The sequence below is a fragment of the Edwardsiella sp. A.80236 genome (genome assembly GCF_044540725.1).
GTDB lineage: Bacteria > Pseudomonadota > Gammaproteobacteria > Enterobacterales > Enterobacteriaceae > Edwardsiella > Edwardsiella tarda.
This window is the reverse complement of record NZ_JBIUCY010000012.1, coordinates 55,713-113,383: the sequence shown is the minus strand read 5'-3', so window position 1 is coordinate 113,383 and position 57,671 is coordinate 55,713. Positions and strand designations below refer to the sequence as shown.

Annotated in this window: 48 protein-coding genes, 1 pseudogene and 1 riboswitch (2 of these 50 cut by a window edge); of the genes and pseudogenes, 24 read left to right on the top strand and 25 right to left on the bottom strand. The window is 60.1% G+C overall.

Annotation, left to right across the window (positions count from 1 at the left end):
* The 6 genes from ACEQFP_RS11680 to ushA form a co-directional block, all read left to right on the top strand.
* Positions 1-932 carry the 3' portion of an inosine/guanosine kinase gene (locus ACEQFP_RS11680; protein WP_035599469.1) on the top strand. It extends 370 nt beyond the left edge of the window, so the window shows 932 of its 1,302 coding nt (coding positions 371-1,302); its start codon lies beyond the left edge, outside the window; its stop codon occupies positions 930-932.
* A 735-nt stretch (positions 933-1,667) separates the two neighbouring features.
* Positions 1,668-2,201, top strand: a complete 534-nt coding sequence (locus tag ACEQFP_RS11675; RefSeq protein ID WP_005283605.1) for a fimbrial protein — start codon at positions 1,668-1,670, stop codon at positions 2,199-2,201.
* Between the two features lie 47 nt (positions 2,202-2,248).
* Positions 2,249-2,935: a molecular chaperone gene (locus tag ACEQFP_RS11670; RefSeq protein WP_005283607.1), complete on the top strand. Its 687-nt coding sequence runs from the start codon at positions 2,249-2,251 to the stop codon at positions 2,933-2,935.
* A gap of 17 nt (positions 2,936-2,952) precedes the next feature.
* Positions 2,953-5,541, top strand: coding sequence for a fimbria/pilus outer membrane usher protein (locus tag ACEQFP_RS11665; protein ID WP_370555187.1), 2,589 nt, complete (start codon positions 2,953-2,955; stop codon positions 5,539-5,541).
* Positions 5,542-5,550: 9 nt separating this feature from the next.
* Positions 5,551-6,621 (top strand): fimbrial protein, encoded by a 1,071-nt coding sequence (locus tag ACEQFP_RS11660; protein WP_370546904.1) that lies wholly within the window; start codon positions 5,551-5,553, stop codon positions 6,619-6,621.
* 239 nt (positions 6,622-6,860) lie between these two features.
* Positions 6,861-8,519 carry a bifunctional UDP-sugar hydrolase/5'-nucleotidase UshA gene (ushA, locus tag ACEQFP_RS11655; protein ID WP_370546903.1) on the top strand — a complete coding sequence of 553 codons (1,659 nt, stop codon included), beginning with the start codon at positions 6,861-6,863 and terminating at the stop codon, positions 8,517-8,519.
* A gap of 89 nt (positions 8,520-8,608) precedes the next feature.
* Here ushA and ybaK read toward each other — a convergent pair whose 3' ends face one another.
* Together ybaK and gntP are read right to left on the bottom strand one after the other, a co-directional pair.
* Positions 8,609-9,094, bottom strand: coding sequence for a Cys-tRNA(Pro)/Cys-tRNA(Cys) deacylase YbaK (gene ybaK, locus ACEQFP_RS11650; protein WP_005283615.1), 486 nt, complete (start codon positions 9,092-9,094; stop codon positions 8,609-8,611).
* A gap of 278 nt (positions 9,095-9,372) precedes the next feature.
* On the bottom strand, positions 9,373-10,716 hold the full coding sequence (gene gntP, locus ACEQFP_RS11645; RefSeq protein WP_005283625.1) for a gluconate permease GntP: 1,344 nt from the start codon (positions 10,714-10,716) through the stop codon (positions 9,373-9,375).
* Positions 10,717-11,087: 371 nt separating this feature from the next.
* On the opposite strand from gntP, the pseudogene ACEQFP_RS11640 reads away from it, so the two are divergent.
* A pseudogene (locus ACEQFP_RS11640) lies at positions 11,088-11,249 on the top strand (transcriptional regulator); the annotation flags it as partial.
* Positions 11,250-11,354: 105 nt separating this feature from the next.
* Here ACEQFP_RS11640 and ACEQFP_RS11635 read toward each other — a convergent pair.
* Both ACEQFP_RS11635 and copA read right to left on the bottom strand, forming a co-directional pair.
* Positions 11,355-12,167, bottom strand: coding sequence for a TraB/GumN family protein (locus tag ACEQFP_RS11635; protein WP_370546902.1), 813 nt, complete (start codon positions 12,165-12,167; stop codon positions 11,355-11,357).
* Between the two features lie 134 nt (positions 12,168-12,301).
* Positions 12,302-15,046: a copper-exporting P-type ATPase CopA gene (gene copA, locus ACEQFP_RS11630; protein ID WP_005283634.1), complete on the bottom strand. Its 2,745-nt coding sequence runs from the start codon at positions 15,044-15,046 to the stop codon at positions 12,302-12,304.
* 121 nt (positions 15,047-15,167) lie between these two features.
* Here copA and cueR point away from each other — a divergent pair, with 121 nt between their 5' ends.
* Positions 15,168-15,581 (top strand): Cu(I)-responsive transcriptional regulator, encoded by a 414-nt coding sequence (gene cueR, locus ACEQFP_RS11625; RefSeq protein ID WP_098143360.1) that lies wholly within the window; start codon positions 15,168-15,170, stop codon positions 15,579-15,581.
* On the opposite strand, the gene ACEQFP_RS11620 is transcribed toward cueR, so the two are convergent.
* Genes ACEQFP_RS11620 through ACEQFP_RS11610 form a run of 3 tightly spaced genes read right to left on the bottom strand, consistent with a single transcriptional unit; the run spans position 15,535 to position 17,577 of the window.
* Positions 15,535-16,017: an NfeD family protein gene (locus ACEQFP_RS11620; protein WP_047060260.1), complete on the bottom strand. Its 483-nt coding sequence runs from the start codon at positions 16,015-16,017 to the stop codon at positions 15,535-15,537. The genes cueR and ACEQFP_RS11620 overlap by 47 nt on opposite strands.
* Complete coding sequence (locus ACEQFP_RS11615) at positions 16,014-16,931, bottom strand: SPFH domain-containing protein (protein ID WP_005283647.1); 918 nt, start codon at positions 16,929-16,931, stop codon at positions 16,014-16,016. Before ACEQFP_RS11615 ends, ACEQFP_RS11620 begins: the two co-directional genes overlap by 4 nt.
* A gap of 46 nt (positions 16,932-16,977) precedes the next feature.
* Entirely contained in the window at positions 16,978-17,577 is a 600-nt protein-coding gene (locus tag ACEQFP_RS11610; protein WP_005283650.1) for a HutD family protein, read from the bottom strand.
* Positions 17,578-17,808: 231 nt separating this feature from the next.
* Here ACEQFP_RS11610 and queE point away from each other — a divergent pair, with 231 nt between their 5' ends.
* A complete protein-coding gene (queE, locus tag ACEQFP_RS11605; RefSeq protein ID WP_370546901.1) occupies positions 17,809-18,480 on the top strand; it encodes a 7-carboxy-7-deazaguanine synthase QueE in 672 nt (223 codons plus the stop codon).
* A 43-nt stretch (positions 18,481-18,523) separates the two neighbouring features.
* Here queE and ACEQFP_RS11600 read toward each other — a convergent pair whose 3' ends face one another.
* Complete coding sequence (locus ACEQFP_RS11600) at positions 18,524-18,700, bottom strand: hypothetical protein (protein WP_005283657.1); 177 nt, start codon at positions 18,698-18,700, stop codon at positions 18,524-18,526.
* A gap of 274 nt (positions 18,701-18,974) precedes the next feature.
* On the opposite strand from ACEQFP_RS11600, the gene ACEQFP_RS11595 reads away from it, so the two are divergent.
* On the top strand, positions 18,975-20,105 hold the full coding sequence (locus ACEQFP_RS11595; RefSeq protein WP_370546900.1) for a 3-phenylpropionate MFS transporter: 1,131 nt from the start codon (positions 18,975-18,977) through the stop codon (positions 20,103-20,105).
* Here ACEQFP_RS11595 and queD read toward each other — a convergent pair whose 3' ends face one another.
* A complete protein-coding gene (queD, locus tag ACEQFP_RS11590; RefSeq protein WP_005283665.1) occupies positions 20,106-20,468 on the bottom strand; it encodes a 6-carboxytetrahydropterin synthase QueD in 363 nt (120 codons plus the stop codon).
* Positions 20,469-20,647: 179 nt separating this feature from the next.
* On the opposite strand from queD, the gene dld reads away from it, so the two are divergent.
* On the top strand, positions 20,648-22,372 hold the full coding sequence (dld, locus tag ACEQFP_RS11585) for a D-lactate dehydrogenase (protein WP_005296611.1): 1,725 nt from the start codon (positions 20,648-20,650) through the stop codon (positions 22,370-22,372).
* Here the strand turns inward: dld and ACEQFP_RS11580 are convergent.
* Positions 22,369-22,665 carry a metalloregulator ArsR/SmtB family transcription factor gene (locus ACEQFP_RS11580; RefSeq protein ID WP_005283671.1) on the bottom strand — a complete coding sequence of 99 codons (297 nt, stop codon included), beginning with the start codon at positions 22,663-22,665 and terminating at the stop codon, positions 22,369-22,371. The two genes, dld and ACEQFP_RS11580, sit on opposite strands and share 4 nt — an antisense overlap.
* A 153-nt stretch (positions 22,666-22,818) precedes the next feature.
* Between ACEQFP_RS11580 and ACEQFP_RS11575 the strand changes: the two genes are divergently transcribed.
* From ACEQFP_RS11575 to thiD, 3 genes are all read left to right on the top strand, one after another.
* Positions 22,819-24,474 carry an FAD-dependent oxidoreductase gene (locus ACEQFP_RS11575; protein ID WP_077999654.1) on the top strand — a complete coding sequence of 552 codons (1,656 nt, stop codon included), beginning with the start codon at positions 22,819-22,821 and terminating at the stop codon, positions 24,472-24,474.
* Between the two features lie 268 nt (positions 24,475-24,742).
* Positions 24,743-24,841, top strand: a riboswitch (TPP riboswitch).
* Between the two features lie 35 nt (positions 24,842-24,876).
* A complete protein-coding gene (thiM, locus tag ACEQFP_RS11570; protein ID WP_005296604.1) occupies positions 24,877-25,680 on the top strand; it encodes a hydroxyethylthiazole kinase in 804 nt (267 codons plus the stop codon).
* Positions 25,680-26,507, top strand: coding sequence for a bifunctional hydroxymethylpyrimidine kinase/phosphomethylpyrimidine kinase (thiD, locus tag ACEQFP_RS11565; protein ID WP_005283680.1), 828 nt, complete (start codon positions 25,680-25,682; stop codon positions 26,505-26,507). The genes thiM and thiD overlap by 1 nt, the downstream gene beginning before the upstream one ends.
* Positions 26,508-26,673: 166 nt before the next feature.
* Here thiD and ACEQFP_RS11560 read toward each other — a convergent pair whose 3' ends face one another.
* On the bottom strand, positions 26,674-27,558 hold the full coding sequence (locus ACEQFP_RS11560; RefSeq protein WP_370546899.1) for a hypothetical protein: 885 nt from the start codon (positions 27,556-27,558) through the stop codon (positions 26,674-26,676).
* Between the two features lie 168 nt (positions 27,559-27,726).
* Here ACEQFP_RS11560 and ACEQFP_RS11555 point away from each other — a divergent pair, with 168 nt between their 5' ends.
* The 3 genes from ACEQFP_RS11555 to ACEQFP_RS11545 all read left to right on the top strand — a co-directional run bounded on the left by ACEQFP_RS11555 (position 27,727) and on the right by ACEQFP_RS11545 (position 30,188).
* Complete coding sequence (locus tag ACEQFP_RS11555) at positions 27,727-28,185, top strand: inhibitor of vertebrate lysozyme family protein (protein ID WP_005283686.1); 459 nt, start codon at positions 27,727-27,729, stop codon at positions 28,183-28,185.
* Positions 28,186-28,313: 128 nt separating this feature from the next.
* Positions 28,314-28,952: a DsbA family protein gene (locus ACEQFP_RS11550; RefSeq protein WP_005283688.1), complete on the top strand. Its 639-nt coding sequence runs from the start codon at positions 28,314-28,316 to the stop codon at positions 28,950-28,952.
* A 291-nt stretch (positions 28,953-29,243) separates the two neighbouring features.
* Complete coding sequence (locus ACEQFP_RS11545; RefSeq protein ID WP_005283691.1) at positions 29,244-30,188, top strand: LysR family transcriptional regulator; 945 nt, start codon at positions 29,244-29,246, stop codon at positions 30,186-30,188.
* Positions 30,189-30,723: 535 nt separating this feature from the next.
* Here the strand turns inward: ACEQFP_RS11545 and yegQ are convergent.
* The 7 genes from yegQ to ACEQFP_RS11510 all read right to left on the bottom strand — a co-directional run bounded on the left by yegQ (position 30,724) and on the right by ACEQFP_RS11510 (position 42,344).
* A complete protein-coding gene (gene yegQ, locus ACEQFP_RS11540) occupies positions 30,724-32,085 on the bottom strand; it encodes a tRNA 5-hydroxyuridine modification protein YegQ (RefSeq protein WP_035596411.1) in 1,362 nt (453 codons plus the stop codon).
* 135 nt (positions 32,086-32,220) lie between these two features.
* On the bottom strand, positions 32,221-32,559 hold the full coding sequence (locus tag ACEQFP_RS11535) for a YegP family protein (RefSeq protein ID WP_005283698.1): 339 nt from the start codon (positions 32,557-32,559) through the stop codon (positions 32,221-32,223).
* A 152-nt stretch (positions 32,560-32,711) separates the two neighbouring features.
* On the bottom strand, positions 32,712-33,443 hold the full coding sequence (gene baeR, locus ACEQFP_RS11530) for a two-component system response regulator BaeR (protein ID WP_370546898.1): 732 nt from the start codon (positions 33,441-33,443) through the stop codon (positions 32,712-32,714).
* Between the two features lie 81 nt (positions 33,444-33,524).
* Positions 33,525-34,898: a two-component system sensor histidine kinase BaeS gene (baeS, locus tag ACEQFP_RS11525; RefSeq protein WP_005283704.1), complete on the bottom strand. Its 1,374-nt coding sequence runs from the start codon at positions 34,896-34,898 to the stop codon at positions 33,525-33,527.
* Between the two features lie 8 nt (positions 34,899-34,906).
* Positions 34,907-37,987 (bottom strand): multidrug efflux RND transporter permease subunit MdtC, encoded by a 3,081-nt coding sequence (gene mdtC, locus ACEQFP_RS11520; RefSeq protein ID WP_370546897.1) that lies wholly within the window; start codon positions 37,985-37,987, stop codon positions 34,907-34,909.
* Positions 37,984-41,115, bottom strand: a complete 3,132-nt coding sequence (locus ACEQFP_RS11515; protein WP_370546896.1) for an MdtB/MuxB family multidrug efflux RND transporter permease subunit — start codon at positions 41,113-41,115, stop codon at positions 37,984-37,986. Before ACEQFP_RS11515 ends, mdtC begins: the two co-directional genes overlap by 4 nt.
* A complete protein-coding gene (locus ACEQFP_RS11510) occupies positions 41,112-42,344 on the bottom strand; it encodes an MdtA/MuxA family multidrug efflux RND transporter periplasmic adaptor subunit (protein ID WP_370546895.1) in 1,233 nt (410 codons plus the stop codon). The genes ACEQFP_RS11515 and ACEQFP_RS11510 overlap by 4 nt, the downstream gene beginning before the upstream one ends.
* Before the next feature lie 136 nt (positions 42,345-42,480).
* On the opposite strand from ACEQFP_RS11510, the gene ACEQFP_RS11505 reads away from it, so the two are divergent.
* The gene (locus tag ACEQFP_RS11505) at positions 42,481-42,618 is read left to right on the top strand and encodes a hypothetical protein (protein ID WP_005283715.1); all 138 of its coding nucleotides are present in this window, start codon (positions 42,481-42,483) and stop codon (positions 42,616-42,618) included.
* 57 nt (positions 42,619-42,675) lie between these two features.
* Positions 42,676-42,966 carry a pyrimidine/purine nucleoside phosphorylase gene (gene ppnP / locus ACEQFP_RS11500; protein ID WP_005283718.1) on the top strand — a complete coding sequence of 97 codons (291 nt, stop codon included), beginning with the start codon at positions 42,676-42,678 and terminating at the stop codon, positions 42,964-42,966.
* Positions 42,967-42,968: 2 nt separating this feature from the next.
* Here ppnP and ACEQFP_RS11495 read toward each other — a convergent pair whose 3' ends face one another.
* Both ACEQFP_RS11495 and rdgC read right to left on the bottom strand, forming a co-directional pair.
* A complete protein-coding gene (locus ACEQFP_RS11495) occupies positions 42,969-43,442 on the bottom strand; it encodes an NUDIX domain-containing protein (RefSeq protein ID WP_370546894.1) in 474 nt (157 codons plus the stop codon).
* Between the two features lie 19 nt (positions 43,443-43,461).
* Positions 43,462-44,373, bottom strand: coding sequence for a recombination-associated protein RdgC (gene rdgC / locus ACEQFP_RS11490; RefSeq protein ID WP_035600282.1), 912 nt, complete (start codon positions 44,371-44,373; stop codon positions 43,462-43,464).
* A 120-nt stretch (positions 44,374-44,493) separates the two neighbouring features.
* Between rdgC and mak the strand changes: the two genes are divergently transcribed.
* The 3 genes from mak to ACEQFP_RS11475 all read left to right on the top strand — a co-directional run bounded on the left by mak (position 44,494) and on the right by ACEQFP_RS11475 (position 46,392).
* Complete coding sequence (gene mak, locus ACEQFP_RS11485; protein ID WP_370546893.1) at positions 44,494-45,399, top strand: fructokinase; 906 nt, start codon at positions 44,494-44,496, stop codon at positions 45,397-45,399.
* Between the two features lie 66 nt (positions 45,400-45,465).
* A complete protein-coding gene (locus tag ACEQFP_RS11480; protein WP_005283729.1) occupies positions 45,466-45,936 on the top strand; it encodes a GyrI-like domain-containing protein in 471 nt (156 codons plus the stop codon).
* 108 nt (positions 45,937-46,044) lie between these two features.
* A complete protein-coding gene (locus ACEQFP_RS11475) occupies positions 46,045-46,392 on the top strand; it encodes a DUF1294 domain-containing protein (protein ID WP_370546892.1) in 348 nt (115 codons plus the stop codon).
* A 51-nt stretch (positions 46,393-46,443) separates the two neighbouring features.
* On the opposite strand, the gene ACEQFP_RS11470 is transcribed toward ACEQFP_RS11475, so the two are convergent.
* Together ACEQFP_RS11470 and sbcD are read right to left on the bottom strand one after the other, a co-directional pair.
* On the bottom strand, positions 46,444-50,145 hold the full coding sequence (locus ACEQFP_RS11470; protein WP_370546891.1) for an SbcC/MukB-like Walker B domain-containing protein: 3,702 nt from the start codon (positions 50,143-50,145) through the stop codon (positions 46,444-46,446).
* Positions 50,142-51,371 carry an exonuclease subunit SbcD gene (gene sbcD, locus ACEQFP_RS11465; protein WP_370546890.1) on the bottom strand — a complete coding sequence of 410 codons (1,230 nt, stop codon included), beginning with the start codon at positions 51,369-51,371 and terminating at the stop codon, positions 50,142-50,144. Before sbcD ends, ACEQFP_RS11470 begins: the two co-directional genes overlap by 4 nt.
* A gap of 189 nt (positions 51,372-51,560) precedes the next feature.
* Here sbcD and phoB point away from each other — a divergent pair, with 189 nt between their 5' ends.
* Positions 51,561-52,250 carry a phosphate response regulator transcription factor PhoB gene (phoB, locus tag ACEQFP_RS11460; RefSeq protein WP_005296578.1) on the top strand — a complete coding sequence of 230 codons (690 nt, stop codon included), beginning with the start codon at positions 51,561-51,563 and terminating at the stop codon, positions 52,248-52,250.
* A 26-nt stretch (positions 52,251-52,276) separates the two neighbouring features.
* Complete coding sequence (phoR, locus tag ACEQFP_RS11455) at positions 52,277-53,575, top strand: phosphate regulon sensor histidine kinase PhoR (protein WP_068869897.1); 1,299 nt, start codon at positions 52,277-52,279, stop codon at positions 53,573-53,575.
* Positions 53,576-53,710: 135 nt separating this feature from the next.
* On the opposite strand, the gene ppx is transcribed toward phoR, so the two are convergent.
* From ppx to speG, 3 genes are all read right to left on the bottom strand, one after another.
* A complete protein-coding gene (gene ppx, locus ACEQFP_RS11450; RefSeq protein ID WP_035596685.1) occupies positions 53,711-55,240 on the bottom strand; it encodes an exopolyphosphatase in 1,530 nt (509 codons plus the stop codon).
* 15 nt (positions 55,241-55,255) lie between these two features.
* Positions 55,256-57,361, bottom strand: coding sequence for a polyphosphate kinase 1 (gene ppk1 / locus ACEQFP_RS11445; RefSeq protein ID WP_005283754.1), 2,106 nt, complete (start codon positions 57,359-57,361; stop codon positions 55,256-55,258).
* 126 nt (positions 57,362-57,487) lie between these two features.
* Positions 57,488-57,671, bottom strand: the end of a protein-coding gene (speG, locus tag ACEQFP_RS11440; RefSeq protein ID WP_005283759.1) for a spermidine N1-acetyltransferase. It continues 368 nt past the right edge of the window; the window shows 184 of its 552 coding nt (coding positions 369-552); the start codon falls outside the window, past its right edge; it ends in the stop codon at positions 57,488-57,490.

Sequence of the window (57,671 nt, the reverse complement as noted above, 5' to 3'; positions counted from 1 at the left end):
ATGCCTACCGTTACCTGTGCAATACCTCCAGTCGTACCGATCTGGATCATCTGCAAGGGGTGAATGGTCCGATTGGCCGTTGTTTTACGCTGATCAGCGATAATGGCGAGCGCACTTTTGCCATCAGTCCGGGGATGATGAATCAGCTCCGGCCGGAGAGTATTCCCGAGTCGGTGATCGCTGGCGCCTCGGCGTTGGTATTGACCGCCTACCTGGTACGTTGCAAACCGGGTGAGCCGATGCGTGACGCGACCATGCAAGCCATCGCCTACGCCAAGAAGCATCAGGTCCCGGTGGTGTTGACCCTGGGAACGAAATACGTCATCGCCGACGATCCTCAATTCTGGCGCGATTTCCTGCGTGAACATGTCACCATCGTGGCGATGAATGAAGAGGAAGCCCTGGAGCTGACCGGATTGTCCGATCCGTTGGCGGCCTCCGATAAGGCGCTGGAGTGGGTCGATCTGGTGTTGTGTACCGCCGGGCCGGTTGGGTTGTATATGGCGGGTTATACCGAGGAAGACGGTAAGCGTAAGACCCAGCATCCGCTGCTGCCGGGGGTGATCCCGGAGTTCAATCTGTATGAGTTCAGCCGGGCGATGCGCCGTAGCATGTGCGAGTCGCCATGCCGCATTTACTCCCATATTGCTCCCTATATGGGCGGGCCAGAGAAGATCATGAATACCAACGGTGCCGGGGATGGTGCGCTTTCCGCGTTGTTGCATGATATTGCGGCGAACGAGTTCCACCGTACCAACGTACCGAACTCCAGTAAGCATCAGCGCAGCTATCTGACCTATTCATCACTGGCGCAGGTGTGTAAATATGCTAACCGTGTTAGCTACCAAGTACTCAATCAACACTCGCCGCGCCTGACGCGTGGCTTGCCCGAGCGCGAAGATAGCCTGGAAGAGTCTTACTGGGAACGCTAAGAGAATGCTCCGTTATGGAGTGATGGAGCGAGAATAACGACAGACGCCGGCTTATTGCCGGCGTTTTTTATCGTCTATCTTCAATAGAAGGGCCGGCTTGTATGATCTCTTTGGGGAACGGGCTTCTCCGATAACGCAAGGGAGAGCGGTAACGCGATTTGGTCAAGAATTGCGTAAAAATGGTCAATGATCAACCATTTCTCTAACCGGAATACACCTTTTCACTTTCTGCAACGTGAGATTTAGCGCATATTCGACTGCTTACTAATAAGTCATACAATATAAAAATCAACTATAAAACAAAAAGATAGGAGATGTGTTCGCGTGAATTAAAATGCGCCTTAACCGCATACCATAAAAATCAATCAAATTAAAATTAGTTATCTATTTTATCGATTTTACTGTCTATCAGGTGACAATTAACCTTTGTGCAAGATTTATCATTTAATTAATTTAGTATTAAGAAATTACGCTTAACTACGGCTACGGGTATATAAAATAGTGAGTAATAAGTAGTGTCTTAATCCGCCATCTCTATATAGGGAAGTCGGGCTATTTAATTTTTATAAAAGAAACTAGCTACACCGCCTGATTTCCTCTCTATCGATAACGTGTGATTTATTAATCGTGGAGCCCTATGGCTACACTCGTAATATTTTATACGAGAAGTTCGTTCATCCTCATTCCGTACAGCAGGTGTGCGTGGATGTTTTATTCTATAAATGGAGTGCCAGCATGAAAAAGATTTTACTGCCTGTTATGGCCCTGAGCGCTAGCGTGATGAGTGGTCAGGTCAGCGCCGCCAACGGTACTGTTAATTTTACCGGTGAAATCATTAACTCTACTTGTCAGGTGAGTGGTGATTCAAAAAATATCGACGTATACCTGGGCAAGTATCCGACCTCCGCGTTTAAGGCGATCGGTGATAAATCTGCCTCTAAGGCCTTCCAGATTAACCTGGAACAGTGTGAGCCGGGGACTTATACCGTGCGTTTCGACGGTAACACCGTCGCAGGGCATCCCGATTTGCTGGCGGTCAGTGGTGACGGTTCTACCGCCGCGGCACAAGGGCTCGGTATCGAGATCACCGATATTAATGGTAAGCATTTTGCCATTGCTAACAAGGCGACAGGTGAGGAACCGACGGTGAAAGTTGTTGGTGATAAGAAGGCTGTCTTCAATTTGCAAGCGCGTTATCGCTCTTACGCCGATACGGTTACCGCCGGTCTGGCTAACGCGACCAGCCCGTTCACCATCGAATATAAATAATCATTTATTGTCATACGAGGCCAAGGAAGGTCTGTATAAGGAATAAAATGAAGAAATTAATTGCCGCATTATTGCTGACTTGGGCTTGTAGCGCCCAGGCCGGTATTCAGGTCGATGCCACTCGTGTGATTTATAATGGCGGAGAAAAATCTGCATCGTTGCCGATCCATAATGACAGTCAAGATGCCTACATGGTGCAAACTTGGCTGGATCAAGGTGATAGCAGTAAGGCCAGCAGTAAATTACCGATGGTGGTGGTTCCACCGATCGTAAAACTGGATGCGCAAAAATCGGCAATATTACGCTTCATCTATTCCGGTCAGGGTTTTCCGCAAGATAAAGAAACATTGCTATGGGTGAATGTGCAGGAGATTCCGCCCGCACCCAAACAAGACAATGTATTACAGGTTGCGGTGCGTACGCGCATTAAATTGTTCTACCGCCCCAGTGGCTTGAATACCACCTTGCCTCAACAGGTACAGCAACTGCGCTGGCAGAAGTCAGGTAATCAGCTGGTGGCGATTAACCCGGGACCCTTGCATATCACTTTCGGCACTATTCACCTGCAAGGCAGTAACGGTAAGCCTATCGATATCGAAGCCAACATGGTGGATCCACATGGCCGTTTGGCCATTGCTATTCCAGCAGGAGTGCACATCGGAAATACGATCTCTTTTAGCTATATCAATGATTTTGGGGGTCGTAGCGAAGTTAAAAACGCGTCTGTTCAGTGATAAAAAGGGGTGGAGTAGTGCAACAGAAACAGCTAAGACAACAGAGGACGGATGTGGCGCGCTGGGTGCGTCTGGCCATCTCTGCCAGTACGTTGTCGTTGCTGTGTAGCGCGACGGCGCGTGCCGAGTTCAACATGTCTTTCGTTCATGGCAGCGAGAATATTGATGCCGCTCAGGCCGTTGCCGAGGGCAATGCCTTGCCACCGGGAAAATATCCTTTTGCCATCTATCTGAACAAACAGCAGGTCGATAATAAGGACGTACGTTTCGTCGCCAAGGCGGGAGGCGCGAGCCAACCCTGCCTGACGGTCGAGGATCTGCTTAACTATGGCGTTAAACTGCCGGATTCGTTAAAACCGGGCAGCTGCGTCGACGTCTCGGCGACACTGCCGGGCGCGAGTGTGTCGTTCGATCCGGCGATTCAACAGATCGATCTCTCTATACCGCAGGTACTGTTAGCCGAACAGGCGCGTGGGGCCATTTCACATACCTTGTACGATCAGGGGATCAACGCCGCCTTCAGCAACTACAACCTGAATTATAACCGTAACGCGAATCATAATCCGGGTGGCGAGAACAGCGAGTATACCTTTCTGGCTTTGAATAATGGTCTCAACCTGTGGAACTGGCGTCTGCGTAATAACATGACGATGAATAAAGTCAGTGGCCAGTCGACGCAGTGGGACAATATCGCTACGTGGGCGGAGACCGATATTCCCGCGTGGCGTAGCCGCTTGGAATTGGGCCAGGCGAGTACCAACAACACGGTGTTTAATAGTATCCAGTTTCGTGGCGCCCAACTTTCCAGCGTCGATGATATGTTGCCCGAAAGCCTACGCGGTTATGCGCCGGTGGTACGCGGCGTGGCGGCGACTAACGCGCGTGTGGAGATTCGCCAGAACGGCTACGTCATTTATAGCACTAACGTGGCGCCAGGCCCCTTTGAGATCCGTGATATCTATCCACACTCTAATAACGGCGATCTTCAGGTCACGGTAAACGAGGCGGATGGTACGCGTAAGCATTTCACCGTGTCCTACTCCTCGGTAGCGAATATGTTGCGTGAGGGGATCTGGAACTATCAGGTGACGGCGGGGCGCTACCAAAATGGCAGTACGACCTATACACCGAGTTTTCTGCAAGGAACCGTCGCGCGTGGTATGGCCTATGGTTTGACGCCCTATGGTGGGGTGCTCGTGGGACAAAACTACCGTTCTGCGGCTCTCGGCATCGCGAAAAACATGGGGGAGTGGGGGGCGATCTCTTTCGATGCGGCCTATTCCGATACCGCGTTAGCGAACGGCGATCGGGCTCGTGGGCAAAGCTATCGCTTCCTTTATTCTAAGTCCCTCAACCAGTTGGGAACCAACGTACAGCTGGCGGGTTACCGCTACGCTACCTCTGGCTATTATGACTTCTCCGATGCGGTAGAGGAGCGTAGTCGTTGGCGCCAGGGGATCTACGAGAACAGTTATTACGATCCGAGCAAGCCACAGACGGGGATCGCCGATCTGGACAGCCGTAACCAGCATCGGGTGTACACCACGCGCTATGCCAACAAGCGGGAGCGGTTAGATGTCTCCATTAACCAGCAGCTGTGGCAGGGGGCAATGCTGTACGCCAATATTAGTAGCCAGACTTACTGGGGCGGCGGTGGTCGCGATCGTACCATCCAGTTGGGGTATAACGATGCGTTCCGTAGCATCAGCTATGGGCTCTATCTTCAGGATACGCGCAGCCAGTACGGTTATGCCGATCGCAGCATCAACCTCTCCGTCTCTATTCCCTTGAGCTGGGGACGTGACAATCGCTCAGTCTCGCTGAACTTCAGCGGCGCGCATAGCCGCCAGGGGGGCGACAGCTATAACGCCGGCATCAGTGGTACGTTGTTGGATGATCAGCGCATGAGTTACTCCGTGACCACCGGTCACAGTGAGTCGGGCGGCCAGAGCAGTGCGTTGAATCTGAATTATCACGGCGCTTACGGCAACCTGGACGGCAGCTATAGCTATAGCAACAGCTACAACCAGGTGGGGTTAGGCGCGTCCGGCGGGGTATTGCTCCACGCCGGTGGCGTCACTCTGTCGCAACCGTTGCAGAACACGATAATTTTGGTCGAAGCGAAACATGCTCATGGCGTGCGTGTCGACAACCAGAGTGGGGTAAGCATCGATCCCTTTGGTTACGCCGTGGTCCCGTCGGCGACGCCTTACCGCTTCAATGCCGTGTCGTTGCATACCCAAGACTTCCAACCGGGTTTGGATGTGCCGGTCGCCAGTAAACAGGTGGTACCGACGGAGAAAGCGATCGTGCGGGTACGCTTCGATACCTTCTACGGCGTGAGTCTGTTAATTCATAGTCGCCTGGCGCAGGGGGGCTATCCGGCGGTGGGGGCCAGCGTCTTCAACCAGCAGGGGCGCAATAGCGGTACGGTTGGCATGAATGGTGATTTGTATGTTTCCGGTGTCCAGCCGGGTGAAAAGCTGACCCTCCGTTGGGGGAACCAACCGGATCAGCAGTGCGTATTACCGTTGCCGCATGATCTCCCCCCACAGGGGAAAACGGCCGGTTACCAAGAATTAACCCTTTCCTGTCAGACTCAGTAAGGTGACAGTATGACGATAACGATAACCGTGAGACGGTTCCTGCTGTTGGCTCTGGTGATCTTCATGGGGCTAATTTTTAGCCGCCAGGCCTCCGCGCTCTCCTGTCGTGAGGGAAGCAATGCCTGGAGCCGTTATCCGATCGGTGATATTACCCAACTGATTGATATCGGCCAGCCGATCATTCTATCGGCATCCGATTTTAGCGCGGGTAACCTGATTTGGCGCTCGCGGAACTTCACGACGACCCTGACTTGCTGGGATAACTGGAATACGGGGCGAGGGGAGCATGCTTATATCTACTGGAATCCACGTAGTGCCTTCGGTAATTTGCATCGCTCCTTGGCGATCGGTGTATCGATTAACGGGATCGACTATGACAACGTTAACCTGCGGCAGAGCGGTAATCGGCCGAGTGGGCCAGATCTGGGTGAAGGGACTTCGACCGACAGTTGGGGATATGCCCGGCCACGTACGTTAACCGTCAGCTATTCGGTCTATATCAAGGCGACCGGCCTCCCTCCGCCACCAGGGGATTTCCCCGCGTTGGGATTGCCGTCGCTGTTTCAGGTGGATGGTGTTGGGGGGCTGGATGCGCGTCCCAATGGGAACTTCAATGCTTACATCTCCGGTTTGGATAAGATCCGGGTGATCCACTGCAACCCGCAGATTAATGTGCAAACCAACGGCGGCAATAGCATCAACTTTGGTACGCTCAGCGCCGCCAAGGCACGCCCAGGGGTGATCGCCGCTCAGCAGCCCTTTACCATTACGGCGAAATTGCTGGGTGGCCAGTGCGGCGGCCAGCAGTTGCAGGCGAGCTTCAGTACCCTGAAGCCGGATGTCAGCGATCGCACGTTGATCCTGCCTGATACCGATCCTGGCGTGGGGATCTTTCTGAGTAAGGCGAGTGATCCCTCGCAGCCGATTCCGCTGCAGACCAATGTCGACTTCGGCCGGAAGTTACACGACAAGCAGCATGAAGTCAGTGAGAACTTCGTTGCCAATCTGAAGTGGCTGACCGACCGACCTAAGGCCGGTAAGTTCCACGCGACGGCCAACGTCGATATTACCTTCAAATAATCGCTAGCGGCGCCCCCGTGCGCCGCTAGCTTGTTCACCTCCTCTTCTCGCGTCTGTCTCCGTACTGACCCGCGGTGTATACCCAATCGCCTATTAAGTGATACTCATCACAATAACTGACTGATATATCGGCATAAGCGTGGCTTAACTCAGGTTAAAATAGCGGCGTTTGCTATCTTATTCCTGTTCGTAGGCAGTCAGGCATGGATGGCTCGTTATCGCGACAAGGAGAGATGGCAATGAGAGTAACTTATCGGGGGGTAGCCTGTGCCGTGGCGCTGACACTGGCGATGGCGCCGGGCTGGTCGTTGGCGTGGGAAAAAGATAAAACCTATAACCTGACAATACTACACACGAATGACCATCACGGTCATTTCTGGCAGAACGACCAGGAGGAGTATGGCCTGGCGGCACAGAAGACCTTGGTCGATCGGCTGCGCGCCGAGATTGCCGCCAAGGGGGGCTCGGTGCTGCTGCTGTCTGGTGGTGATATCAATACCGGGGTGCCGGAGTCCGACTTGCAGGACGCTGAACCCGATTTTCGTGGTATGAATCTGGTGGGCTATGATGCCATGGCCATCGGTAACCATGAGTTCGACAATCCGCTGAGTGTCTTGCGCCAGCAGCAGAAGTGGGCCACGTTCCCCCTGTTATCGGCCAATATTTATGCCCAGGACAGCGGTAAGCGCCTGTTCCAGCCCTATCAGATGTTCGATCGTCAGGGGATCCGCATCGCGGTGATCGGCCTGACCACCGATGATACGGCCAAGATCGGTAACCCGGAGTACCTGGAGAATATCGAGTTCCGGCCACCGGCGGCAGAAGCGCGCCAACTGGTGGAGCAATTACGCGCTCAGCAGAAGCCCGATGTGGTGATCGCCGCGACGCATATGGGCCATTATGACAACGGTGCCCATGGCTCGAACGCGCCCGGCGACGTGGAGATGGCGCGCGCCCTGCCGGAGGGATATCTGGATATGATTGTCGGCGGCCACTCCCAGGATCCGGTGTGTATGGCGGCGGAGAATCGCAAGCAGAGCGATTATGTGCCGGGCACGCCCTGCGCGCCAGATCGGCAGAACGGCACCTGGATCGTCCAGGCACATGAGTGGGGGAAATATGTCGGCCGGGCCGATTTCACCTTCCGTAACGGTGAGCTGACCCTACAACATTATCAATTGATCCCCGTCAACCTGAACCGGCAAGAGAAACAGGCCGATGGAACCAAGCAGCGTATCTATTATACCGAACAGATCCCGCAGGATACGGCGATGCTGCAGTTGTTAACCCCGTTCCAGGAGCAGGGACAGGCCGCCTTAGGGGTAAAGATCGGGCGTGTTGAGGGGCGTCTGGAAGGCGATCGCAGTAAGGTGCGTTTCGAGCAGACGAATATGGGGCATCTACTGTTGGCGGCGCAGATGGAGCGGACGCAAGCCGATCTGGGCGTGATGAGCGGCGGCGGCGTACGTGATTCCATGGCTGGCGGTGACATCAGCTATAAGGATGTCCTTAAGGTGCAGCCGTTTGGTAACACCGTGGCGTATGTTGATATGACAGGCGCCGAGCTGGAGAAATATCTGGGCATGGTGGCGAACAAGAAGCCCAACTCCGGTGCCTATGCTCAGTTTGCCAATGTCAGTCTGATCGCCGATGGCAAGCAGGGCGTTAGCCAGGTGAAGATCAAAGGACAGCCGCTGGCCGCCGATAAGACCTACCGTCTGGCATTGCTCAGTTTTAACGCCAGTGGTGGCGACGACTACCCTAACGTTACTCAGCATCCTGCTTACGTGAATACCGGGTTCGTCGATGCCGAAGTGTTGAAGGATTACATCCAGCGTCACTCGCCGATTAAGGCGGCCGACTACCAGCCGCAAGGCGAGATCGTCTACCGCGATTAAGCTGGGTTAGCTTACGCCATTCACGGCGGTGTTAATTACGTTAACGGCATGCCAGGCATGCCGTTTTTTTATCACCGGTGGGGTTGCGTTTAGGCCGCGTCACGCTTGGCGATATCGGCAAAGGTGGCCTGCAAGAGCGCGGCCAGATCCGCGGCGGCCAACTCGATGTCTAGCCCACGCTTACCGCCGGAGACGAAGATCGTATCGAACAGGCGGGCACCCTCATCGATCACCGTCGGCAGGCGTTTCTTCTGCCCGAGCGGACTGATACCGCCGACCAGGTAGCCGGTGACGCGTTGCGCCAGTTGCGGATCGGCCATGTCGACTTTCTTGGCGCCGAGCGCCTTGGCGACCTTCTTCAGATCGAGCTGTCCGGCCACGGGGGTGACCGCAACGGCCAGCTTCTTACTGTCGCCGTTTAAGGCGACCAGCAGTGTCTTGTAGACGCGATCGGCGCTGAGCCCCAGCTTACGTACCACTTCATCGCCAAAGTTCGTTTCGTGAGGATCATGCTCATAGGCATGCAGGGTGAAAGTGATTTTGTTTTTTTCTAATAAGAGAACGGCAGGCGTCATCGCTACAACCTCATGATATATTTTTTAGCATTATATATCATACAAAACGCGGAGTGCTCCCCCCGCGTATCGTACTGGTTGAAAAAGTATACGAGGTTAACAATCAGGCCGATAACGGTTGCCAGTGGCGCACGACGGTTGTTACCCTATAGAGACAACAGACTCGCCGTTAGGCGAGTCTGCATAATAATAAGATGTTGAATTCCTCTTTGACTGGCCAATAGTGATATTGGCCTTTTTTTATCTCTCTGGCGGCGGATTCCGCTGCGCAACATGCATTATGCCACCAGGCTGATAATCAATACGATGATCAGACCGACCACGGAGTTGACCAGCTCCAGCAAGCCCCAGGTTTTCAGCGTGTCTTTCACCGAGAGATCGAAGTACCCCTTGAACAGCCAGAATGAGGCATCGTTGATGTGGGTGAGGGTATTGGAGCCGGCGGCGGTCGCGAGGACGAGCAGCGCCGGGTTAACGCCGACCAGTTGTCCCGTCGCCGGGTCGAGGATCGCCGCGCTGATGATCCCTGCCGCCGTCATGGCGGAGACCACACCTTGGCCCGTCGCCAGACGAATCAATACGGTGATTAACCAAGCCATGATGTAGGGGGAGACGTTACCGTGGGACATGAGCATGCCGATGGTATCGCCGATGCCGGTATCGATGATGGTCTGTTTTAGCACGCCGCCCGCACCGATGATCAAGATCACCATCGCGATGCTCTTCACCGCATTCTCAAAAGCATTCATCACCCATTGCATGTCGTGTCCGCGCGCGGTGCCGAACAGGACAAAGGCTACCAGCATGGCGATCAGCATGGCGATGGGTGAGGAGCCGAGGAAGTTCACGATCTCCCAGAGGCGGGTTCCTTTCACCAACCACACATTGGCGATGGTGGTGGAGATCATGATGATCGCCGGGATCAGCGGTACCAGGATCGAGACGCCGAAGGAGGGCAGGTTCGTGCGGTCAACGGGGACGTCGGCCTTGAGAAACTCCGGTGTTGGCCGCTCCAGGTTGCCGAGGAATTTCGGCAGGATGATCCCGGCGCAGATCACGCTGGGGATGGTGACCAGAATACCATACAGATAGACCATACCCATGTCCGCGCCATAGGCGTTAACCAGCGCCACTGGACCGGGTTGCGGCGGAAACAACGAGTGCGCCGTCGTGGCCGCCGCGACGGCCGGGATCGCGAGTTTCAGAAAGGGGATCTTCGCCTCCGCCGCGATCACGATCACCAGCGGTGCCAGCATGATAAAGGCCACCTCATAGAACATCGCCAAGCCAAAGATCAGGCCGATGATGATCACCGACAGTTGTACGTAGCGTAGCCCAAGGCGCGCCAGCAGCGTATGGGCGATCTGGTGGGCCGCACCGGAATCGACCATCAGCTTACCGATGACGGCGCCGAAGACGACGATGATCGCCAATTCGCCCAGCGTGCTGCCGAAGCCGGATTTCATGGTATGTAACAACGCCATGAGATCCATACCGGCCAACATCCCGACGGACAGCGCGGCGAGCAACAACGCGACCATGGAGTTGATGCGGAATTTGAGGTTGAGCACCAGCATTAAACCAATGCCGAAGACGACCCATAATATATTTAATATGTGCATTAAATCCCTGCCTTTAATTTACCTGCTTTTAAATTGGTGGCTATGCTAACGTTATTTGGTTGACCAATAAAGCGATGCTTGTCACACCAATTTATGCACTTATCATGAAACTTCATCATCGCTCCCCTATTTCACGAAATAGGACGTTACTTCGCTATGTGCATAATTCAATTAAATATTAAATTGATTAATCTTTCTGTTTTAGTTTAGGGTTAACTTGTTTTTTCTGTCTGGGTGCTATTTATTATTCAACGCACGAGAGTATATAAATTCTTTATAGCAACCTGACTATGAATGGTTAAACCAAATTAGTTGTTATTGGTTGACCAATGATGGAGAGAAAGATTAGGACACGGCACCGTGTTGTGGCCTGGCTGGCCGAGCACCGCCAGATCTTGGCGGTATCGGTTAAGAAAGACGCGCTGGCCATCAAGTTAGCCATGTGGCAACCGCGGGAAAACGTCAAGCCGCGTCCCGGAGTTTTCTCCGATGTTGATGCGATCGACGTCGATGGCTATTTGTTCGACGCCTGACGGTTAGATCGGCTCAGCGTCTGAATGTCGCTCGTCATGTCGCCGGTACGGGTGATAAGCCGCCCGGCACAAGCTTTGCTGCCGGTTGGGGGCGTAGGTGACGTCTTATCTCGCAACCTCGTCGGCGGCCAGCAACTCGGGTAACCCTTGCGGGCCGAAGAGATGCAGGGCGCCGACGGCTACCACATAGTCACCGGGGGGGAGGGTGCGTAGCTGTTGACACCAAGCGCGGTTACGCTGAGCCATTAAAACATCGGCCAGATCTGGGCAGAAGGTCATCGGCAGCGGCGTTTGCAGCGCCGGGGGCGGCGTTAGCCACCAGCCGATCAGGGTTTGCAGTAGACGCGCGTTGTTCTGCCAGTGGGTCAGGGTGTCATCCAGCAGATCGCGTCCTTGATGCGGTAAGCGATGCAGCATTGCTAATTGGCTCTGTGCCCCTTCCAGTTCGATGATCGGGCGGGTGGCGCGTTGTGCCTCGAGCAGCAGTTGGTAATCGATACCGAACTCACCGTTTAATCCTAGCTGTTGCGCCTGTTGCGCTTGGAGCAGTAGCGCACAGCGCCATAGGGGAAAGCGATCCAGCTGACTCGCATCCAGCCCGGTCTCTCGACAGCGGCGCAGTAGCGCGTCATAGCGTGCCGCATCGAGGCGTTGCGCCAACGAGAGGGATTGCGCTTCGCTGGTGATCGCGCTGTCGGCGCGGGTAATATCTGCCTCGACGATCAGCGCCTGGGCCTGCGCGACGCGCTGCAATAGTGCGGCCGGTAGCGGTGACATCGCCGCGTTGCCCATGTGAATGCTAGCGACCAGATGCAGCCGAATAGCGCCGGGCAAGGTGACATCACAGGCCGGATAGGGGTAGCGTGGGGCAGACAGCAGCCCGAAACGGACCGCCAGACGCCGTAGTCGGTGGAACATGGTGCCTCCGGCAAGGAGCTGCCACATGGAGCGGGCAGCGTTACAGGCTATGCTAATTATTTCATGCTACCTGATGAAGGAAAAAAAGCACCGGATTCCGGTGCTTTTTATCTTCGTGCGGCATGTCGGCATGCTTACCCTTTCGGGGTGAAGCGCAGCAGACGGTTGGCGTTGCTCACGACGGTAATGGAGGAGAGCGCCATGGCGGCTCCGGCTACCACCGGGCTGAGCAGGGTACCGGTCAGCGGGTAGAGTACCCCCGCGGCGATCGGAATACCGAGGGTATTGTAGACGAACGCCCCCAGCAGGTTCTGCTTCATGTTGCGCAGCGTCGCCCGTGACAGCGCCACCGCATCGGCCACGCCAGACAGACTATGACGCATCAGGGTGATGGCCGCCGTTTCGATGGCGATATCACTCCCGCCGCCCATGGCGATCCCAACGTCAGCCTGAGCCAGCGCCGGCGCGTCGTTGATGCCATCGCCGATCATCGCCACCTTATGGCCGTCGCGTTGTAGCGTCTTGATCGCCTCGGCCTTACCTTCTGGCAGTACGCCGGCGATCACCTGGTCGATCCCCGCCTCGCGGGCGATGGCCTGGGCGGTGATCGGGTTATCCCCCGTCAACATCACCAGGCGATAGCCCATGCCGTGCAGGCGTTGCAGGGCGGCGACGCTGTCGCTCCGCAGCGGGTCGCGGATGGCGAGTAGGGCGGTGGCCTGGCCGTCGACGGCCAAGAGGACCGGCGTCGCACCTTGCCCCGCCTGCTGCTCCAGCAGGCGCTCCAAGGCGGTGATGTCGATGCCCTGCTCTTGCATCAGCGCGGCGTTGCCCAGCAGCAGGGTATGTCCCTCAGCCTCGCCACTGACACCCAGTCCGCGCAGGGTACGGAACTGACTGACTTCCGGTAGCGTTTCTCCGGCGGCGCGTTCGGTGATCGCACGCGCCAAGGGGTGGTTCGAGCCGCTCTCTAACGCGGCGGCCCAACGCAGTACCTGCGCCTCGCTGTGCCCCAATAAGGTCTCGATGGCGACCACCTTTGGCATCCCTTCCGTCAGCGTCCCGGTCTTATCGAACACCAGGGTGTCCAGTTCGCTGGCGTGTTGCAGCGCGTCGGCATCTCGCACCAATACTCCCAGTTCGGCGGCGCGGCCAACCCCAGAGATAATCGACATCGGCGTCGCCAGGCCCAGGGCGCATGGACAGGCGATGATCAATACCGTCGTCGCCACCACCAGGGTGTAAATCAGTTGCGGCGCCGGACCGAAGAAGTACCAGATCAGTCCGCTGAACACGGCGATGGCGACCACCGTCGGTACGAATACCGCCGAGATGCGATCCGCCAACTGGCCGATGGCCGGTTTACTGCTCTGCGCTTGCCGCACCAGCTTAATGATGCGCGCCAGGGTCGTTTGGCTCCCGATGGCGGCGGCGCGGAACAATACGCTGCCGTCGGTGACCACGGTACCGGCATGCACCCGATCGCCGGGGCCTTTCTGTTGGGCGATCGGTTCGCCGGTCAACATGGCCTCGTCAAGCCATATCTCGCCGGAGAGGATCTCCCCGTCGACCGGCACGCGATCGCCGGTGACCAGACGCAGGGTCATACCCAGCTGTACCTCGGCCAGCGGCACGCTCTTCTCGCCCTCATCGGTGACGAGGCGTGCGGTCGGTGGTGTCAGATCCAGCAGGCGCTCCAGCGCGCTGGAGGAGCGCTGACGCGCCCGCGCCTCCATGGCGTGACCCAGGTTGATCAGACCGATGATCATCGCGCTGGCCTCGTAGTAGAGGTGGCGCGCCTCCGGCGGAAAGATCTCGGGCCACAGGTTGACGCTGATGGAGTAGAGCCAGGCGGCGCCAGTGCCCAGCGCCACTAAGGTATCCATGGTGGCGCTGCCATTCATCAGGCTACGCCACGCGTTACGGTAGAAGTGGCCGCCCGCGCCGATCATCACCGCCAGCGTCACCAGGCCGACGATCAGCCAAGGCGTGCGACTCTGCTCGGTCAGCGTCATCGAGCCGCCGAACAGCCCCCAGGCCATCAGTGGCAGACCTACCCCCAGGGCGATGGCGGCCTGCCAGCGGAAGGCGCGTACCGCCTTTTGGGCACTCTCATGCTGACGGGCGCGGCGCACGCTCTCATCCTGGATCACCTCGGCGCCGTATCCCGCCTTCTGCACCGCCTCGACCAATGCCTGCGGCGAGCTGTGTCCGCTGACCAACGCGCTACGCTCGGCCAGATTGACGCGGGCATGCTCGACCCCAGGAACCGCCTGCAGGGCGTTTTGCACCTTCAGCACACAGCTGGCGCAACTCATGCCCTCCAGCAGCAGCTGAACACTGTCATCATCGTCGCCGCTCGCCTGAGGCGCCGCGACGACGGAGGTGGCCGGAGTGGATTGCGGAGCCGCTGCCGAGGTTTCCGGCATTACTGTATCAGTACGGGGCAGCGGCTCAGATTTTGGGTGTGACCCCTCCTCCATGAGCTGAGCCTGGTAGCCGGCCTGTTGCACGGCGGCGACCAGAGCCTTACTGTCGGCCTGGCCGTAGACATCGGCTTGCGTCAACGTCACCATGACGGCGTCGACGCCCGCGACTGCCTCCAACGCCTTGGTGACGCTGGCGACGCAGTGACCGCAGCTCAGTTCGCTCAGCGCCAGGCGTTGCGTCGGTTGGGTGGCGAGTGTGGCCTGGTAGCCGGCCTGCTCGACGGTGGCGATGATCGCGGCGGCGTCGGCGCTACCGCTAACCTTGGCGTAACGCGGGGTGGCGACGATGGCTTGCTCCACATCGGGGCGTGCCTCTAACGCGTTTTTGACTTTCTTGGCGCAGTTCATGCAGGAGAGACCCTGCAAGGCGAATAATTGTGTCTGTGACATGATATAAACCTCTCTCGCGAAGGATTCGTCAACGATGCGGCCAGGCCGCTTAGGGTTTGGCGTAGTTCTCAATTGCGTTTAAGCTTAAACCTTCCTGCAAGGTTAAGGTCAAGGGGAAGGGATGAATATTAGCGAAGTGGCGAAAAAAACCGGTCTGAGTAGCAAGGCGATCCGTTTTTATGAAGAGAAGGGCTTGGTTACCGCACCGCTACGTGGGGAGAATGGCTACCGCCGTTATGCGGCGCGGCATCTGGAGGAGCTGACGCTATTGCGCCAGGCGCGTCAGGTCGGCTTTACCCTGGAGGAGTGCCGTGAGCTGGTGGCCTTGTTTCACGATGAACACCGCCATAGCGCACAGGTCAAGCAGCGTACCCTGCAGAAAGTCGCGGAGATCGAGCAACATATTCGTGATCTCCAAGCGATGCGTGACCGTCTGGCGGCATTGGCTCAGGCCTGCCCCGGTGATGACAGCGCCGATTGCCCGATCATCAATGGCCTGGCGGGTTGCCATCATCGCTCCGGGGGCAGGGAATAACCTCGAGGGTGATGCCACTGACGGCCTGTACTTGCACACACTGCCCCGCCGGGAGATCCTGTTGGCAGGTGATGCGCCAACTGCTGTCGCCCAGGCGCAAGCGACCATGGCCGTTGACCAGCGGTTGCTCTAGCGTCGCGCGTTGGCCGATCAATTGGCGCCCGCGTTGATTCAGGGCGCTATCCTGCGCCTCCTCGCGCCCACTATGTCGTTGCCAGCGCCACCAGAGTAGGGCGCTGATCACCGTCAATAGCGCAAACAGGGAGAGTTGCGTCTCCCACCCAAACGGCCACAGCCAATGCAACAGGCCGACCAGTAGGGCGGCGCAGCCGCTCCACAGGGCATAGCCACCGGCGCCGAGTAACTCGGCGGCCAGCAACAGGCCGCCCAGCGTCAACCATAGACCGTGCGGGTTGGCGAATAGATAGGCCATCATGGCCGACAATCCTTGTCGCCTTCGCGGCGCAGCAGTTCACTGATCCCGCCGACGGCACCCAACAGGCTGCTGGCCTCCAACGGCATCATGATCACCTTGCTGTTTTGCGATTCACCGATGCGCTGTAACGCCTCGGTATATTTTTGTGCGACGAAATAGTTGATCGCCTGCACATTACCGGCGGCGATCGCTTGGGACACCATGGCGGTGGCCTGGGCTTCGGCCTGGGCGGCGCGTTCGCGCGCCTCGGCCTGGAGGAAGGCCGATTGCCGCTCCCCTTCCGCCTTGAGGATCTGCGCCTGTTTCTCCCCCTCGGCACGCAAGATGGCGGCCTGGCGCACCCCTTCGGCTTCCAGGATGTCGGCACGTTTGGTCCGTTCGGCTTTCATCTGGGCGTTCATCGAGGCGATCAGCTCAGCCGGTGGACGCACATCGCGGATCTCGATACGCGTCACCTTGATCCCCCAGGGGTTGGTGGCCTCATCGACGATCTGCAGCAGACGGCTGTTGATCATGTCACGCTGGGAGAGCATCTCATCCAGCTCCATCGAGCCGAGTACGGTACGAATGTTGGTCATGGTCAGATTAATGATCGCCTGATCGAGGTTGCTCACCTCATAGGCGGCACGCGCCGGATCGATCACCTGGATAAAGCAGACGGCGTCGATGGTGACATTGGCGTTATCTTTCGATATCACCTCCTGCGAGGGAATATCGAGAACTTGCTCCATCATGTTGATCTTGCGGCCGATGCGATCCATAAACGGAATCACGAGATTCAGGCCCGGCATCAGGGGGCGGGTGTAGCGCCCGAAGCGCTCGACGGTCCATTGATAACCCTGTGGGACGATCTTGATCGCCGACCAGACGATGATCAGCGCGACCACCACTAAGACGGGAAAGACAGTAAACATAGCTGGCTCCTTACGCGTATCGTTCTCATCAGGAGGCCGGGTGGCCTCATTCGGGGAATGCCGTGAGTTCGAAGACCCCCAACTGGCCGTGGCCACTGAGATCCAGGCTATGCGTCTGGGGACAGGGGGTGATCAGGGTGGCGCTATCGTAGCGTTCGAGGTGCAGCGCCTTGGCCGCGCCGAGCGGCGTCAGGGTCACCGCGCCCTCGCGACAGAATAGCAGGATGGTGCTGGCGTGGCAGCGCAACGGTGGCATCTCGGGACGGATGGCGAGCCATTGCAGCCGAGCGCCATAGTGGCGCGGATCGTAGATCAGATTGAGATCGCGTACCATTCCGTCACACAGCTGGCTGGTGACCCGGCTATCGCCGGAGAAGCGCGCGATATCGCCACAATGCAACATCGGCTGCGGCGTACCGTCGATGGTCAGCGCCAGGCCGTCGCCCTCGAGTAGCGAGAGGATGCGTTGATAGCCTCCATAGTGGGAGAAGGGCGCGTCATGGGTGACGTCGGCCATCGAAAGGCGCCAGCGGAAACGTGTGCCGCTGCGGTTATCTTCCCGCATGATCTCACGGGTATGGCCCTGGCCATTGTGCCAGGGTTGGATCGCGTAATCACTCAATCGGTGAATTTGCCACGGGTTCATCGCTCTCTGTCCTGTCAACGGGGCCGCACGACGGCGTGATCCTGTGGGACGCAGGCGTCCCGGCCATCTCTATAATGTATAGCTATTTTGTGAACAATGGCATGCAATGCGTCAAATAGTTGTCCTCGATGGCAGCCATTGTCGCTGTAGCGTATGGCTGCCGCTGGTTTGGTGCTCGGCGTGAAATCTGCCACAATGGCCGCCCGCAACGGTGTACAGAAAGGCAGAGCGATGCAGTATCCAATCAATGAAATATTCCACAGCCTGCAGGGCGAGGGCTTCTATACCGGCCTGCCGGCCATTTTTATTCGTTTACAGGGCTGCCCGGTCGGCTGTAGCTGGTGTGACAGCAAGCATACCTGGCAGCAGGATGCGGTGCGTCAGGTCGCGCTGGAGCAGGTGGTGGAGAAGGCCGCCGAGAGCGATGCTTGGGCCAGCGCCGATGTCGCTACCCTGTGTGCGCTGTTGCAACAACGCGGTTATGCGGCGCGCCATGTGGTGATCACCGGCGGGGAGCCATGCCTACATGATTTACTGCCGCTGACGCTGGCGTTGGAGCAGGCGGGCTATCAGTGTCAGATCGAAACCAGTGGCACCCATCCGGTGCGCTGTAGCGAGCAGACCTGGGTGACGGTATCGCCGAAAGTCGCGATACGCGGGGGCATGGCAGTGCTGACCTCGGCACTACGCCGCGCCAATGAAATCAAGCATCCGGTCGCCAGAGAGCGTGATATTGCGGCGTTAGACGCCTTGTTGGCGACCTTAGGGGAGGCGCTGCCACAGGTGGTGGCGTTACAACCGATCTCCTGTAAGGAGGGGGCGACCCGTCTGTGTATCGACACCTGCTTGGCGCGTAACTGGCGTCTCTCGATGCAGACGCACAAGTATTTACATATCGTGTGACGAGGCAGCTGCCCGTATCCGTAGGGATACGGGCGGTGAAGGGTTAACGCCGGGTGGGGGTGGCCGAACGCCGTGGAGTCGGTGCCGTACCGGCCGGGTGAGCCGGTGATGCGGGTTGGCGATCAGGCCTGAGATCCATCTCAATCATCCATAGTTGCTCATTGATCTCCGCCTTGAGGGCATCGATCTGACGGTAGTCGGAGTGCGGGCTTTGCGTCACGGTATACGCTCCTGATGGATTAATTACCGGCGCATGATAGCGCGTCGCCCGCGAAGGTGAAGCAGGGAATATCCGAAAACCGTTACCCCTCTCATTTCTTGTGTTATCGGCGTGTGCACGATGAAAGTTCGGGGTGTCGCCGGCAAGCAGGCCCGTACGCCGAATAATCGTTTGCCTGACATCGGACGGATGGCTAAAGTAGGCGGCTATTTTCAGCGCGCACGGGCGGCCGGCGGGAGAGCGCGACGGCGACGTACGCGGGCAAGGAGAGGTTATGTTGCCATCGGCGGGTTGGTTAGGACTTAGTTATTTCACCTATTTTTTCTCATTCGGCGTCTTTTTGCCCTTCTGGAGCCTGTGGCTGCAGGATCAGGGCGTCGCCCCGGAATCCATCGGTGTGTTGTTGGGCGCCGGTATGGGGGCTCGCTTTATCGGCAGTCTCTTCATCACGCCGGCGGTGAAGAAAACCTCGCAACTGATTGTGGCGCTGCGCCTGGTGACCTTGATTGCCCTGTTCGCCGGTGTCGCCTTCATGTTAGGTAACGCCTGGGCCTGGTTGCTGGCGGTGATGATCGGTTTCAGTCTGTTCTACGGCCCATTGGTACCGCTCACCGATGCGTTAGCCGCCACGTGGCAGCGCCAGATCGGCTTGGATTACGGCAAGGTCCGTCTGTGGGGGTCGTTGGCCTTTATCATTGGCTCGGCGGTGACGGGCGAATTGGTCAACGCCTTCGGCCATCAGGCCATCCTCTATAGCTTGTTGGCGGGGTTGCTGGCGATGTTGCTGGGCATGTTGCCGCGGCCTGCCAGGCCTCCCCTGGATGGCCCGGCACAGCAGGTGGCCCAGGTTACCCCGTGGCCCATCTTGTTACGCGAAGGGGCGGTATGGCGCTTCCTGTTGTGCTGTGCATTATTGCAGGGCGCGCACGCCGGCTATTACGCCTTTAGTACCCTGTTCTGGAGCCAAGCCGGTTACTCCGCCTCGCTGATCGGCTATCTATGGTCGCTGGGGGTGGTCGCCGAGGTGATCATCTTCGCCCTGAGCAATCGCCTATTCCGCCGCTGGACGGTGTCTGGTCTGTTGCTGCTCTCTTGCCTGTGCGCCTTGCTGCGCTGGGTGATGATGGGGGCCACGACGGCGTTGCCTTGGCTGGTGGCGATGCAGATCCTACACGCCGGAACCTTCACCGTGTGTCATCTGGCGGCGATGCGCTTTATTTCTGCACGTCAGGGGGGCGATGTGATCCGTCTACAGGCGGTTTACTCGGCGTTGGGCATGGGGGGAAGCGTGGCGTTGATGACGGTACTGGCCGGTGTGGTCTACCAATATAGCCCGAGTGCGACGTTCTACCTGATGGCGTTGTTGGTGACGCCGGTGCTGTTCCTTCGCCCCGGCGTACGCTGATCAGGCGCCGCGATAGGTACAGCCCGCGGTGCAGGTCTCTTTCACCATGACGGCGCTCAGCAACGGTAGGCGGGGCTTGAGCTGCTGCCAGATCCAGTGCGCTAACACTTCGCTGGTCGGATTCTCCAGTCCGGTGATCTCGTTGAGATAGTGGTGGTCCAGCTGATCGTAGATCGGCTGGAAGCGCGCTTTCAGATCGGCGAAGTCCATTACCCAACCGGTGTGGGGATCGACTTCACCGCTGATCTCAATGCGCACCAGAAACGAGTGACCGTGTAAACGGCCACACTTATGCCCCTGCGGCACATGCGGCAGACGGTGAGCCGCTTCGAACTGAAACTCTTTAAACAGGGTAGTGGTCATGGTGACGCCTCATAACGAAAAGAGACGCATGGTAGCGCAAAGCGGCGTGAGGGGGTAGTTTCGTCGCGTATGCATAGATTGTGTTATCGGTCTTGCATTATTCTGTTTTTTCTTTGTTAATTATTGGCGCGTGGCACTATTCTGTGGGCATCCCTCATGTCTGTCACAGGAGTGTTGTCATGCCGCATGATCATTCGTCTCCCCCTGCGGAAATGTTGTTATCGCAGTTACGTGCCATTGTCGGCGCCTCCGCCGTGTTAAGCGAGGCGCGCAAGATGGCGCGCTACTGTAAAGGTTTTCGCTCCGGCCAAGGGCGTGCGCTGGCCGTGGTATTTCCCACCTCATTATTGGCGATGTGGCAGGTGTTTAAAGCCTGTGTCGAGGCCGATCGCATCATTTTGATGCAGGCTGCCAATACGGGCCTGACCGAAGGCTCGACCCCGCACGGCGATGACTATGATCGTGAACTGGTGATCATCAATACCCTACGTTTGGATGGCGCCCAGCTCCTGGATGGCGGGCGTCAGGTGGTGGCGTTGCCGGGCACGACCTTGTGGCAGTTGGAGCGTCTGCTCAAGCCGCTGGGACGGGAACCCCATTCGGTGATTGGCTCTTCGTGCATCGGCGCCTCGGTGATCGGGGGTATCTGCAATAATTCCGGTGGGGCACTGGTACAGCGTGGTCCGGCCTATACGGAGATGGCGCTGTATGGCCGGGTTAACGAACGGGGCGAGGCGGAGTTGATCAATCATCTGGGGATTGCCCTGGGTGACACCCCAGAGACGATCCTGACCAATCTGCAGCAGCGACGCTATGATGATGAGGCGGTGCAGCATGATGAGCGTCAAGCCTCCGATCATGACTATGCCCAACGGGTGCGTGAGATCGACGCGGACACGCCAGCCCGCTTCAACGCCGACGAGCGCCGTCTGTTCGAGGCTTCCGGTTGTGCCGGCAAGCTGGCGGTCTTCGCCGTGCGTCTGGATACCTTCCCCGCCGAGCCACGCCAGCAGGTGTTTTACATCGGCACCAATAAGCCTGAGGTATTGAGCGCGTTACGGCGCCATATCCTGGCCCACTTTACTCACCTGCCGGTCGCCGGCGAGTATATGCACCGTGATATTTTCGATATCGCCGAGCGTTATGGCAAAGATACCTTCCTGATGATCGAGAAGTTGGGGACGGATCGCATGCCGTTTTTCTTCAATCTCAAGGGGCGCATCGATGCCCTGACAGAGAAGGTGCCCTTGCTGCCCTCTCATCTATTGGATCGCACCATGCAAGGCTTGAGCCGCCTGTGGCCGAGCCATCTGCCGCCGCGCCTGAAGCAGTATCGCGATCGCTATCAACACCATCTTTTGTTGAAGATGGCCGGAGACGGCATCGAGGAGGCTCAGCAGTGGTTAACGCGCTACTTTGCCGAGGCGGAAGGGGCGTTCTTTGTCTGTAGCGCGGAGGAGGGCAATAAGGCTTTCCTGCATCGTTTCGCCGCCGCCGGTGCCGCCATCCGTTACCAGGCGGTGCATAGCGATCAGGTCGAAGATATCCTGGCATTGGATATTGCGTTACGGCGCAATGACAGCCAATGGTTCGAGCAGTTGCCCGCGGAGTTGACGCAAAACCTGCTACATCGCCTGTATTACGGCCATTTTATGTGCCATGTCTTCCACCAGGATTACATCGTGCGCAAGGGGGCCGATGTGGCGGCGATCAAGGCGCAGATGCTGGCATTGCTGGATGCGCGTGGTGCCGAATACCCGGCGGAGCATAATGTCGGTCATCTTTACTCGGCCAAGGCGCCGTTGCGTGACTTTTACCGGCGCCAAGACCCGACCAACACGCTGAATCCTGGCATTGGCAAGACCAGCAAATGTCGCCATTGGCAGTGCGATGGTCACCACTAGGCGGAGTCGTTCGGCGCGGGGCAGTACAGTTGGTGTAGCGTCTCCAGCAGCGTCAGGGTACGAGGATCGGCGATACGGTAGAAGATCTGCTTGCCCTCGCGCCGGGTCTCGACCAGCGCCAGGCGTCGCAATACGCCGAGTTGTTGGGAGAGTGTCGGCTGTCCGATCGCCGTTGCTGCCTCCAGCTCGCCGACCGATGCCTCGTGCTGGCTGAGGCAGCACATTAACAGCAGGCGGTCAGGATTGGCGAGGGCGCGCAGAATCGCCGCCGTTCCGGCCGCGGCCTGTTGCATTCGTCGCGCAGATACGGATGAGGGCATCAGTCATTCTCCCCTTCAACGGTTTACAAATTAACATTATATACTATTGTATAATGATGAGGGTATCGCCGCAACGCGACGGCGCGTGCTGGCCGGTGAGATGAATGAATATGATGAGGTGAGCGGATGAAAATCGTGATTATCGGAGGGGTCGCTGGTGGGGCATCGGCGGCGGTGAGGGCGAGACGATTAGCGGAAGAGGCGGAGATCATTGTCTTGGAGCGCGGACGCTACGTCTCCTTCGCCAATTGTGGCCTGCCTTATCATATCGGCGGCGTGATCCCGCAGCGTGCCAGTCTGCTGTTGAAGACGCCAGAGGACTTCCGTCAGCGCTTCAATCTGGATGTGCGGGTACGTCACGAGGTGCTGGCGATTGATGTGCAGGGGAAATGCATCGAGGTCCGCGATCTGACCAGCGGGCAAGTTTACCGCGAATCTTACGATCGTCTCTTATTGAGCACCGGCGCCGCGCCGCTGCTGCCTCCCTTGCCCGGTATCGAGAGTCCGGGGGTATTCGCGCTACGCAGCATCGATGATATGGACGCCATCCTGGCCCACATCGCCAGCCATACGGTAAAACATGCCACGGTGGTCGGTGGTGGCTTTATTGGCTTGGAGGTGACCGAGGCGTTACGTCGGCGCGGTCTGGCGGTGACGTTGTTGGAGATGGGGACGCAGGTGATGATGCCGGTGGATGGGGAGATGGCGGTGCCGTTGCATGAGACGCTGCGCGCCAACGCTGTCGATCTGCGTCTACAGACCGCGTTGCAGGCGATCATGCCGTGTGAGGCGGGGTTGCATCTGACCCTGAGTGAGGGCAGCGAGTTGGTCAGCGGCATGGTGATCATGGCCATCGGGGTACGGCCGGAGAGTCGCCTGGCCCAAGCCGCCGGCCTGGCGTTGGGCGCCAGCGGCGGCATCCGCGTCGACAGTGGCATGCGTACCTCGGAGCCCGATATCTATGCGGTGGGCGACGCCGTCGAGGCGCCTCCCTTCGACGCGGCATTGCCGCCGTTGGTGCCGTTGGCTGGACCCGCCAATCGTCAGGGGCGGATCGCCGCCGACGCCATGCTGGGGCGTGCCAGCCACTACCGTGGGAGTCAGGCGGCCTCGGTGTGTCAGATCTTCGATCTGACCGTCGCCAGCGTAGGATTGAGCGAGAAGTTGTTGCGGCGGCAGCAGCGTCCCTATGAGACCGTATTTGTGCATGGGCCGAGCCATGCCGGTTACTATCCCCACGCGACACCCATCTCGCTGAAGTTGATTTTCGATCCGCGCAATGGGGCGATCCTCGGCGCGCAGGCCGTGGGCAAGGAGGGGGTCGACAAGCGTATCGATGTGCTTTCCGTCGCGCAGCGTGCCGGGTTGACGGTGGCCGATCTGGAGCATCTGGAGCTGTGTTATGCGCCGCCTTATAACAGCGCGCGCGATCTGGTGAATCAAGCGGGTATGCTGGCGAACAACGTGCTGTGCGGCGATACCGCCATCTGCCATGTCGCCGATCTGGAGCAGCGCGATCCCGCTCGTCAGTGCCTGCTGGATATCCGCAGCGATGAGGAGTTGGCGACGTTTGGCACCTATCCGCAGGCGCGGCATATCCCGCTGGATGAATTGCGCGCGCGTCTGGATGAGCTCCCGCGAGATAAAGAGATCCTGATCGGCTGCCAGTCTGGGCTGCGCGGTCACGTCGCCTATCGCCTGCTGGTGCAGCATGGTTTCCGCGCCCGCAACCTGACCGGTGGTTATATCACTTACCGACGCGTCTTGGCGGCTCAATCTTAAGCTTCCGCTCGCCTTGCCCGCGAGCGGTAACATCGGCCTCGTCCCCTTACGCGCAGCGGGCGGCTAAGGGGGCGGGATCTGGCCCGCCCCGCCGCTAGCGTACGCGACTTGCCTCAGCATTGGCCTGACCTTGACGTCAGCGGGATCCCGCGTGGCTCGACGCCCCGCGCTCGGAGCGGCGTAGAGCACGAGAAGCGCATTTACAATGGCGCACCCGGGTATTATCCTGCTGAAGATTTATGTGTAGTTAAAATATAATATATTGATTTTTAATGACTCGGGGTGCCGACGCATGGCGTGGGCTGAGATTTTACCCGTATTACCTGATCTGGATCATACCAGCGTAGGGAAGTCACGGTGCCTGACCGCGCCGCCTTCTTCGCGCCGGTTGGGAGACACACGATGTTTGTACAACCTGCCCCTTTGCCTGATGCGCTGTGCGCGCAGGCATTACTCACCCTGCGCCAGCGAGCCCCGCTGGTACATTGCCTGACCAACGAAGTGGTACAAAGCTTTACCGCCAACGTATTGCTGGCGCTGGGCGCCGCCCCGGCGATGGTGGTGCAGGCCGATGAGGCGCGCCAGTTCGCCGCCTTGGCCGATGCGTTGCTGATCAACATCGGGACCCTGTATGACGCGCGGGCGGAGAGCATGCTGGCGGCGATCGCCTCGGCGAACCAGGCCGGCACGCCCTGGGTACTGGATCCGGTGGCGGTCGGCGTCTTGACCTACCGTAGCGACTTCGCCCGTCAACTGTTGCGTTTGCGCCCGGCGGCGATCCGGGGCAATGCCTCGGAGATCTTGGCGTTGGCTGGTCAGCCCTCTAGCGGACGCGGCGTAGATAGCCAGGATGACGCTCTGGCGGCCCTGCCGGCGGCACAGGCGCTGGCCGAGCAGAGCGGCGCTATCGTCGCGGTGACCGGGCAGTATGACTATGTGACCGATGGCGTGCGTAGCTATCAGATCGCGGGTGGTGATGCCGTGATGACTCGGGTCGTCGGTACCGGCTGTGCGCTGTCGGCCGTGGTGGCGGCCTTCGCCGTGCAGGCGGATCGTCTGACGGCCGTCGCCAGCGCCTGCCGGGTGATGGGCGTGGCCGGGCGTCAGGCGGCGCGCGAGGCGCGTGGCCCCGGTAGCTTTACGCCGCACTTCCTGGATGCGTTGTATGGCCTACAACCGGAACAGTTACGCGGGGAGGTCGCCTGATGATGTCACCGATAACCGATGCTGCCGTGCGGATTAACGCGTTGACCATCGCCGGGACCGATCCCAGCGGCGGCGCCGGGATCCAGGCCGATTTGAAGGCCTTCTCGGCGTTAGGGGCCTACGCGACCAGTGTGATCACCGCATTGGTGGCACAAAATACCCGCGGGGTGCAGTCGCTCTACCCCATCGCCGCCGACTTTGTCGCGGCGCAGTTGGACTCGGTGCTGAGCGATGTCCGCATCGATAGCGCCAAGATCGGCATGTTGGCCAGTGCGGATATTGTGACCTGTGTCGCCGAGGCGTTGGTGCGTTATCCGCTGCCTTACGTGGTGCTGGATACGGTAATGGTGGCCAAAAGCGGTGATGCATTATTGGCGCCGCAGGCCGTCAGCGCGATTCGGCAGCAGTTGTTACCGCAGGTCTCCTTGATCACGCCCAACTTGCCAGAGGCCGCCGCACTGCTGGAGTGCGCCGTGGCGCGTGATGAACGGGAGATGTGCGCCCAAGGCGAAGCCCTGTTGGCGTTAGGCTGTCCGGCCGTATTGATGAAGGGCGGGCATTTGCAGGGCGTGGAAAGTCCCGATTGGTTACTGACGCGCGAGGGGATCGCCGAGCGTTTTAGCGCCCCGAGGGTGGCGACACGTCATACCCACGGCACCGGCTGTACGCTGTCGGCGGCGTTGGCGGCATTGCGTCCGCGCCATGCGGATTGGTGTGCCACCGTCACGGCGGCGAAGGCGTATCTGCAGGGCGCCTTGATGGCGGCCGACTCGCTACAGGTCGGCCAGGGGATCGGGCCGGTACATCACTTCTATCGTTGGTGGTAAAGGGAAGACGGCGCGTCACCCGCTGGCCCGCGCCTGGCAGGCAGGGGGTGCCGGTAGCGCGCAATACGCTACCGGCGGTGTGTGGCGGACTCAGCTCGGCTGGCTGCGCTGTCGAGTCAACACGCGGCTGATACGTTTTCTACCCCATACACCGAGCCGCCCGTGGTTATGCCTGCGGTGGCGTCGGCATGGCCAAGCGCCAGACGTGTGTCATGAGGGCGTTCAGGCGCTGGAGATGGGCGGCGTCGAAGCGGTTCAGGGTGAAGAAGGGCTGCTCGGGGCGCGGGCGTAGCGCCAGCGCCAGTTGAGGCTGTCCCTGTTCATCCGCTAGCCAGCCGATCAGGTAACTGATCGGTGCGGAGGCCGAGAGCTCGGTTAATAGGAGCGAGGGCCACGGGGTTGCTTCGCTGGCCGCACGACTGGCGATAAACAGATCGCCATACCGGCGTCCGGCATAGTCGCCATCTTGCTCCAAGGGCTGGCCATCACGCTGGATCCACGATTGCACCGCATCGATGCGCTCGATGCTGAGCGTCTCCGCCAACGCTTGCCACTGCGGATAACCCTGTCGTTGCTGCCAGCAGGCGATGCCCAGGTAGTCGTTGATCTCCGCCCACCAGTCGTTCATCTTGCTACGTAGCGTGTCGTCGCGCAGGCTACGGTAGGGGAGTAGACGCCGATCGCCGGCGGTCAGGTTTTGCAGTGCGACCAGTGGCAAGGTTTTCGGCTTGGTGCGTAGGGTGGCCCAGAGCAACAGTTTGGGGATGCGTGGGGTGATAGTCTGTACGCTGAAGCGGTATTCATCGCCGATAGAAAGCAGAAAGCCGCTGGAGGTACCGCGTTTATCCTGGTAGTTGCGAATGATCACCAAGGGATTCGCGCCCATCCAGCCGGTCAGGTAGCTCTCCTGGGGCGTTGCCGTGTCGCCTAAAAAGGCGAGCCGTTGACGAATGGCCGCGCAGGTCAGATCATCGAGCCGTTCGGCATCGGCGGCGCTGTAGCACTCCCGCTCAAGGGGAGCGAGTGAGGGGGAAGGGATCATGTCGCTCATCGTGTGGTTACCCAGAGAATCGTATGCGCGTCAGCTTACCTGAAAGGCCGGCTATACGGCCGCTCTCATGGTACTTTTCTGAGTTAGATCAACTTTTTCGCCCAGTGACGGCGCGATAAAAGCAGGGAATAATATACCTTTCCCTTTCTGAATGAGGTGTTTCGCATTATGGTGAAAATTATTTGTGGTGCCTGTTTCTCTCTGATGATGTTGTACGGGGTTCCGGCGCAGGCCGATGAGGCGATGGCGCCCTCGCTTGCGCAGGTGATGGCGCAAACGGACTACCAGTCGGTCTGGCGTCAGACGGTGCAGGGTGAACAGGGCCTGCCGGCGTGGGTGCGCAGCGGGCAGGGGACCTCGGCGCCGCCGCAGACGTTATCCTGGCAGGGGAAGGATTACCTGGTAGGGAGTGTCTGTCAGCCGCATAACTGCGGAAATCAGCAGTTATTTGTCGTGTTTAGTGCCGATCGTCGGCATGCGTGGGGGCTGCGGGTGATGTTACCGGACAGCGAGGCCGCGATGTTGCATCCGTCGCGCTATGCGCGTTTTCAGTGGCTGGGCAAGCCGGATAAGACGATACAAGCACTATTAATGCATCAGGTAGAGGGGCAGCCTGATTGGCAATGAGCGTAAGTTTATCGGTGAGTGTGTAGCGATGTCTCGCTGTAATCCGGTGTAATTAATCGTAAATCCGAGCGCGATGGGACAGGCGAGGATGCTAATCTGCGCAATCAGTTGACTTGATACGGTATTTGATGATGAAAAAGACACTCTTCCAGGCCGCCGTCGGCCTATTGGCACTGTGCTCCGTCGCCGCTCAGGCCGCAGAATATCAGGCCGGTAAGCAGTATACCGACATGCAAAAGGCCGTGCCGGGCGCGCCGCCCGTGGTCGAATTCTTCTCCTTCTATTGCCCGCCATGTAACCAATTCGCCAACGTTTACCGTATCGGCGAGGCGGTAGATGCCGTGTTGCCGCAAGGCGAGAAGGTGGTGAAATACCACGTGAGCTTTCTTGGCCCACAGGGTGCGGCATTGACCGAAGCCTGGTCTGTGGCACAGGCGTTAGGGGTGGTGGATAAGGTTGAGAAGCCCCTGTTTGATGCGGTGCAGGTGACGCGTAGCATCAACTCACCGGCCGATATTCGCCAGGTGTTCGTCGCTGCCGGTGTCCCGGCGGCGGAGTATGATGCCGCACAGAACAGCTTCGTGGTGAAGTCGCTCACCGCCCGTCAGGAGAACGCCGTGAAGGAGTTTGGCGTGCGTGGCACCCCCTCCTTCTTTGTCGCCGGTAAGTACCAGATCAAAAACGATGGGATGCAGGCAACCAGCGTCGAGGGGTACCGTAGCGAATATGCCGACGTGGTGAAGTTCCTGTTGGCACAGGGTAAGTAATTATCGCCTGCTAAGGGGGCTCGGCTCATCGTGTCGAGCCCCACGCTGGTATAGGATGCGCTGTCATCATTATCTTTTAACGTGTTAATCCCCTCTCTGTTCTTCGACCGTACTCTCCCTCCGCCGAGACCTTCAGCACGCAGCACCGTCCTAGCGCTCATCGTGGCATAGGGAATTCGTGCGATCGTCTCCCGTTAATGGCTGATGACATATTGAGTTATTAGCGTGAATGTATAATCTGTCCAAACTGGTTTTGCGAATAAAAGTGGTGTAAAAACATAAGGATATGAAATGGCTCGGGAGCATTATAATCACGGAGGTCTATTACATCTTAAAGGATTCGACCTCAATCTATTGACCGTCTTTGAGATGGTCTTTCTTTATACCAGCGTCAGCCGTGCCGCCGCCGCATTGGGGACGACGCCTTCGGCGGTGAGTCAATCGCTGCAAAAGCTACGGCAACACTTCGACGATCCCCTGTTTGTGCGGGAGGGGAAGGGGATCTCGCCGACGGCGTTGGGGGTGTGTTTACATGAGCAGATAGCCCGGGGGTTATCCTTGATCGATCATACCCTGAATGCGACCCTCTCGGCCAAGCAGCGGCGTAAGTTTGTGATTTTTGCTCCGTGTTGCCTGGCATTACAACTGTTGCCGGCCACCCTCGCCGCCCTTGAACCTCTCGGGGCGGGGTATGAGCTATTGCACTATAGTAGCTATGGTGATGCCAACCCTGACACCATTGCCGAGAGTCTGCTCACCTTCCGCAAGGTCGATGTGGTCTTCAGCCCTGCGGCGGTGAGTGCGCATGCGGTGCAGTGCCACCCCCTGGCATCCCAACCGCTGGTGCTGGTCTGTCGCGATCAGCATCCCCGGATGGCGCAGTGCTGTAGCGAAAGCCAACTCGCCAGTGAGCGGATGGCCCTGTTGCAACGAGCGAATCATAGCGATGTCTGCTGCGACTCCCTGCCGGCGACTCGCGTCGTATTGCGTTCCGACTCCTTTATCTCGATTCTAGAGACCGTCAGTCACAGCGATCTGTTGACGTTGTTGCCCCGAGAGGTGGCGCGGCGTTATGGGGCGTTATTCAATCTGCGCGTGGTCGAGACGACATTCTCGCTCCCCACGTCGCCGCTCTATCTCACCTACAATAAGTCTTCGTTACGTAACTCCGAGTTTCGCAGTTTGTTGGATCTGCTGCTGGCCAGCATGCCTGGCGCCTCGGTGCCATCGGCGTGAGGAGGCAGAGAATATGGCTGGGGAGAGGCTATCAGGGGATATCAGCCGCAGGGGCTCGGATGAGTCTCTTGCTGTCTCATTGATTGCCGAAGGCGGAATGCGGCCTCTGATGAGCATATATCATGAGAATTTTTAGCTGAACGGATTCAGTTATTCCAGATTATTTCTATTATTCGTAATAATCAGGTTGTTTTGACCAATAAATTAATAAAATAACTTATCAACCGGATGACTAAATATATTGGCCACTCTGGCTAATAACGGAGTAATTAGGGGTGAGATGATGCTCTTGTTGAAAAGGTATTGAGAAACAGCATGTTATTATTATGCTGTGAGGATATGAGATATTTAATACAAAAAAGAAAACCAGCCCAAGGGAGATTGGGCCGGCAAGGAGGTGGTTCCTAGTATTGCTATTCGTTATTGCTTCTTATGCGGCAATAATAACCGGCACGCGCCGGGTTTAGTGTGATCAATATCGGGTATTGCTAAAAAAATAGGAAAAAGCCGGAATTATTCCGGCGTTAACTCTATTTTATTGCGCGTGTGGATTACGCGTGCTGGCACCCTGTAGATTACGCATCAATAGGGCATACGCCAGGTCGATCTCGGCGGGTAATGGAATATAGACCGTGTGGCCGTTGCCGGGCGCAACCTCACTGGGTTGGTTATGCTTATCGCGCAGCTCGTCCAAGGTGAATTGGATGTTCCCTTGTGGCGTCATTAACTCCAGGCTGTCGCCACGGGAGAATTTATTCTTCACCAGCACCTCGGCATAGCCGTCACGGCGCGCCCCAGTCAGCTCGCCGACGAACTGTTGGCGTTCGGAGACGGAGTAGCCGTAGTCATAGTTCTGTTGGTCTTCATGCACGTGGCGGCGCAGGAAGCCTTCGGTGTAGCCGCGATGCGCCAGGGATTCCAGCGTGGTTAACAGACTCGCATCGAAGGGTTTACCGGCGACGGCGTCATCGATCGCCTTGCGGTAAACTTGGGCGGTACGGGCGCAGTAGTAGAACGACTTGGTGCGCCCCTCGATCTTCAGCGAGTGGACCCCCATCTCCGTCAGGCGGCCGACATGCTGGATGGCGCGCAGATCCTTCGAGTTCATAATATAGGTGCCGTGCTCATCCTCGAAGGCGCTCATGTATTCGCCGGGACGCATGCTCTCTTCCAGCATGAAGACCCGATCCGTCGGCGCGCCGATGCCCAACGTCGGTTCGACTTGCTGTACGGGGATCGGCTCATACTGATGGACGATGTTGCCGACCTCATCTTCTTTGCCTTCTTGGACTTTATATTCCCAGCGGCAGGCGTTGGTGCAGGTCCCCTGGTTAGGATCGCGCTTGTTGATATAGCCCGATAACAAGCAACGCCCGGAGTAGGCCATGCACAATGCGCCGTGTACGAAGACTTCCAGCTCCATCTGCGGCACCTGCTGGCGGATTTCGGCGATCTCCTCCAGCGACAGCTCGCGTGACAGGATGACGCGAGTCAGTCCCATCTGTTGCCAGAATTTGACCGTCGCCCAGTTTACTGCGTTAGCCTGCACCGACAGATGGATCGCCATCTGTGGAAAGGCCTCGCGTACCATGGCGATCAAGCCTGGGTCAGACATGATCAGGGCGTCTGGCCCCATGTCGATGACGGGTTTTAGATCGCGCAGGAAGGTTTTCAACTTGGCGTTATGCGGAGCGATGTTGACGACCACGTAGAACTTCTTCCCCAGCGCGTGGGCTTCTTGGATCCCTAACGCCAGGTTTTCGTGGTTAAACTCGTTGTTGCGAACGCGCAGGCTGTAGCGAGGTTGGCCGGCATACACCGCGTCGGCGCCATAGGCGAAGGCGTAACGCATGTTTTTTAGCGAACCGGCCGGAGACAGTAATTCCGGAGTAAACATAGACGACTCTCTTGTTCTGATCACAGGTCAGGCTGTAGCGGAAGGCTACAGTAAAGGCGGGCATTATAGAGAGTTGACGTAGGCAGCACAATCAAGGCGCCGCGAGGGCAGCGACGCCGTGAAGGCGTCGTGCTATCACGCCCGGCTCAGATCGCGGATGTCGCGGCTCTGCGCGTTTCTTTTCACCGACTCGATCCCTTTTCTGGCGGCACTTTCCGAGCAGTAATGTTCGCTGTGGCCGATCACCTGATGATTCTTGGCCCGCAGTAAAAAGTAAGGCTGTTCGCCCTCGCAGCACAACTCGTATTGCGCATCGTCAGCGGCGTTACTCTGCACATAGAGGATACCGTTTTCCACCGAGGCGCGGGTGGCATACATCTCGCTGTGCAGGATAGCCTCACCATTACCGGCCTTGAGGCAGAAATGAAAGCGCCCATTGTGGGTGCGTGCGATTTCGTAGTAACCCAGGGTCATGGGAATCTCCTTACCTGCCTAGATACCACACTCCACCCTACACGCGGCGGCGCGGGTGGACTGTGACGGGAATCGCTCTAAGTATAGGCAGCGTCGGCATCAAGCGGGGAGGCGATTGTGTGAAAATTGTATGCAAAATATGACGCCGTGGGCTAGGCGATAATCTGACAGGGGAGCCCCTCCCAGCGGTAACCGACACCGTAGACCGAGCGGATCAGCGGCTCTCCCTGCTCGATCGCCTCCAGCTTGCGGCGTAGGTTCTTAATGTGGCTGTCGACGGTGCGGTCAGTCACCACCCGGTAGTCATCGTACAGATGGTTGAGGAGTTGTTCGCGCGAGAGTACACAGCCCGGCTGAGTCGCGAGGGTCTTGAGTAGGCGGAACTCGGCCTGAGTCAGGTCGAGGGTCTGCTGGTGATAGCGTGCCTGAAAATGACGTTCGTCGATCAGCAGCGGCGTGCGGACTTCACCGCCCTCCTGTAATCCACAACGACGTAGGATGGTCTTCACCCGCGCGACGACCTCGCGTGGGCTATACGGCTTGCAGATATAGTCATCGGCGCCGATCTCAAGGCCCAGCAAGCGGTCGATCTCCTCGATCTTCGCCGTGACCATCACGATCGGCACCTCGGAGCTACGACGGATCTCGCGGCACAGGGTCAGGCCATCGACACCGGGCAGCATCAGATCCAGCAGGATCAGATCGTAGAGATGGTTTTGCAGGTGGGGTAATACCTCGTCGCCCCGACTCAGCCAATGGGGGCGGTAGCTGGCAGCGAGCAGGTAGTCGATCAGCAGTTGCCCCAGCTTGGGTTCATCCTCGACGATGAGGATACGTGCGCCCTCCGGCGGCGGAAAGAGTGGGGTGGTAGCCAATAGATTCATCGGATTACTCATGGATCGAGATGACGGATAAGGGTCTCAGTATACCCCGTCGCGTGGCGCGGCGGGGGAATTCTTGTTCACTCAGGCGAGGGGTTCCAAGGGCAATACCACACGCAGCGCCAGGCCCCCTAATGGGGAGTGATGGGCGCTCAGGCTCCCGCCGTGGGCGGCGACAATATTTTGGCAGATGGATAGGCCTAATCCTGATCCCCCGCTGGCGCGACTGCGTGAGCCTTCGGCGCGGTAGAAGCGTTCGAAGATATGCTGTAGTTGTTCATCGTTGACGCCCGGAGCGCTGTCCTGCCAGCACAGCGTTAGCGTCTCGCTCTCCCGTTGGCCGATGATCTGGAGCTCACCCTTGGCGTCGGTATAGCGCAGGCTATTTTCAAAGAGGTTATTGAAGAGCTGGAGTAGGCGATCGGGATCGCCAAACACGTGAGCCTGTTCCGGTAGCTGAACGTGTAGATGGATTCCCTTATCCGCCAGCCGATCGCGGAAGGCGCCGGCGGCCGCTTGCACCAGGGCACAGGCATCGATCGGTCGCTTACGATAGGCCAAGGCGCCGGCATCGGAGAGCGACAGTTGGTGTAGATCGTCGACCAGCTTGGTCAGGGTCTTGACCTCGGCCTGTAACGAGATCAGCGAGTCGGGCGTCAGGCGGCGCACACCATCTTGCAGCGCCTCTAGCTCACCGCGCAGCACCGCCAGTGGCGTACGTAGCTCATGGGAGACGTCGGCCATCAATGCGCGCCGGATCTGCTCATTGCGCTCCAGCGTGGTCGCCAGCTGATTGAAGTCTTGCGCCAATTGGCCCAATTCGTCGCGACTACTGACCTCGACACGGGTGGCGAAGTTACCGGCGGCGAGCTGGTGCATGGCATTGATCAGCCGTTTGACCGGCGCCAACATGCCGCGCGCGAGCAGCAGCGTCACCGCCGCGGCCAGCAACGTCGCGAGGGCGACGATAAACCAACTGGTACGACGTTGTTGGCGGTCGAAGTTGATGTCGGCGTTACGTGTTAGCCGGTCGGGTGGGGTGGTCAATACCCAACCGACTACCGCCCCTTGGTAGCGTACCGCGCTACGAATGCCATCATGGGGCAGTTTGCCCGATGGGCCAACTAGGCGTTTACCCTCGGCATCCAATACCCAGAAGGGGGTGCGCCAGCCATGGGGCGGCAGGTTGACGTGTTGGTTGTTGTTCTGCTCGATGTCACGCATGATGCTCATGATCAGGCGCTCATTGTGGCGCAGGAAACGCCAGTTGCCTTGACCCGCGTATAGCGTTTCCAACTCGCTGGACATCAATTGGACGCGCTGCTCGTTACCGTGACGAATGTAGTCGATAAACCCCCGCTCGAAACTGATGCGGACCCCCCAGTGCATGATGATCAATACCAGAATGCAGGTGGAGAGGATGGTCAGAAAGAGTTTGGCGGAAATACCGAGTTTCATGGCTCCTCCTAGTGCGCCAAGGGCGGCAACGTGCGCTGCCGACTAAAGCGGCGCCGCAGTCGCGCCATGTACAGGTAGACCACCGGGGTGGTGTACAGCGTCAACGCCTGGCTGACCAGCAGGCCGCCGACGATGGTGATGCCTAGCGGCTGGCGTAGTTCGGCGCCGTCGCCATAGCTGAAGGCCAGCGGCAGCGCGCCGAACAGGGCGGCCAGCGTGGTCATCATGATGGGGCGGAAGCGCAGCAGGCAGGCCTGATGGATGGCGGCGCGCTCACTCAATCCCTGCTCGCGTTGCGCCGTCAGGGCGAAGTCGACCAACAGGATAGCATTCTTCTTCACCAGGCCGATCAGCAGCAGGATGCCGATCAGCGCGATCAGGCTGAAGGGGGCCTGGAACAGCATCAGCGCCAGCAGCGCGCCGACTCCGGCCGACGGCAGGGTCGACAGGATGGTCAACGGGTGAATATAGCTTTCATACAGTATCCCCAACACGATATACACCGTGGCGATGGCGGCCAGGATCAGCCACAGTTGGCTGCTCTGTGCCTGCTGGAACAGCAGGGCGGTACCGGCGAAGCTGCCACGCAGCGAGGGCGGCGTACCCAGCGCCGTCATGGCGCGCTCGATGGCGCGACTCGCCTCGGCGAGCGTCACCCCCGGCGGCAGGTTGAAGGAGATGGTTGTCGCCGCACTCAGCCCCTGGTGATTGACGGCCAACGGCGCATCGGCGGGCTGCCAGCGGGCGAACTCGGCCAGCGGGATCGGCTGCCCGGCCTGATTGATGACGAACATCTTGCTGAGGGCGCGCTCATCTTGGGCATAGCGGGCGTCGACCTCCATCACCACATGATACTGGTTGAGGGGTTGATAGAGGGTGGAGATCTGGCGTTGGCCGAAGGCGTTGTTCAGCAGGGTATTGACCTGCTGGACGCTGATCCCCAGACGCGCCATGGCCTGGCGATCGTAGGTCAGCAGCATCTCACTCCCCTTATCCTGCTGATCGGTGCTGACGTCGGCCAGTTGCGGCAGCTCGGCGAACGCCTCACGGATCGTTGGCTCCCACTGGCGCAGCACGGCGAGATCGTCGGACAACAGGGTGTATTGGTAGCTGGCGTTGCCCTGGCGTCCTCCGGCGCGAATGTCTTGCACCGCCATCAGGAACAGATTAGCCCCCGGTTCCTGCGCCAACTGGCTGCGTAGGCGGGCGATCACCTGCTGGGCGTCGTCTGCGCGTTCGCTCAGGGGCTTGAGGGCGATAAACATCAGGCCACTGTTGGTGCGGGCTCCCCCGGTGAAGCCGGTGACATTCTCCACCGCGGGATCGGCGCGAACGATACGCATAAAATCTTGCAGCTTGCCGCGCATCGCCTGGAACGAAATGCTCTGATCGGCTTGGATGAAGCCCATCAGGCGCCCGGTATCCTGCTGCGGAAAGAAGGCCTTGGGGATGGCGATGTAGAGCCCGATGTTGAGTCCGATCACCGCCAGTAACAGCAAAAGCACCCAACGCGCGTGATCCAGCGTCCAGTTCAGGGAGTTGGCATAGCCTTGACGCAGGCGCGCCAGTAGCCGGCCTAGGACGCCGGCTGATTGCGTCGAGTGTGACGTTGTGGCGCGCAACAGACGGGCGCACATCATCGGCGTCAGGGTCAGCGCGATCAGGAGTGACAGGGCGATGGCGACGGAGAGGGTGACGGCGAACTCGTGGAATAGGCGTCCGGGGACCCCTCCCATGAACAGCAGGGGGATGAAGACCGCCACCAGCGACAGGCTGATGGCAAAGACGGTGAACCCCACCTCGCGGACCCCCAGCAGCGCCGCCTGGCGTGGGCGCAGGCCGTTCTCGATGTGACGGGCGATGTTCTCCAGCACCACGATGGCGTCATCCACCACGAAGCCGGTAGCGATGGTTAACGCCATCAAGGAGAGGTTATTCAGGCTGAAGCCACACAGGTAGATGGCGGAACAGGTGCCGATCAGCGAGATCGGTACCGTCACCGCCGGGATCAGGGTGGCGCGTGTCGAGCGTAGAAACAGGAAGACCACTAGGATCACCAGGCCGACGGCGATGGCGAGGGACTGCTCGACCTCGCGCAGCGAGGCGCGGATGGTCGGGGTGCGCTCCTGGGCGATGTCGAGGTTGACCGCGGCGGGCAGCATGGCGCGTAACGCCGGTAGACTCTGGCGTAGCCGATCCACCGTCTCGATGATGTTGGCGTCGGCGCTGCGCCGGATCATGATCAGGATCGCCGGTTCGCCGTTGCTCATCCCGGCATTGCGTACGTCCTCGACGTCGTCGCTCACCTGGGCGACATCTTGCAGGCGCACCGCCGCGCCGTCGCGGTAATGAATGATTAACGGTCGATACGCCTGCGCCTGCATCAAGGCATCGTTGGCTTGTAACTGCCAGCGTTGCTGCGCGTCGGCGACGGCTCCCTGAGGACGACGCACGTTGGCCGACGCGATGGCTTGACGCACCGCATCCAGCGAGACGCCTTGGTTGAACAGGGCATCAGGATCAAGGTCGATGCGCACCGCCGGCAGCGAGCTCCCCCCCACCGTGACATCGCCGATCCCGTCGATCTGGGCGATCTTCTGAGCCAGACGCGTCGAGGCCAGATCGTACAACTCCCCCTGATTATAACGCGTCGAGGTGAGCGTCAGGATGGCGATGGGGGCGTCGGAGGGATTGGCCTTGCGGTAGCGTGGGCGCGAGGGCATCCCCGAGGGCAGTAGGCTTTGCGCGGCGTTAAGCGCCCCTTGTACATCGCGCGCCGCCCCATCGATGTCGCGATCGAGATCGAATTGCAAGATGATACGGGTGTTGCCTAGGCTGCTGCTGGAGGTCATCTCGTTGATGCCGGCGATACGTCCTAACGCACGCTCCAACGGTGTGGCGACCGAGGCCGCCATGGTTTCGGGCGAGGCGCCCGGCAGCGAGGCGGAGACCATGATCACCGGGAAGTCGACCTGCGGCAGCGGCGCCACCGGCAACAGACGTAGGCCGAGCACCCCGGCTAAGGTGATCGCCAGCGCCAACAACGTGGTGGCGACCGGGCGATCGATGAACAGGGCGAAGCCTCTCATTCTGCCGTCTCCGGGCGGGGGGCGGTGCGGCGCGGATGGCGTGCCAGACGGTCGAAGGCCAGATAGATCACCGGAGTGGTAAAGAGGGTCAGCACTTGGCTGACGATCAGCCCGCCGACCATGCCGATCCCCAGCGGCTGGCGCAGTTCCGCCCCGACGCCCTGGCTAAACATCAGCGGCAAGGCACCGAGCAACGCCGCCAGGGTCGTCATCAGGATCGGGCGGAAACGCAGCAAGCAGGCCTGATAGATGGCGTCGCGCGGCGTCATGCCTTGCTGGCGCTCCGCCGCCAGGGCGAAGTCGATCATCATGATGGCGTTCTTCTTGACGATGCCGATCAGCAAGATGATGCCGATGATGGCGATGACGTCCAACTCCTGCCCGTAGAGTTGTAGCGCCAACAGGGCGCCGACCCCGGCCGACGGCAGGGTGGAGAGAATGGTGATCGGGTGGATAAAGCTCTCATACAGAATACCCAATACGATATACATCGCCACGATGGCCGCCAGGATCAGCCACAGCGTGCTGCTTAACGCGCTCTGAAAGGCGAGCGCGGCCCCCTGAAAGTGCAGGGTGATGTCGGCTGGCATGCCGATGGCCTGACGTGCCGCGTCGATCTCGGCGATGGCCTGCTCCAGGGTATAGCCCTCGGGAACGTTGAAGGAGAGGGTGGCCGACGGAAACTGATCGAGATGGTTGATCGCCAGTAAGCCATGACGCTGTTCGATGCTGGCGAGGCTGGCCAGCGGGATCGCCCGTCCATCGGCCGCCGTCAGGTAGATACGCTGCAGGGCGGCCAGACCATGGGCGTCGGCGTTATCCTGCTCCAGTACCACCCGATACTGGTTGGACTGGGTATAGATGGTGGAGATCAAGCGCTGGCCGAAGGCGTTATACAGCGCGTTATCCACGTCCTGCATGCTGATCCCGAGACGACTGGCGCTGTCACGATTGACGTTGACGAAGGCGACCAGCCCGCGATCCTGCCAGTCGCTGTTCACGTCGCGTAACAGCGGTGACTGGGCGAGGCGGGCCTGAAGGCGCGGCACCCAGGTCTGCAACTCATCGAGCGATACGGCCTGCAGGGTGAAGGGGTAGCGGGCGCGCCCCGGCAGGGTATCGATGGTCATGTCCTGCACCGGTTGGAGGTAGAGGCTGATGCCCTCGACGTGGGACGCCAGTGCCTGGAGACGCGGGATGATGCGGTCGATGCGATCCTCTCGCGCGGCCAGCGGCTTCAAGACGATCTGTATTCGTCCGCTGTTTAGCGTCGGGTTGACCCCATCGACGCCGACAAAGGCGCTGACGCTGGCCACGTCGGGATCACGGCGCAACGCCTCGCTCAGCTGGCGTTGGCGCTCGGCCATGGCGCTAAACGAGATGGATTGGGGCGCGTATACCGTCCCCTGGATCAGGCCGTTGTCTTGTAATGGGAAGAAGCCCTTGGGGATCCACAGATAGAGCAATACCGTCAGCACCAGGGTAAGCCCGGCGATCGCCAGGGTGAGGCGCGAATGATGCAGGGCCACGCTCAGGGCTCGGCCATAGGCGGTGATCAGCCGCTGAAACTGGCGCTCACAGGCCAGTGAGAAGCGGTTTTGGCGGCGTAGACGCGCCTGACTCAGCAGCCGGGCGCACATCATCGGCGTCAGGGTCAGCGAGACCAGCGCCGAGATCAGGATCGCCACCGCCAGCGTGACGGCGAATTCGCGGAACAGACGGCCGATGATGTCGCCCATAAACAGCAGAGGGATCAGCACGGCGATCAGTGAGAAGGTCAACGAGATGATGGTGAAGCCGATCTCGCCGGCCCCCTTCAGGGCAGCGGTTAGCGGTGGCTCACCATTCTCCAGATGGCGCTCGATATTTTCGATCACCACGATGGCGTCATCCACCACGAAGCCGGTGGCGATGGTTAACGCCATCAGCGTCAGGTTATTGATGGAGAATCCCAAGAAATACATGACGGCGAAGGTGCCGACCAGCGACAGCGGGACCGCCACGCCGGGGATCAGCGTGGCGGGCAGATTGCGCAGGAACAGGTAGATCACCATCACCACCAGAGCGATGGCCAGGAGTAGCTCATGACGGACGTCGCTGACCGAGGCGCGGATCGTCTGGGTACGGTCGTTCAATACCGAGAGTGTGACGGCGGCGGGGAGCGCGGTACGTAACTGGGGCAGCAGCGCCAGCACCGCGTCGGCGGTGGCGATGACGTTGGCACCGGGCTGGCGTTGCACGTTGAGGATTATCGCCGGATGGTTATCGGACCATGCCGCCAATTGGCTGTTCTCCGCCCCTTGTTCGACGGTGGCGATATCGCGCAGATAGACCGGCGCTCCGTTGTGGTAGGCGACGATCAGCGCCTGATACTCCTGCGGTGAACGCAGCTGGTCGTTGGCATTGAGGGTGATGGCGCGTGTCGGGCCGTCCAGACTTCCCTTCGGCGAATTGACGTTAGCGCTGGCGATGGCGCTACGGATCGCCTCGCTGCTCAGGCCATAGGCGGCGGCCGCGGCGCTGTTGAGCCGCACGCGTACCGCGGGGCGCTGTCCCCCCGCCAGGGTGACCAGGCCGACGCCGCCAACCTGGGCGATCTTCTGCGACAGGCGTGTTTCGACCAGATCTTCTACCTGCGGCAGGCTAAGGGCATCGGAGGTGACCGCCAGTGTCAGGATCGGTGGATCCGCCGGGTTCACCTTGCTGTAGATCGGCGGATAAGGCAGATCGTTCGGCAGGAGATTGGTAGCGGCGTTGATCGCCGCCTGTACCTCCTGTTCAGCCACATCCAACGCCAGCGAGAGGCGGAATTGTAGGGTGATCACCGAGGCGCCGCCGCTGCTTTGCGAGGACATCTGTTGCAGGCCGGACATCTGACCGAACTGGCGCTCGAGCGGTGCGGTGATGGCCGAGGCAGTGACGTCGGGGCTGGCGCCGGGGTAGAGGGTGACGACCTGGATGGTCGGGTAGTCGACCTGCGGCAGCGCCGACACCGGCAGTGCGCGGTAAGCGACCAGGCCAGCCAGCAGGATGGCGATCATCAGCAGGGTGGTGGCGACCGGGCGCAAGATAAACGGGCGTGATGGGCCGCCGCCGGGCGGGAGTGCGGGTGTGGCATGTCGACTCATGGGCGTGTGGCATCCTGGCTGTCGTCCGTCGCGCCTGTGCGACGGGCGGCGATGATCTCAACGCGGGCATTCTCCGTCAGCCGATCGATACCGTCGGTGACCACCCGCTCGCCGGGTTGCAGCCCCTGTAACACCACCAGCGCATCGCCGTCGCGCTCTCCGACGCGAATCGGACGTTGGTGAACGCGCTGCTGTGCATCCACGAGCCAGACGAAGCGCCCCTCGCGCCCGGTCTGCACCGCGGCGGCGGGGACCAGCAACGCCGGTTGCTGGCGGGCGATCTGGAGGCGCAGATTGACGAATTGGTTGGGAAAGAGGCGATCGTCTTGATTGTCGAAGCGCGCCTTGATCTTCAGGGTGCCGGTGCTGGTATCGATCTGGTTATCCAGACTAAGCAGACGCCCCGTCGCCAGCCGCTGGCGGTTGCCGCGATCCCACGCCTCGGCCAAGAGCGCCCCCGGCTGTTGCTGGGCCTGCTGTAGGCGAGGGATCTCGCCCTCTGGCAGGGTGAACAGCACATCGATAGGATGAGTCTGGGTGAGCACCACCAGTCCGTTGCTGTCCGCGCTGCTGATGTAGTTGCCCTCGTCGACCTGGCGTAGCCCGGCGCGCCCGGCGCTCGGCGCGCGGATGCGGCTGTAGTCGAGCTGGAGTTCGGCGTTGGCGACGTTAGCCCGATCACTGACCAGGCTAGCCTGGGCCTGAGCGACCAGCGAGGCCTGCGTGTCCAACTCTTGGCGCGACACCAGATTATCTTTGGCCAGGCGTTGATAACGCGCCAGATCGCGCCGGGCGTTATCCAGCAACGCCTGATCACGCGCCAGGGCACCCTGGGCCTGTTGCAGTTGGATCTGGAAGGGACGGGGATCGATCTCCGCCAGCAGATCGCCGGCCTGTACCTGCTGCCCCTCGGTGAAATGCAGCTTCATCAGTTGGCCGTCGACGCGGCTGCGTACGGTAACGGTATTGGAGGCGACGACGGTACCCAGTCCATCGAGGTAACTGTCGATCGTGGCGCTACGCACGCTGGCCGCCTGTATCGGCACCGGTTGTCCGTTGCCGCGCGGCCCGGTATTGGCGCGTTTTGCGCCGGGCTGACTGGCGCTGCTACTGGCGGGGGTATTCGGCTGTGCGAGCTGCCGCCAGGCAAAGAGGAACAGGGCGATCAGGAGCAGGCTGAACCCGATACGCCGGGCGCGTCGGGAGGTCAGGGCGGACATGACATTCATAGTAGGGAAACTCTCCTGCTTCCAGCCGACGGGCGGCATCCATTAATCAATCACGGGGCACGAATCGCTCGGGCGATACGCGCGACGGCCTGGCGCCTATTGTAGCCGTTTCACCCGGCGGCAAAATGGAGGAAATATGAAAATCGTGCGCCGTCGCGCTGCGAACGCCAGCCGGATAGGCGAGCAGGGATGTCAGGGCGTGAAAGTGGCGTTTTTTTCAGCGTTCGCCGCGTCGCCGCGTGTCGGCGATCGCACCTTGAACGGAACAGGGTGACAGTCAGGCTTTTTTTGCCCAAGATGAGAAAACCACTAGCGGGAAAGAGGCCACACTATGCTGAATGTGAATGAGTATTTTGCAGGGAAAGTGAAGTCGATCGGCTATGACAGCGGCACAATCGGCCGTGCCAGCGTGGGGGTCATGGAGAAGGGGGAGTATACCTTCTCGACGGACAGGCCTGAAGAGATGACGGTGGTGACCGGGGCGTTGCGGGTATTGATCCCCGGCGCACCCGATTGGCAGGTTTTTACGCCCGGGGAGACCTTCTTCATTCCGGGACACAGCGAGTTCAACCTACAGGTGGCGGAGCCTAGCGCCTACCTGTGTAAGTATCTGAGTCGTTAACGTCAGGCGCGAGGGCGGCGCGTGGCGCCGCCTAGCGTCTCGTCGGCAAATCCCATCTCGCCATAATGGCAGTGGCGAAACTCCGCCAATACCTTACGCACATAGGGCAGGGTCGTTTCCGGTAGCGCATCGGGCGTATACCAGGCGAGCGCGCTGCATTTGTGCGGTTCAGTATTCTCCACCACGGCGGCGTCATCGGCCAGATAGAACCATTGATCGACATAAGTGCGATCGGGGCTGCGCCGGTGCAAGGTATAGACATGCCGTAGCGCCGCTACCTGCGGCGTCAGGCCGATCTCTTCCTGCGCCTCGCGCACCAGCGCCTGACTGGCGGACTCGCCCGCCTCGACATGCCCGGCCGGCAGTGACCAGCAGCCATCGGCGAAGCCGGTGTTGGCACGGCACGCCAACAGGAAGCGCCCCTGACGCTCTAGGATCAGATAGACGGCGTGAAAGATCTGCCCATGTGCGGCCATCGGCGCGCTCCTCTCTGTGTTAGCCTTGTGCCTCACCGCCCAGCGCGGTGATCAGCTCGTCGATCAGTATCGCCAGTTCGCCGCTCATCAGGGTGAAGTCGGCATCGAAGCGGGCGGCATGATCGTCCCGATCGATATCCTCATTCTGATCGCGCAGGGTATCGGCGAACTTGAGGCGCTTGAGGGCGCCGTCGTCGGCCAGCACCAACTGGACACGTTCGCGCCAGTCCAGCGCCAGCTTGGTCACTAGCTTACCGGCTTCGATGTGGACGGCGATCTCGTCGCTGACCAGCTCCTGCTGTTTACAGCGGATCACGCCCCCCTCTTCCAGAATGGCCTTTAACTCGGCCTCATCTTGTAAGCTAAAGCCCGCCGGGGTATTCCCGCTGCGTACCCACTCCGTCAGGGTCAGCTCGATGGGATCCTCCAGCGTCAGGGGCACGACCGGCAGGGAGCCGAGGCTCTTACGCAGCAGCGCCAGCACGTCTTCCGCCCGCTTGGCGCTGGCGGCGTCCAGCATGATGCGCTGATTGAGCGTATCGATCCACAACCAGGTCTGATTGAAGCGGCTAAAGGCGCGCGGCAACAGGCTGTGCAACACCTCATCCTTAAGCGCATCCTTTTCGGTCTTCTTCAGCTTACGGTGTTGCTCCGCCTCCAGACGCTCGATCTTGGCTTGCAGCGCCTGCTTGAGGACGGGGGCCGGCAGGATCTTCTCTTCTTTACGGGCGCACAGCAGGATCTGACCGTTGGCGCAGTGGGTCAGGGCATCGCTGTCGCCACCGAGCGGGGGAACCCAGCCGGTGCGAGACATATCCTGGCTGCCACAGGGAGTAAATGCCATGGCGCTGAGTTGGGACTCCATCTCCTGCGCGACCAGCGGGGTTTCACGGTTCAGACGGTAAATCAACAGGTTCTTAAACCATAGCATGGGCATTTTTCCAGAATTTAGGGAGATAATAGCAGGCGTGATGATAGCGAATTCTCCCCGTTTCTTCACGGGAAAACTCCGCTACTATGACGGAGAGACGCGGTAAATGAGGAGCGACGGATGCGGATCGGCATTGATTTAGGTGGGACGAAGATTGAGGCACAGGCCCTGAGCGAGCAGGGAGAGACCCTGTTCCGGCGGCGCGTGGCGACGCCTCGCGACGATTATGCTGCCACGCTGGCGGCGATCGCGTCGCTGGTGGAGGAGGCCGAGCAGCAGTGCGGTCAACAGGGTACGGTCGGCGTCGGTATTCCCGGTACGCTCTCACCCTTCAGCGGCCGGGTGAAGAACGCCAACTCGACCTGGTTGAATGGGTCACGCTTGGATGCCGATCTCGCGCGCCGTATGGGGCGAGAGGTTCGTCTGGCTAACGACGCCAACTGTCTGGCGGTCTCCGAGGCGACGGATGGCGCGGCGGCTGGCGCTCGGGTGGTCTTCGCGGTGATTATCGGCACCGGTTGTGGTGCCGGCATCGCCCTAGAGGGCCGGGTGCATGCGGGCGGGAATGGCATCGCCGGCGAGTGGGGTCACAATCCGCTACCGTGGCTGGATGACGAGGAGCGCGCCATCGCCGCCGCCACCCCGTGCTATTGCGGGAAAGCGGGCTGCATCGAGACCTTCGTCTCCGGTAGCGCCTTCTGCGCCGATTACCGGCGTTTGGGCGGGGAGGCGCTCGATGGCGCGCAGATCATGGCGCGTGTCGCGGCGGGTGAGGCGTTGGCCCAGGCGACCATCGTCCGTTACGAGCGGCGTCTGGCTCGGGCGTTGGCGCAAATCATCAATATTCTCGACCCCGATGTGATCGTGCTGGGGGGCGGCATGAGCAATGTGACGCGCCTCTATCAGACCCTGCCCGATCTGATCACCCCCTGGGTTTTCGGCGGTGAGTGCCGTACCCCGATCCGCCAGGCACAGCATGGCGATGCCAGTGGCGTTCGCGGTGCGGCCTGGCTATGGCCGCTCTGAGCCGTCGGCCTGTTCGTGGGAGTCATGCGGCGTCGCTCGGTGGCGCCTAACACAGGAGAAGCGGATATGACATTACAGATCGAGATGTTGGCGGCGCGGCCGCTGTTCGCCTTGCGTTTAGTCGGGCCGTTGGAGCACACCCTGTCCGAGGGGTTTACGCGTTTAATGGCCTGGGCGGAGCGTCACCATCTGTCTGGGGAGTGGATGGCTATCTATTACGATAATCCCCAGCAGGTGGCGCCCGAGGCGTTGCGGGTGGATGTCGCCCTGGCGGCAGCGCCGGATGTGCCGTTGCCCGCCGATGCCGACGACGCCGGGGTCCGCCGCTTGACGCTGGCGGCGGGCCAGTATGCGTTGGCCGCGGTACAGGTCACTCAACATGACTTCGCCACCCCCTGGATGGCGTTGTTCGCCGAGCAACTGCCTGCCAGTGGCTATCGCCCGAGCGGGGGGCCCTGCTTCGAGCGTTACCTTAACGATGGCCGACTCACTGGCGAGTGGCAGTTGGAGTTGGGCGTACCGGTGGTAAAAGGGTGAATATGTGCGGATTTCGCCGAGCGGAGGGGGCGTCGACGGCGCGCCAATTGTACTTTGCGCCGAGACGCGCGAATATAAGTGAAATTTATCACAATTTATTGCAACTGAATGAAACCAACACAGCTCTGTTGCGGCGCGCTGGCGTTGCTGTTAGGGATCTGCCTACTGACCGCTCACCCCGCCTGGTATGGGTTGGCGCTGGTGAATCTGTTGACCTTCTCGCTGTATGGCGGCGACAAACTGGCGGCGCAGCGGCAGTGGAGGCGGATCCCCGAGCGTACCCTGCTGGGACTCGGCGTCGTGGGGGGCTGGCCCGGCGGATTGCTCGGCCAGTGGCTGTTTCGTCATAAGACGCGCAAGGCGGCATTCCGGAACGCCTTCATGCTGTCGGTGGTGGCCAACCTCCTGTTGTTGCTGGCGTTGTGGTATGGCCTGTATGGGCGTTGGTTGTTGTAGGGGGTGGGGGCCGAGGCCCCCACGCAGTGAACGCGCCAGCGGCCCCCGGCCTTAGTCGGCGGCGTCGCCCGCCACCCGGTAGCGACTGTCTAGGCGGCTGAAACCCAGCCCATTGATCTTCTTCACCCGGATCTGTAACGGGATACGCTCCTTCATCGCGTCGATATGGCTGATCACGCCGATGGTCTTACCGCTGGCGTTCAGGGTATCGAGGGCGTCCAGCGCGGTATCCAGCGTCTCGGCATCGAGCGTACCGAAGCCCTCGTCGAGGAATAGCGAGTCGATGCGGGTCTTGTGGCTGACCAGATCCGATAGCGCCAATGCCAACGCCAGGCTGACCAGGAAACTCTCCCCCCCGGAGAGGGTGCGCGTGTCGCGCCGCGCATCCGCCTGCCAGGTATCGACGACCTCCAGCTCCAGGGTGTCGCCTTCGCGCCGTTGCAGTTGATAGCGTCCATGCAGGCGCATCAGTTGCCGGTTGGCGAGATAGACCAGGTGATCCAGCGTCAGTCCTTGGGCGAACTTGCGGAACTTGTCACCGCTGCTGGAGCCGATCAACTGATTCAGATAGCCCCACTCTTGATACGCCCGCTCCCGTTGGCTGATCTCATCGAGCCAGCCTTGTAGGCTGAGGCGCCGTTGTTCATCGCTGTGCAGTTGTTGCTGTTGCTCACCCAGCGTGCGGCCAAGTTGGCGGAGGCGTTGGGCCAGATCGGCGCAGCGTTGGCTCAGATCGGGGTCGTCCTCGGTGACGCACAGCGCCGCCGGGCGGGTCGCCTCGCCGTCCTGCCAGGCCTGGCGTGCCGCCGCCAGTAACGCCGCACTCTGCTGACAGCGGCGTTGGCCGTCGTCGCGCAGGTCGCCGAGGCGCTGCGACTCCTCCTGGCTCAATCTGGCGGCGAGGAACGCCGCCTCATCGTCGAAGGGGGAGGCGGCGAGCGCCGTCAGCCACTGCTGCTGTGATGTCGCGAGGCGTTGCGTCAAGGTGTGGTGGTGGTGTTGGGCCGCCGCCAGCTCACCGCTGAGTCGCTCATGCTGTTGTTGCCAGCGTAGGCTGGCGTGCTGTGCTTCGCTGACGCGCTGTTCCCACGCGTGTTCCTGGCGTTGCAGTTCCGCTTGCACCTGAGCGACGGACTGGCCATCGAGCAGGGTTTGGCGTTGCGCCTGCTGTGACGCGTGTTGTGCGACTAACGCCTGATGCTCGCGCAGCAACACCTGGTGGCGCTGTTGCAGCTCGTCGAGTTGTTGTTGGCGTTGGCGCCACTGCTCGTCGCAGGTCAGGCGTTGTTGTTGCAGCTGTTGTTCGCGCGCCTCGCCTTGTTGCCAGCGCTGTCGCTCGGCCCGGCGCTCGGCCAGCCAGGCCTCGCTCTGCTGTGCCGTGGGCACCTCGAGATCGCATTCGTCCAGATCGGCGCTGATCTGTCGTTGCAGCGTCTCCAGTTGCTGCGCCAGCGTGCGTCGTTGCTGTGTGCTCTCTTGTTGCTGGCGGGTTAACGCCTGCTGCTGTTGGGCCAATAACCCTAATGCATGTTGTGCCTGAGCCACGTTTAGGCTTGCCTGAGTCAGACCATCGTGTGCCTGGCGAAGGCGTTGTTCGAGCGTCTCGCCTTGGTGTTGACGCTGATCCAGCTCACGTGCCTGAGCACTACATTGCTGTAGGTAGTCAGCGAGCGCCGTGGCCTCATCGAGAGGCAGCGTCACGGCGATCTCGGTGCAGTGCTGTTGCCAGCGCGCCCGGTGCTGCGTCAGGCGCAGTTCGAGCTGCTGGCGTTCGGCGCTCAGTTGGCTGTGTTGCGCGCTGATCTGGCGGTCGCGCTCGCTCAGCGCGCTCCCCTCTTGCCCGAGACGCTCGACCTCCTGGCTGAGGCGATCGCGCCGTTGTTGGCTCTCATCGAGCGAGGGGCGCGGAGCATCGCTCGCCAGGGGATGCTCGGTGGCACCGCACAGCGGACAGGGCTCTCCGTCGACCAGATGGGCACGCTCGGCCTCCAGCGTGATGAGGCGTTGTTGGAGCGCGATCTGTCGCTCCAGATCGAGCAGATGCTGGCGCTTTTCGCCGTAGTGACGCCGTTTCTCTGCCAACTGTTGCGCCAGCTGTTGCTGCTCCTGCTGCAGCGCCTCCAGGCGCGAGGTGAGTGTCGCGATTTGGGCGATCTCTTGCTGCGCCAGGGGCTGCAGGGCGATCAACTGCTGACGGGCATCATCCCCCCGTTGCAGGGCGGCTCGCTCGCTGGCCAGCCGGGCAGGCGGATAGCGCCGTTGCCAGGCCTGTAGCTCGGCCTCCAGCGCCTGGTGAGCCTGGCGTAGCTGCTGTTCGGCCTGCTGCTGGGTGTGCAGCGCCTGTTGCTGCGTGGCGTGTTGACGCTGGATCTCGCTCGCCTCCGCCGCCTGGCGGGCCTGGAGATCCGCGTATCGCTGTGCCTCGGCGCTCAGGGTGGCGCGCTGTTCAAACCACACCTGCCAGCGCGCGAGGCGCTCGCTCCATTGGGCATGTGTACTCGTCGCCGCCCGTTGCCGTTGCAGGGCATCATATTCGTGCTGTAACGCCTGGCGTTGTGCCGCGAGTTGCTGTTGCTGCTGGTGTAGACGCTGCTGTTGCTCGAGGCTCTCTTGGCACTGTTGCGCGCGTTGGCGCTCCGCCTCCTCCAGCTTTCCGAGCGCGTGATCGAGCGGCACGACCTGTTGGTTAATCAACGTCTGCGTCGCGTCGCGCCATTGGCGGAAGCGCTGCTGCTCGTCGAGTGCCTGCTGTAATGCCTGCTGCAGGGGGGCCTGCTGGCGGTGTAGTGCCGCGAGTTGGTCGGCCAGTTGCTGTTGATGCTCGACGGCTTGGCGCAGATCCTGTTCGGCCTGAGTCCACCCTTGGTAGTGCGGGTGTAGACGCAGCGCCGGTTCGGCTTGCGCGAGACGTGTCAGTTGCGGCTGGATCGATAGCCAATGCTGCTGTTCCTGTGCCGCTAACGCTTCGGCCTGGCTCAGCGCCTGCCGATGCTCTTGTTGGCGCCGTAACCAGGCCTGTTGCTGTTGCGCCTGCGCGAGCTGAGCGCCTAACTGCTGCTCCTGCTGTTGTCCCTGTTGCAGCTCGCCTTGCAGTGCGGCACGTTGCTCCTCGCTGAGCAACGCGACGCCGGCCACCCGCTCGCGCAGCGTTTCCAGTTCGAGCTTAGCCTGCTTAAAGTGTTCGAAGACGGCGCTGGAGAGTTGGCCGTAGATCTCGGTACCCGTCAGCTCCTCTAACAGCTCGGCACGTTTACCGGCATCGGCATTGAGAAAGGCGGCGAATTGCCCCTGGGACAGCATCATCGACTTGGTGAAGCGGCCAAAGTCGAGGCCGGTCAGTTCGGCGACGCGTTTTAGCTTGTCGTTGATCTTGTCACACAGGATGGTGCCATCATCGAGGCGAGCCAGCTCGGCACGGGGGGCCTGCAGCTTCCCATCCGGGCGCTGATTGGCGCGGCGCTGGCTCCAGAAGGCTCGGTAGCCGACCCCTTTGACTTCGAACTCGACCTCGGCCAGCGACTCGGCGGTGCCTCGGGTCATTAATTCATTCTGGCTGGCGGAGATGGTGTCCAGGCGTGGCGTCTGGTGATACAGCGCCAGGCAGATGGCGTCGAGTAGCGTCGTCTTCCCGGCACCGGTGGCGCCGGTGATGGCGAACAGTCCGCTGTCGCAGAATGGTGGGGCACTGAAGTCGATCTTCCATTCGCCGCGCAGCGAGTTGATGTTTTTAAAGCGTAGACTCAGGATCCTCATGCCGACGCCTCCCCAGGTTGGGCCAGTTCGATCTCGTGACACACCTGCTGAAACAGTTGCCGCGCGCGTGCCTGCTGTGTCGCATCGCCCTCTGACTCCAGCGCCAGGCGGCGATTAAAGACCTCGTCGGGCGTCAGTTCACTCAGGGTTTCACCCGCCTGCATGGTTAAGGCGCGTTGGCGCTGCTCTCGGCTGCGGCGTAGCAGCAGGATCTCCACCGGTAGGCTCGCCGCCTGCTGCTGCAAGGTGCGCTCGGCGTCGCTGAGCCAGCCGTCGCTATCGATCTCGATGTCTAGCCAGATCGGTTTCTCCGTCGCCTGGTCGCGTAATGCCTCCAGGGCGACGCCGATCTCGGCCAGATTCCCCTTCAGCAGGCGCATCGGTTGGCTCTGGGGAACCGCCAGAGGGGTGATTGCCTGTAATCCCTGGGCGTTCAGCTCAACCAGGCAGACACTCTTGGCGCTGCCCAACTCGTCGAAACTGAGCGGGATCGGCGAGCCGCTGTAGCGAATGTGCTCGGCGCGGCCGACACGCTGTGGCCGGTGGATATGCCCTAGGGCGATATAGTCGGCCGGCGGGAAGGCGCTGAGCGGCAAGGCATCCAGCGATCCGATGTAGATGTCGCGTACCGATTCGGAGCGAGTGGCGCCGATGGCGGTCAGATGACCGGTGGCGACGATCGGCAGATCCTGTCCCAGCGTCTGGCGTAGCGTCACGGCGCGTTGATACAGGTTCTGGTAGTGTTCGCTGATGGCGTGCTGTAACGCGAACTGTTTATCGTCTGCCGACTGACCGGCCTGGCTACGTAGCAGATCGCGCGGGCGGAGAAAAGGCACCGGACACAGGATGGCGCCGGGCGAGCCATCGCGCTGCGTGAGCAGCAGCGGCGCGTCGTCAGGCTGGGCATGGCTGATCACTTGGGTATGTAGGCAGGCCAACAGATCGCGCGACTCATTGAGGGTCGCCACGGAGTCGTGGTTACCGGCGAGGACGATCAGTTGGCAACCGCTCGCCTGGAGTGCCACCACGAAGCGGTTGTACAGCTCGCGGGCGTAGCTGGGGGGCGTGCCGGTATCAAACAGATCACCGGCGACGATGATGGCATCGACGCGATGCTGCTCGGCCTGTTGCTGCAGCCAGTCGAGAAATGCCCGGTGTTCATCGGCCCGGCTCTTGCCGTAGAAGTGCTGGCCAAGATGCCAGTCGGAAGTATGGAGTAGACGCATGGAGTCCCTTGGCAACGGGTGGCGTGCCCGCGTGGGCGGGCGGAAGCGATGGCGCTCAGTATACGCGGTGGGTATGGGGCGCGCCAAGGCACCCCTCGTCGAGGGCACACGGCATTACGCTTTTTTCATAAATCTGTCATAAAAATGACGCATAATTGCGGACGAATGACAATTACCTGGGAAGTCGATATGGCCAGACGCATTTTAGTCGTGGAAGATGAAACCCCCATCAGGGAAATGGTGAGTTTCGTTTTAGAGCAGAACGGCTATCAGCCGCTGGAAGCGGAGAGTTACGACGGTGCGTTGAGCCGGCTGTGCGAACCCTATCCCGACCTCATCCTGTTGGATTGGATGCTCCCGGGCGGCTCCGGCATTCAGTTGATTAAGCATCTGAAGCGTGAACCGGCCACGCGTGATATTCCGGTGATGATGCTGACGGCGCGCGGCGAGGAGGAGGATCGGGTGCGGGGCCTGGAGGTGGGGGCCGACGATTACATCATCAAACCGTTCTCGCCCAAGGAGCTGGTCGCGCGTATCAAGGCGGTGATGCGCCGCATCTCGCCGATGGCGCTGGAGGAGACCATCACCCTACAGGGGTTGAGCCTCGACCCGGTCTCGCATCGGGTGATGGCCGATGAGGCGCCGCTGGAGATGGGGCCGACCGAGTTCAAATTGTTGCACTTCTTTATGACACATCCCGAGCGCGTCTATAGCCGCGAGCAGTTGCTCAATCATGTCTGGGGCACTAACGTGTATGTAGAGGATCGTACCGTCGATGTCCATATTCGCCGCTTGCGTAAGGCGTTGGAGAGCAGCGGCCACGATCGCATGGTACAGACCGTGCGGGGCACTGGCTACCGCTTCTCCGCCCGTTTCTGATTGCCGCAGGCGATGGAGTCCTGACTGTGCTTGATAAACTATCCTGGAAGACGCTGCTCGCCGAGCTGCTCTTGTGCTGTGTGCCGGCCTTGTTGCTCGGTGCGCTGTTCGGTTACTGGTCCTGGTTCCTGCTGTTGGCGCTCTGCCTGTTGTGGCTGTGGCAGGGGTGGAACCAATTACGCCTCTCGCACTGGTTATGGGTGGATCGCAGCATGACCCCCCCGAGTGGACGCGGCAGCTGGGAGCCCTTGTTCTATGGGCTGTATCAGATGCAGCAGCGCAATCGACGGCGGCGTCGTGAGTTGACGCTGTTGATTAAACGCTTCCGTAGTGGGGCGGAGTCGCTGCCCGATGCCATCGTGATGCTGACCGATGAGGGCAATATCTTCTGGTGTAACCAACTGGCCCAACACCTACTCAGCTTTCGCTGGCCGGAGGACAACGGTCAGAATATCCGCAACCTGCTGCGTTATCCCGAGTTTAGCGCGTATCTGACCTCGGCCGACTATAGCCAGCCGTTGACGCTGCACCTAAATAGCGGACGCTACATGGAGTTTCGGCTGATGCCCTATAGCGAGGGGCAGCTGTTGATGATCGCGCGTGATGTGACGCAGACGCGTCAGCTGGAGGGCGCGCGGCGTAACTTCTTCGCCAACGTCAGCCATGAGTTACGTACACCGCTGACGGTGTTACAGGGCTATCTGGAGATGTTCGGTAGCGACGAGATGCCGGCGGCCCAGCGCGAGAAGGCGCTCGCCACCATGCAGGCGCAGACGCGGCGCATGGATGGTCTGGTACAGCAACTGCTGGTGTTGTCGCGTATCGAGGCGGCGCCGCACATCGACCTCAACGCGCTGGTGGATGTACCGGCGCGGCTCCATCTGCTGGAGCGCGAGGCGCACTCCCTCAGCGACGGTCGTCACACCCTGCGCTTTATCATCGACGAGACGCTACGGGTACGCGGCAACGAAGAGCAGCTCGGTAGCGCGGTCTCCAACTTGGTGTATAACGCGTTGAATCATACGCCGCCGGGCAGTGAGATCACGGTAAGTTGGCAGCGTACGCCGCAGGGCGCGCGCTTCACGGTCCGTGATAATGGCCCGGGGATCGCCAACGAGCACCTGAGCCGTCTGACCGAGCGCTTTTACCGTGTCGATCGTTCCCGCTCGAGCCGTACCGGCGGTAGCGGATTGGGGCTGGCGATCGTCAAGCACGCCTTGCAGCATCACGATGCACAGTTGGAGATCAGCAGCATCGTAGGCCAGGGGAGCTGTTTCGCCTTCACCCTGCCGAGCCATCTGGTGGTGAGCGCCGATCCGCGCTGATGCCGCAGGGCGAGGCCGGTTCATCCCTCTCTTGCTCTTGGCGGGCTCAGCGTCCGCCTCCCTTTCTGCCCGGCGGGGGGAGCGGCGCTGGCCGTCATCCGACTCGCTGGGCAATGGTGCACGCAGCGGCGGCGTCTAGGCGGGGGTTAACTCCTCGATGATCAGCCCCCAGCCTTCGACATCGCGCCAATAAGCTTGCTCCTTCTCCAGATCTAACTGCATCAGGCTGTTTTGTCGCAGATAATGGGCGGGGAAGCGCAGCACCCACTGGAGTCCACTGGTTTCTAATTGGAGAGTCTGGGGTGGTGTGGTGGCCTGACGCTGGTTATTGAGTAGGGTCGCGAGGCGGAGGATCTGGATCAGCGGCAGATACTGCTTCTTCTTGAACAGGGCGAAGCGTGGCAGATCCGCCAGACGCAATGCCTTGCGTTGGCAGCGAACCAGCGTCGCCAGCATCAACTGCTGCTCCTGAGTGAAACCGGGGAGGTTGGTGTATTGCAAGATATAGGCGGAGTGACGCTGCATGCCGCTGTGGTTGATGCTCAGGCCCACCTCATGCAGCGCGGCCGCCCAGTTGAGCAACGCCTCCAGCTGTGGATGGGCCAGGCGCGGGTTTTGCGCCATCCACTGCGCGTACAGTTGACGAACGCTGGCCTGGACGCGCTGCGCCTGTTCGCGATCGATGTTGTAGTGCTCCGCCAGGCTATGCGCGGTACGGCTCCGGATATCCTGGTGGCGGAAGCGCCCCTCCATCTCATACAACACCCCTTCGCGCAGTGCGCCGTCAGACAGGCGCAACTGTTTGATCGCCAAGGCATCGAACACGCCGCAGAGGATGGCGAGGCCGGGGACGAAGACCTGGCGCCGCTCCTCGGAGAGGCCGGGTAGGCGCAGCGCATCGACCCGTGGGTAGCGCAGCACCTCGTCGCACAACATCGCCAACCGCGCCGGGGTGATTAACCCATCCTTCTCGCCCATCGCCACCAGCACCTCATAGGCCGCCTTGATCGAACCGGAGGCACCCAACGCGGCATTCCACCCCTGAATGCGATACTGCCAGGCCATATTCTCCAGCTTCTGCGCCGCCGCCAGACGGGCACGCTGGAAGTTGGCGGGGGTAATCACCCCACCGGCGAAGAACTGTTGGGCGAAGCTGACGCAGCCCATACGCCGGCTCTCGACCAGCAGCGGATCAAAGTCTTCGCCGATCACCATCTCCGTCGACCCCCCGCCGATGTCGATGACCAGCTTGCGGCCCTTCTCCGGCTGCGTGTGGGCGACGCCCATAAAGATCAGGCGCGCCTCCTCATGGCCGGAGATGATCTCGATGGGGTAGGGGATCACCTTGGCGGCGCGTTTAAGAAACTCTTGGGCGTTATCCGCCTGCCGCAGGGCATGGGTACCGACGATGCAGACGTTCTCCGCCGGGAAGCCCTGTAGGCGTTCGGCGAACAGCGCCAGGCAGGCCAAGCCGCGTGCCATCGACTCCTCACTCAGTCGCTGCTGATCATCCAAGCCATCGGCGAGGTGGACGCGCTGCTTGAGCCGTCCCAGGATTTGTAGCGCGCCGTTGACGACGCGGGCGATCACCATGTGAAAGCTGTTAGAGCCGAGATCGACGGCGGCGATCTCCTGCGGACGGGGCGAAGAGGGAATCAGCGGCATAGGCGGCAGTCCGGTTTAGTCATGAGTTGGGGCAGCAAGGAGTGCCTGCGCCCGTTGAGCGTCGGCGGATTCCAGCGCCCGGATGTAGTCGTAGATCGCCAGTTGCGAACGCACCTTGCGGCGATTGCCGCGCGGCACCCGGCGGTTACTGAGTTCGCGATCGAGGTAGCGCGCCTTGACCGTATCGCTGAATTGCAGCTCCAGCAGTTCCAGCACCCGTTGCCGCAGCTGTGGATCGAGTAGGCGTACCCCCACCTCGATGCGGTAATCGATGTTGCGCGTCATCCAGTCGGCGGAAGAGAGGAAGACCTGCGGATCGCCGTGGTTGTCGAAGACATAGACCCGCGCATGCTCCAGGAAGCGATCCACGATGCTGATGGCGCTGATGTTGTCGCTCACGCCAGGGATCCCCGGCACCAGCGAGCACATGCCGCGCACCAGCAGACGGATCTTGACTCCGGCGCTGGAGGCGGCGTACAGGCGATCGACCAGCCCCTTGTCCACCAGGTTGTTGACCTTCAAGGTGATGCCGGCGCCCAGCCCGGCCTGGGCATGGGTGATCTCCTGATCGATGAGCTGATACAGCATGCGACGGGAGTTCTGCGGCGACACCATCAGATACTCGAAGTTGACCGGACGATAGGGGTTTTCGATGAAGTTGAACACCCGGCGTACCTCGTTGGTGATGCGCGCGTCGGCGGTGAGCAGCGAATAGTCGGTGTAGAGGCGTGCCGTCTTTTCGTTGAAGTTGCCGGTGCCGATATGGGCATAGCGCACGATGTCATCGCCCTCGCGGCGTGAGATCAAGAATAGCTTGGCGTGGATCTTCAACCCCGGCGCCGAGAAGATCACATGCACCCCGGCCTCCGTGAGCCGCTTGGCCCAGTGGATGTTGGCCTCCTCGTCGAAGCGTGCCTGCAACTCGACCACCACGGTAACCTTCTTACCGTTGTGGGCGGCGTGGATCATCGATTCGATGATGCGTGAGTTCTTGGCCACCCGGTAGATGTTGATCTTGATCGCCAACACACTGGGGTCGAAAGAGGCCTGGCGCAACAGCTCTAGCACATGTTCGAAGGTGTGATAGGGGTAATAGAGCAACACGTCGTGATCGCGGATGGCGTCGAAACCGTTGCGGAAGCGATCGAACCATACGTGACGCAGGCGTGGCAGCGGGCGATTGAGCAGATTGGCCTTACCGACATTGGGGAACTTGATGAAATCTTTAAAGTTATGGTAGCGCCCCCCGGCAATCAGCGAGTCGTAGGAGGAGATGCCCAGCTTGCGGGTCAGCAGCGCGACTAATTCGTCGGGCATATCGCGCTGGTAGACGAAGCGTACCGGCTCGGCGGTGAGACGCTGCTTGAGGCTGGAGGACATCAGCTCCATCAGGCTGGACTCCATCTCCGTCACCAGATCGTATTCGGCGTCGCGGGTCATCTTCATCGAGTAGGCGTTGAGGGTATGGTAGTCGAAGAAGCCCTTGAAGATGTCATCCAGGCAGTAGCGTAGGATGTTGTCCACCAGGATCATCGGCTTGCGACGGCGTGGCGTCTCCGGCGGTAGCGTGATAAAGCGCTCGACCTTGTCCGAGGGGATCTCCAGCAACGCGTAGCGGGTCTGTTGACCGTTGATGATTTCGACCGCCAGGTAGGTGTAATCATCCTTGAGGAAGGAGACCAGGTCGGTCTCCTCATCGAGCATGATCGGCGTGATATGCTGGCGTAGATGGTTACGATAGTACTGGCGTAGCCACACCTGTTGATTTTCCGAGAGTTGGCGCTCGTTGATCAGGAAGATCTGATTGCGTGCCATCTCTAACAACAGATCGTTGTAGAGCGAGTCGAATTCCTGGTCGGCCTTTAGCACCTTGGCCTGGATCTGCTGGAGGAGGTGGCGTGAATTGCCATTATCGGTGCCTTGCTCCTCACTGATCAGAATACGGCGTTTCAGCTCGGCGAAGCGTACCTTGTAAAACTCATCCAGGTTACTGGAGTAGATGCCGAGGAAGCGCATGCGCTCGATCAGCGGATTACTCTTGTCGGCGGCCTCCTGCAATACGCGCTCATTGAAGGATAACCAGCTGAGTTCTTTGTCGATGTAGCGCTTTTCCTGCCCCATGATGACTCCAGTAGCCAAGCAAAAACAATCCGCCCCGGTGTTGTCCTGACCGGAGTGGCCCGCCGACGACGGGCCATGATGCGGACTATTATGGCGAGTCTCAGGGGAGAAAGTCCAACCGGCGCGTTAGACGCCCGACGTCTCGCCGCCGTTGGCGCGGTACATGGCCATGTAACGGTGTTGGAACATACACATGCGAATGGCGTTGCGATACTCGCCATTGATGAAAAACTCGTGGACCAGCTCACCCTCGATCTCGAAGCCCAGCTTGCTGTAGATATGGATCGCCTTGTGGTTCTCCTTATCGACC

Bases quoted from the DNA above. Each gene is read 5' to 3' on its own strand.
- sbcD (WP_370546890.1), bottom strand. From the start codon at position 51,371: ATGCGTCTACTCCATACTTCCGACTGGCATCTTGGCCAGCACTTCTAC.
- ACEQFP_RS11510 (WP_370546895.1), bottom strand. From the start codon at position 42,344: ATGAATGTCATGTCCGCCCTGACCTCCCGACGCGCCCGGCGTATCGGG.
- ACEQFP_RS11475 (WP_370546892.1), top strand. From the start codon at position 46,045: ATGAAACCAACACAGCTCTGTTGCGGCGCGCTGGCGTTGCTGTTAGGG.
- mak (WP_370546893.1), top strand. From the start codon at position 44,494: ATGCGGATCGGCATTGATTTAGGTGGGACGAAGATTGAGGCACAGGCC.
- rdgC (WP_035600282.1), bottom strand. From the start codon at position 44,373: ATGCTATGGTTTAAGAACCTGTTGATTTACCGTCTGAACCGTGAAACC.
- ACEQFP_RS11515 (WP_370546896.1), bottom strand. From the start codon at position 41,115: ATGAGTCGACATGCCACACCCGCACTCCCGCCCGGCGGCGGCCCATCA.
- baeR (WP_370546898.1), bottom strand. From the start codon at position 33,443: ATGAATCTATTGGCTACCACCCCACTCTTTCCGCCGCCGGAGGGCGCA.
- ACEQFP_RS11595 (WP_370546900.1), top strand. From the start codon at position 18,975: ATGTTGCCATCGGCGGGTTGGTTAGGACTTAGTTATTTCACCTATTTT.
- ppnP (WP_005283718.1), top strand. From the start codon at position 42,676: ATGCTGAATGTGAATGAGTATTTTGCAGGGAAAGTGAAGTCGATCGGC.
- phoB (WP_005296578.1), top strand. From the start codon at position 51,561: ATGGCCAGACGCATTTTAGTCGTGGAAGATGAAACCCCCATCAGGGAA.
- ACEQFP_RS11555 (WP_005283686.1), top strand. From the start codon at position 27,727: ATGGTGAAAATTATTTGTGGTGCCTGTTTCTCTCTGATGATGTTGTAC.
- ACEQFP_RS11615 (WP_005283647.1), bottom strand. From the start codon at position 16,931: ATGTTTACTGTCTTTCCCGTCTTAGTGGTGGTCGCGCTGATCATCGTC.
- ybaK (WP_005283615.1), bottom strand. From the start codon at position 9,094: ATGACGCCTGCCGTTCTCTTATTAGAAAAAAACAAAATCACTTTCACC.
- queD (WP_005283665.1), bottom strand. From the start codon at position 20,468: ATGACCACTACCCTGTTTAAAGAGTTTCAGTTCGAAGCGGCTCACCGT.
- ACEQFP_RS11480 (WP_005283729.1), top strand. From the start codon at position 45,466: ATGACATTACAGATCGAGATGTTGGCGGCGCGGCCGCTGTTCGCCTTG.
- queE (WP_370546901.1), top strand. From the start codon at position 17,809: ATGCAGTATCCAATCAATGAAATATTCCACAGCCTGCAGGGCGAGGGC.
- thiD (WP_005283680.1), top strand. From the start codon at position 25,680: ATGATGTCACCGATAACCGATGCTGCCGTGCGGATTAACGCGTTGACC.
- copA (WP_005283634.1), bottom strand. From the start codon at position 15,046: ATGTCACAGACACAATTATTCGCCTTGCAGGGTCTCTCCTGCATGAAC.
- baeS (WP_005283704.1), bottom strand. From the start codon at position 34,898: ATGAAACTCGGTATTTCCGCCAAACTCTTTCTGACCATCCTCTCCACC.
- ppx (WP_035596685.1), bottom strand. From the start codon at position 55,240: ATGCCGCTGATTCCCTCTTCGCCCCGTCCGCAGGAGATCGCCGCCGTC.
- ACEQFP_RS11535 (WP_005283698.1), bottom strand. From the start codon at position 32,559: ATGACCCTGGGTTACTACGAAATCGCACGCACCCACAATGGGCGCTTT.
- ACEQFP_RS11635 (WP_370546902.1), bottom strand. From the start codon at position 12,167: ATGTTCCACCGACTACGGCGTCTGGCGGTCCGTTTCGGGCTGCTGTCT.
- ACEQFP_RS11545 (WP_005283691.1), top strand. From the start codon at position 29,244: ATGGCTCGGGAGCATTATAATCACGGAGGTCTATTACATCTTAAAGGA.
- ACEQFP_RS11620 (WP_047060260.1), bottom strand. From the start codon at position 16,017: ATGATGGCCTATCTATTCGCCAACCCGCACGGTCTATGGTTGACGCTG.
- ACEQFP_RS11495 (WP_370546894.1), bottom strand. From the start codon at position 43,442: ATGGCCGCACATGGGCAGATCTTTCACGCCGTCTATCTGATCCTAGAG.
- ACEQFP_RS11670 (WP_005283607.1), top strand. From the start codon at position 2,249: ATGAAGAAATTAATTGCCGCATTATTGCTGACTTGGGCTTGTAGCGCC.
- ACEQFP_RS11675 (WP_005283605.1), top strand. From the start codon at position 1,668: ATGAAAAAGATTTTACTGCCTGTTATGGCCCTGAGCGCTAGCGTGATG.
- thiM (WP_005296604.1), top strand. From the start codon at position 24,877: ATGTTTGTACAACCTGCCCCTTTGCCTGATGCGCTGTGCGCGCAGGCA.
- cueR (WP_098143360.1), top strand. From the start codon at position 15,168: ATGAATATTAGCGAAGTGGCGAAAAAAACCGGTCTGAGTAGCAAGGCG.
- mdtC (WP_370546897.1), bottom strand. From the start codon at position 37,987: ATGAGAGGCTTCGCCCTGTTCATCGATCGCCCGGTCGCCACCACGTTG.
- ushA (WP_370546903.1), top strand. From the start codon at position 6,861: ATGAGAGTAACTTATCGGGGGGTAGCCTGTGCCGTGGCGCTGACACTG.
- ACEQFP_RS11560 (WP_370546899.1), bottom strand. From the start codon at position 27,558: ATGAGCGACATGATCCCTTCCCCCTCACTCGCTCCCCTTGAGCGGGAG.
- ACEQFP_RS11470 (WP_370546891.1), bottom strand. From the start codon at position 50,145: ATGAGGATCCTGAGTCTACGCTTTAAAAACATCAACTCGCTGCGCGGC.
- ACEQFP_RS11575 (WP_077999654.1), top strand. From the start codon at position 22,819: ATGAAAATCGTGATTATCGGAGGGGTCGCTGGTGGGGCATCGGCGGCG.
- gntP (WP_005283625.1), bottom strand. From the start codon at position 10,716: ATGCACATATTAAATATATTATGGGTCGTCTTCGGCATTGGTTTAATG.
- dld (WP_005296611.1), top strand. From the start codon at position 20,648: ATGCCGCATGATCATTCGTCTCCCCCTGCGGAAATGTTGTTATCGCAG.
- ACEQFP_RS11580 (WP_005283671.1), bottom strand. From the start codon at position 22,665: ATGCAACAGGCCGCGGCCGGAACGGCGGCGATTCTGCGCGCCCTCGCC.
- ppk1 (WP_005283754.1), bottom strand. From the start codon at position 57,361: ATGGGGCAGGAAAAGCGCTACATCGACAAAGAACTCAGCTGGTTATCC.
- ACEQFP_RS11550 (WP_005283688.1), top strand. From the start codon at position 28,314: ATGATGAAAAAGACACTCTTCCAGGCCGCCGTCGGCCTATTGGCACTG.
- ACEQFP_RS11610 (WP_005283650.1), bottom strand. From the start codon at position 17,577: ATGAACCCGTGGCAAATTCACCGATTGAGTGATTACGCGATCCAACCC.
- ACEQFP_RS11660 (WP_370546904.1), top strand. From the start codon at position 5,551: ATGACGATAACGATAACCGTGAGACGGTTCCTGCTGTTGGCTCTGGTG.
- yegQ (WP_035596411.1), bottom strand. From the start codon at position 32,085: ATGTTTACTCCGGAATTACTGTCTCCGGCCGGTTCGCTAAAAAACATG.
- ACEQFP_RS11505 (WP_005283715.1), top strand. From the start codon at position 42,481: ATGAAAATCGTGCGCCGTCGCGCTGCGAACGCCAGCCGGATAGGCGAG.